The sequence below is a fragment of the Allobosea sp. genome (assembly GCF_035999205.1).
Classification (GTDB): domain Bacteria; phylum Pseudomonadota; class Alphaproteobacteria; order Rhizobiales; family Beijerinckiaceae; genus Allobosea.
In genome coordinates this window covers 1-54735 of record NZ_DASYHA010000007.1, presented here as the reverse complement: position 1 = coordinate 54735, position 54735 = coordinate 1, and the positions used below count along the sequence as shown (strand labels likewise).

Sequence of the window (54735 nt, the reverse complement as noted above, 5' to 3'; positions counted from 1 at the left end):
TGCATGCCGTTCATCACCGGCATGTTGAGATCGGTGATGACGAGGTCGAAGCTCTGCGCCTTGGCCTTGGCGAGCCCTTCCGAACCGTCGCCGGCCTCGACGACATTGTGCCCGGCCGGTCCGAGGACGAGCTTGATCATCTGCCTGACGCTCGGGGAGTCGTCGACGGTGAGGATATTGGCCATGATCAGTTCCCGGACTGTGCGAAATGCGAAGCGCCGGGCAGCGTCACCCCGGCGCGCTCGAAGGCGGAACGGACGCTCTCCGTTGCCGCAAGCATGGTGAAAGGCAGGCCGCGCGCGGCGAAGCTGCGTTCCGCGCTGACGATGGTCTGGACGAAGGTGATGTCGGCCTGTTCTATGCCGGCACAGTCGATCGCGACGCCGGACCCCGAATTAACCACGTCGACCAAAGAAGAGGCTATCGATCTTGCATTTCGAAGCGCACAATCTGACCATAGGTCAACTTTTGCGACAGCTCCCGCACCAGCATTGCTCATATCGATCACACCAAAACTCAAACACCACAGTAACTAACGACCCTTTCGCTAAGATATATAAGGCGATTCACTTATAATTCACTTAACAGTCGGGTTTTTTACGTTCATACTCTATTGAGTATCATGCGTGGCTTGAGTCGGGCTTGCGCTTCGCGAGTCAACTCCAGGGCGCGTGTCAGCACTCTGGTAACCATGACCGGCCACCTTGGTGATTGTGGTGCTGCAATGCGAAAGCCGGCCGGCCCGAGGCCGTCAGCGCCTCTTACGCGTCTGGGAAGGCTGCTCGCCGAAGGCCTGGCGATAGTCGAGGGCGAAATGACCGCGGTTGACGAAGCCCCAATGCCGCGCGATCGCCTCGATCGAACGTGACGAGAGCGGGTTGAGCAGCTCCTCGCGGACACCGTTCAGCCGCGCCCGCTTGATGTAGTCATGCGGCGAGATCTGCTTGTGGCGGCGAAAGCCCTCCTGCAGCGAGCGCAGCCCGATGCCGATGGCGCCGGCGACGTCCTGTACGGTGAGGGGGCCTGCCATGTGCCCGTCGATGAAGTCGATCGCCCGCCTGATCTGCCAGGGCGCCGGCGCCACTGCCCGCCGTTCGAACCAGGACGAGTAGCGATGCGGGACGCTTTCGAGGATCAGCATGATCAGGGCGTTGCGCAGCATCCTCGCGGCATACGGTGCCTCCGCCAGAGCAGCCTCGCCGCGAAACCCGCCAGCGATGGCCGCCACGATCCCCGCGACCGCGGCGCCGGTGGCTGAACCGGCGTCGAATGACATCGCAATGTCGAGCCGCTCCGTCACCGGGCGCTCGAAGGCGTCCTGCAGAGTGCGGGCGACCTCCCCGGCATGCAGCGTCACGGTCTCATGGACGCTCCCTTCCGCATATTCTCCGCGATCGGCCAGGGCCGTGTTGAGGATCAGGCACTGACCCGGCACGGCGGCCAACGTCTCGCGGCCGACCGAGTAGAGCGTGCCGCCGGCACTGACGAGGCGGAGAGTCAGGTTGTCGTGCGGCAGGCCTCGCCCGAGCCTCATGCCAAGGGGATAGGCGGCATGGACAAGCTGGGCGGAGGCGAAGCCATGCGCGGTCAGGCGGGCCTCGAAGCCCGGCCGGCCCAGCGGCTCGAGCACGAGATCGCGGCGCAGCCGTCCGACCAGCCAGGACTGCGTCTCGCCGACATCGCGGCTGACGAAATCGAAATCGGCCGGCGCATGAGCGGATCCGACGGCGTGCGACTCGGAGAGCCTCTTCATGAGGCCATCTGAGGTCGGCCGGTGCGCCCGATCAAGTGGCGACGCGAGGCCGCCGCCACTCAGGCGCCGACATATTTGAAGTGGGCGCCAACGCTGCGATAGGACGCCTCGAGGACATCGACGCCCCCGGCGAGCCGGAGCGCCTCGGCCGTCGCCAGCCCGAGTTCCACGGCCTCCCGCCCCGGACGATCGAGGCTCGCGGTCAGGCGCTTCAAGCCGTCGAAGGAGGTGATCTGGCCATGCAGATGCAACCGATCTCCGTCCCAGGCCGTGCTGGCCCCGACCGGCAGGCTGCAGCCTGCGCCGAGCGCGTGCAGCATCGCCCGCTCGCAATCGACCTCGGCACGCGCCTTGGGATCTTCGATGTCCTTGAGCATGGCCAGGATATGGCTGTCGGCGGCGCGGGCCTGCACGCCGAGCGCACCCTGCCCGATCGCATAGGGGAACAGCATGGGATCGAGCACCTCCGTCGCGCCCTCGATACCCAGGCGTTGCAGCCCGGCTTGCGCCAGGATGACCGCGTCGAGCCCATCGTCTCCGTTGATCTTGGCGAGGCGCGGGCCGACATTGCCGCGGATCGGCACGACCTCGATATCGGGCCGCAGGCTCAGGATCTGCGAGCGCCGGCGTAGCGAGCCGGTGCCGACCCGTGCGCCTTGTGGAAGATCGGCGAGCGTCGAACCGCAGAGCACGTCGCGAGGGTCGGCGCGCTCGGGGACGGCGGCGAGGACAAGTCCTTCGCGCAGCGTCGTCGGCAGGTCCTTGAGCGAGTGGACGACGATGTCGACCTCGCCCGAGGTCAACTGCTCCTCATGCTCGGTCGAGAACACGCCGATGATGCCGAACTGGTGGAATTCGGAGACCCGGTCCTTGTCGGCGATCGTGGCGATCGTATGCAGCTCGAACGTGGTGTCGGGATGCTTCGCCTTGATCAACTCGGCGATGTAGTTGGTCTGGGCCATCGCGAGCGGGCTGCGGCGCGTACCGATTTTCAGGAGCATCGAAGAACTACCTACCCCGGAGGCCGTGCCGGCCCCCATCATTGCAACGGGTCTATACCAGCGGATGGCCAAGGCCGCGAGTGCGGCTTACCACCACCCCGGCCCGACGCCTTGGCATGGATCAAGGACACGTTGCCCCGCGGGTCGTTGCGGGGCACATGGCATCCCTTCCGCCCGAATCAACCGGAGCGCATGCCGATCCGGCCCAGCGGCGGGACAGTACAGGAGAGACGCAATGAAGTTCGACGTCGCGGACAAGCCGCAACCTATCGCCGGCGCGATGGCAGAAACGGTCATCGATTTCTGGCGCGATGCCGGCCCCGAACGCTGGTTCAAGAAGGATGCGGCCTTCGACGTCCTGTTTCGCGAGCGCTTCATGCCGCTCCACTTCGCGGCCGCGCGTCGCGAGCTCGACGGCTGGGCCGAGACGGCGACGGGCTCGCTCGCCCTCATGATCCTGCTCGACCAGTTCCCGCGCAACAGCTTCCGCGGCACGGCGCATATGTATGCGACCGACCCGCTGGCCTTGCATTTTGCTCGGCAGGCGCAGGCGAAGGGTCATGGCGAGGCGATCGAGCCGGAGCTGCGGCTCTTCCTGCACCTGCCCTTCTGCCATTCGGAAGACCTGGCGGACCAGGATCTCTCGGTCGCGCTCAGCACGCCGCTGGGCGGCGCTGCGCGCGAACATGCCGAAGGCCACCGCGACATCATCCGGCGCTTCGGGCGCTTCCCGCATCGCAACGCCCTGCTCGGGCGCACGACGACGCCGGAGGAGAAGGCCTTCCTGGCCGAGGGCGGCTTCGCAGGCTGAGGTCAGCCCCCGGATATCAGGGCCGGTTCTTCGCCGGCCTCCAGCGCGGCGTCGCTGTCGTCCTTGAGATCGACGCCGGTCAGCGCGCGACGGAACCCCTGGTCGATCAGCCAGGCGAGCTTGAAGGCCGCGTGCTGGAAGCCGAGGCCGCCGGGGCGGATGTTCGAGATGCAGTTGCGCGCGGCGTCGGTCAGCCCACGCTTCGGACCGAAGGTCAGATAGGCGCCGAGCGAGTCCGGCGAGGACAGGCCGGGACGTTCGCCGATCAGCACCACGACCATCCGCGCGCCCAGCGCCTCTGCCGCCTCGTCGCCGAGCGCGACCCGCGCCTGCGAGGCGACGACGAGCGGAGCCAAGGTAAGCTTCTGGCGCTGCAGGAAGGGCAGCAGAGCGGTGATGAACGGCACGGCATTCTGCTGAACGGCGGTCGACGACAGCCCGTCCGCAACGACGATGGCGAGATCAAAGCCACCGCGGCGCCCCGCCAGCGCGGCCTCGCTCTCCGGCGAAAGGCTGCGGCCGAGGTCCGGCCGGCGCAGATAATCCTCGCGCGAGCGGGCCGCGCTCTCGGCCTTCAGCGTTTCGACCCCGAGGCCGGCAAGTTCGGCCACGACCTCGTCGGGGCGGAAGGGCGCATGCACGGCGTCGCGCGCCTGGGCATGAGCGAGGCCGAAGCGCAGAACCTCGCGGATCGGCAGCGAGGAGCCTGAGCGGCCGAGTGCGATCCGAGCCGGGGTCAGCCGGGCGAGCTCGGCGAAGCGGCCCGCGACCGGTGGCTTGTCCGACGCGCTCATGCCGCGCGGTCCTGGATCGCGGTCAGCAGGGCCTGTCCGCCCTGCCCGGCGCTGAGCCGGCCGGCCGCGTCGATGATGTCCATCCGCCGGAGCCAGTCCTCGAATTCCGGCGCGCGCTTCAGGCCGAGGACCTCGCGGATGTAGAGCTGGTCGTGGAAGGAGGTCGACTGGTAGTTCAGCATGACGTCATCGGCGCCGGGAACGCCCATGATGAAGTTGACGCCGGCCGTGCCCAGCAAGGTGAGCAGCGTGTCCATGTCGTCCTGATCGGCCTCGGCATGGTTAGTGTAGCAGATGTCGCAACCCATCGGGACGCCCATGAGCTTGCCGCAGAAATGGTCCTCCAGACCGGCGCGGATGATCTGCTTGCCGTCATAGAGGTATTCCGGGCCGATGAAGCCAACGACCGTATTGACCAGCAGCGGCTGATAGGCACGGCAGACGGCGTAGGCACGCGCTTCGATCGTCTGCTGGTCGACGCCGTGATGGGCGTTGGCCGAGAGCGCTGCACCTTGCCCGGTCTCGAAATACATCAGGTTGTCGCCGACCGTGCCGCGCTTCTGCGAGCGGCCGGCCTCCAACCCTTCCTGCAAAACGGACAGCGTGACGCCAAAGGAGGCATTGGCGGCTTGCGTGCCCGCGACAGACTGGAAGACGAGATCGACCGGCGCGCCCTGCTCGATCAGTGCGATCGAGGAGGTGACATGGGTCAGGATGCAGGCCTGCGTCGGGATCTCGAAGCGGGCGATGACGCCGTCGAGCAGCCGCAGCAATTCGCCGATGCGCTGGGTGCTGTCCGAGGCCGGATTGATGCCGATCACGGCGTCGCCGCAGCCATAGCTCAAACCGTCGATGGTCGAGGCGAGGATACCGGCGGCATCGTCTGTCGGATGGTTCGGCTGGATGCGCACGGCAAGGCGGCCCTGAAGGCCGAGCGTGTTCCGAAAGCGCGTGACGACCCGGCATTTGCGCGCCACGAGAATGAGGTCCTGATTGCGCATGAGCTTGGAGACCGCCGCCGCCATCTCCGGCGTGATGCCCGGGGCCAGGCGGGCGAGCGCTTCCGTCGTCGCAGCGTCCGAGCAGAGCCAATCGCGGAACTCGCCAACGGTCAGGGATGCGACGGCAGCAAAGGCCGCCGCATCATGGCCGTCGATGATCAGGCGCGTGACCTCGTCGTGCTCGTAGGGGATCAGGGCCTCGTGCAGGAAGGTCCGTAGCGGCAGATCGGCGAGCGCGATCCTGGCCGCCATCATCTCCTCCATGCTGCCGGCAGCCAGCCCTGCGAGCCGGTCACCGGAGCGCAACGGCGTCGCCTTCGCCATCAGTTCCTTGAGATCGGCGAAGGCATAGGCCTGCCTGCCGATCGCGACGCGATACCCCATCAATCGTCTCCCGGAAGCGACCAAGGCCGCCACGCCATATCAACCGTTCGACGCGGCGCAAGCAAGCCGCGGGCCGAGACTGGGCGCCGCGACACATCCGCTTTGCGACGGCGCACGCATTGCGACCCGCCCTCGCTCCCCTTATCCCCTAGCTGACCAGAGCGGGACGACACCCGCCGCCGCGAGCAGGGAACGCCATGGCCGAAGCAGACGATACCGGACGCCGAACGATCGGCACCTTCGATTATGTCGTCATCGGTGCCGGCTCGGCCGGCTGCGTGCTCGCCAACCGCCTCTCGCGCGATCCGCGGAAGAAGGTGCTGGTTCTCGAAGCGGGAGGCCGGGACGACTGGATCTGGTTCCACATCCCGGTCGGCTACCTCTTCGCCATCGGCAATCCGCGGGCCGACTGGATGTTCGCGACGGAACCGCAGCCAGGGCTCGGCGGCCGGGCCCTGCCCTATCCTCGCGGCAAGGTGCTGGGCGGCTCGTCTGCGATCAACGCCATGGTCTACATGCGCGGACAGGCCGCCGACTACGACGGCTGGCGCCAGCTCGGCCTGACCGGCTGGGGCTGGGACGACGTGCTGGCCTATTTCCTCAAGCACGAGGACCATATCGGGCCGGGCGATGGTCGGATGCACAAGAGCGGCGGCGAATGGCGCGTCGAGCATCCGCGCGTCCGATGGGCCATTCTCGACGCGATCCGCGAGGCGGCAGCGGCAGCGGGCATCGCCAAGATCGACGACTTCAACACCGGCGACAACGAAGGTTCGTCCTACTTCCAGGTCAACCAGCGGCGCGGCCGCCGCTTGAGTGCCTTCCGCGCCTTCTTGCGGCCGGTGCTGGACCGCCGCGAGGACAATCTGCGGCTCGAGATGGGCGTACTGGTCGAGCGCGTCGTGGTCGAGGACGGCCGGGCGAAGGCCGTCGAGTTCACTCATGCCGGCGAGAAGCTCCGGGTCGTGGTCACGGGCGAGGTCGTGCTCAGCGCCGGCGCCGTCGGCTCGCCCGCCCTGCTGGAACGCTCCGGCATCGGCGATGGCGCCCACCTCCAAGGCCTCGGCATCGAGACCGTCGCCGACCTGCCCGGCGTCGGCGAAAACCTGCAGGACCATCTCCAGCTCAGACCGGTCTACAAGGTCGAGGGCGTCCGCACGCTCAACAGCGACTATGCCAAGCTCTGGCGCCGGCCGCTGATGGCGCTGCAATATGCCGCCCTGCGCAGCGGTCCGCTGACGATGGCGCCCTCGCAGGTAGGCGCCTTCGCGAAATCCTCGCCCGAGCATGCCACTGCCAACCTGCAGTATCATTTCCAGCCGCTTTCGCTCGATTCCTGGGGCTCGGGCCTGCACCCCTTCGACGCCTTCACCGCCAGTGTCTGCAACCTGCGGCCGACCAGCCGCGGCCGTATCCACATCAGGACGCCGCATGCCGCGGATGCGCCTGCGATTTCGCCGAACTATCTCGACACCGAAGCCGACCGGCAGGTCGCCATCGATGCGATGAAGCTGACCCGCCGGATCGTGGCCCAGGCCCCGCTCGCGCGCTTCCGGCCACAGGAGCACCTGCCCGGGCCAAATGTGACGAGCGACGCCGAACTGCTCGACGCGGCGGCGCGGCTCGGCACGACGATCTTCCATCCGGTCGGCACTGCGAAGATGGGGCACGCGGACGATGCCCGCGCCGTGCTCGACGCGCGGCTGCGGGTGCGCGGCGTCGCTGGCCTGCGCGTGATCGACGCCTCGGTGATGCCCGCGATCACCTCCGGAAACACCGCCAATCCGACGATGATGATCGCGGAGAAGGGTGCCGCGATGATGCTGGAGGACGCACGGAGCCGCTGACGGCTTGCCGCCATCGGCGGTCCCGGCTCGCCTATCCGCGCCTATAGTGCCGGGTGGCTGAAGCGGGCGACCTTTGCGCCCTTCATCAGGCTGCGGAAATCCGGCCCGCTGACACGCACCAGCGTCTTGTGGTCGCCGCCTTCGAAATAGATGTCGCTGGCGTTGCCAAGGCTCTCGTCCAGGATCACCGGCACATTATACGCCGACCCGATCGGCGGGATCGCGCCGAGATCGCAATCGCTGAACAAGGTACCGACTTCGTCCTCGGAGGCGAGGCCGAGCCGCTTGTTCATGACGTCCTGCAATGTCGAGAGCTCGATCCGATGCGTGCTCGGCACAACGGCCAGCGCGTATCCGGTCTCGTGGTGCACGACCACGGATTTGGCCAGGCTGTTGCCTGAAACATGCGCCGCCACCGCTGTCTGGTTGCTGGTCCTCGTGCGATGATGGGCCAGCGTATCGTAGGCGATGCCCTCGCCGTCGATATAGTCCTGAAGCTTCTTTGCGATCGTCATGGTAGGCGTCCCCTGTGTTCGGTGGTGACGCGTAGACGGGTCATCCTCCTCTCATCACCGGCGAAGTCAACGGGGAAAGGACAGGGTGGAGGTGGAGGAAACCGGACGAGAACCGAACACCATGCGGCAACCCCTGCAGCACAATGGCGGGCGCGGCCCCCTCGCCCGCCTCCTCTTCGCGCTCCTGCGTGGCGTGCTCACCATCCTGATCGTCATCGACGAGATCGCGCGCCCATTCTACCGGCCGCTGATCCGCTGGCTTTCGTCGCTGCGCATCATCCAGCGCATCGAGATGGCAATCGCGCGGCTGCAGCGCCTCGTCATCCTGGTCCTGCTCGCGATCCCCTTCGCCATCGCCGAGCCCTTGAAGCTGCTCGGCCTGTGGATGATGGCGGATGGGCGGGGCAGGAGTGGTCTCGTCGTCTTCGCATTCGCCCATCTGATCAGCTTCCTGCTGGTCGAGCGCATCTATCACGCCGGCCGCGACAAGCTCCTGACCTATGGCTGGCTCGCCTGGGCCATGGGCTGGCTCGACCGGCTGCGGCGCCGGGCGCTGGACTGGGTCAGGAGCAGTGCGGCCTATGCCTTCGCGCTGCGCAGCCGGGATGCTGCGCGGCAATGGTGGCGGTCGCTGCGGGCCTGAACCCGGCTCAGACGACCTGGTTGCGCAGCCCCGTCTCGCCGCGCGCCAGCCGGCCGAGATTCTCGACCAGCAGATCGACGACATTGGTCTCATAGGCGCGCGTCTCGCCGGCGCTGTGCGGCGTCACGATGACCTGCGGCAGCGCCCAGAGCGGCGAGGTCGCGGGCATCGGCTCCTCGACGAAGGTGTCGAGCCCGGCACCGGCGATCCTGCCCTCGCTCAGGGCCGCGATCAGCGCCTGCTCGTCGACGACCTTGCCGCGGGCGACGTTGATCAGCAGCGCCGTCGGCTTCATCGCAGCCAGCGCCCTGGCATCGATCAGATTCTCGGTCTCGGGCGTCAGCGGGCATGTCAGCGCGACGATGTCGGCCTGCGCCATGACCTCGTGGAGCTGGTCGGGGCGCACGATCGCCTCGATGCCGGGCTGTGGCTCGGGGCTGCGGCGCACGCCGATCACACGCAATCCGAAGGCCGCCGCCAGCGTCGCCAGCCGCAGGCCGATGCGGCCGAGGCCGACGATGACCAGCGTCTTGCCGCCGAGTTCGTCCTCGCGCCGGGCGCGGTCGCCGATCATCGGGCGCCAATGCTTGCCCGACTGATTGTCGCGGGCGAGATGGATCTGGCGGGTCAGCCCAAGGATGAGCGCCATCGCGTGTTCCGAGACCGCGCGCTCATTGGCACCTTGCGCGCTGGCCAAGCGGATGCCGGCCGCTGCGAAGGCAGCCTTGTCGTACTGATCCGTGCCGGCGCTGACCGACTGGACGAAGCGCAGCTTCGGGCAGGCCGCGATCAGCTCGTTGCGCCAGAGCCCGGAGACGACCACCACATCGGCCTCGGGGGCGCGTGCCTTGAACTCCTCGAGCGAGCGCACCTCGAAGCTCTTCGCCGCACGACCGCGCGACTTGAACTCGTCCTGCAACTGATAGGCGGCATGGGCGAAGCAGATTGTCAGATCGCCTTCCGGCGGCAATGCGGGCATGTCTATCGTTCCCCTTCAGGCAAGGCTTGTCCTGTCTCGATCGGTCCCAGGTTAGCGGGCGGCGCCAGTGCTGTCCCGGCTTCGCGCGCATGCCGGATCGGTGCGTATGCAAGACTTACGCGCACCGCGGATGCAAGGCTGCCGATGACAGCGCCGCCTCGAGACGCTCCCATCCGGCCGCATCGCCGGGCAGTCCGAAGCGCAGCCATCTCGCCTCGTTCTGGAACCGCCGGACATAGATGCCGTGACGCCCGAGATGGGCGAAAAGCGCCTGTGCATCGGGCGTGGCCAGCAGGCGAAACAGCGTGGTGCCGCCGACGATCCGACCGAGCGGCGCGAGCAAGGCATCGAGCCGCGCGGCATCGGCGGCGCGAGCTCCGCCCGCCTGCGCCAGCCATTGCCCGTCGCCCAGCGCCAGCGCCCCGATCCGCAGCGCCGGGCCGGCCACGGCCCAGGGCCCCATCGCAGCCCGCAGGGCGGCCATCGGCGCCGCTTCGCCGATGGCAAAGCCGAGCCTGACACCGGCCAGCCCATAGGTCTTGCCGAAGGAGCGCAGGACAATCGTCGCCGGCGGCAGGGCGGGCAGCAGGCTGGCTTCGGGCGTGAAGTCCGCGAAGGCTTCGTCGAGGATCAGCATGCCGCCACGAGCAGCGCAGTGCCGCGCTAGCGCGACGAGGTCAGCTGCCGGAAGACTGCGGCCGTCGGGATTGTTCGGATTGACGACCACGACAGTCGCGGCTTTCGCCGCTTCTGCGGGTGTGGCTGCCTCAACGACATCCCCTCCCGCCTTGCGCCAGGCCTGCGCATGCTCGGCATAGGTCGGCCCGAGCACAGCTACGGGGCCGGCTGCGACGGCTGCCGGGAAGAAGCGCGGCAGGAGGTCGATCAGGATCTGGGTTCCGGGCGCTGCGACGATCCCCGCCTCGGGCGGCACGCGATAAGCGTTCCGGGCCGCCTCGAGCAAGGCTGCCTCGTCATCGGCGCCGGGAAGGCGCTGCCACAGGCTTAACGGCAGCGACGGAAGCGGATAGGGGATGGGGTTGATCCCGGTGGAGAGATCGATCCAGGGTTGCGGCGCATCGGGAAAAAGCGTTCGCGCCCTGGCCAGATCGCCGCCATGCCAGATGCCTTCGGTTCCACCCTCGCCCGCCATGGCCCTACCCGACACCCTGCTTCTGCTACTGGCCGCGCTCATCGTCGAGGCGGTCATCGGCTATCCGCTGCGCTTGTATGCGCTGATCGGGCATCCCGTCACCTGGCTCGGAGCCCTGATTTCGCAGATCGACCGGGGGCTCAACCGGGAGGACGCTGGCTTCGCGGCCCGCAAGGCGGCCGGGATCGTGGCCCTCGTAATCCTCCTCGCAGTGACACTCGCTGCGGCACTTGCCCTGACGACGTTATGCCGCGCGCTCGGTCCGCTCGGCCTGCTGCCGCTCGCCCTTCTCGGATCAACTCTGCTGGCGCAACGGAGCCTGTTCGAGCATGTCGCCGCCGTCGCCGAGGGACTTGAGCGCGGCGGGCTGGTCGAGGGTCGCAAGGTCGTCGCGATGATTGTCGGGCGCAATCCCGAAAGCCTCGACGAGGCCGGCGTCTCACGGGCCGCGATCGAGAGCCTGTCCGAGAATTTCTCCGACGGGGTGGTGGCCCCGGCCTTCTGGCTCGGCGTCGCCGGCCTGCCCGGCATTGCGCTGTACAAGGCGATCAACACCGCCGACTCGATGATCGGCCACAGGACGCCGCGCCATCTCGCCTTCGGCTGGGCCTCGGCACGGCTCGACGACCTCGTCAACCTGCCGGCCTCGCGGCTGACGGCTCTGCTGCTGATCGCGGCCGCCGCGTTCGACCGCGAGGCCGATGCCGACGCGGCCTGGCGGGCGGTGCGGCGCGATGCGGGCCATCACAAATCGCCGAATGCCGGCTGGCCGGAGGCCGCGATGGCTGGCGCGCTCGGCCTGCGCCTGGCGGGGCCGCGCATCTATGGCGAGGTCGTCGTCGAGGATGGCTGGATGGGCGACGGCCGCGCAGTGGCGACGGCAGCCGACATCCGGCACGCGCTGCGGCTCTACCGCCGGGCCTGTGGCTTGCTCTGGGGCCTGGCGGGCCTTGGGGCAGCGCTGGTCTGGGCGGCCTGAGCTCTCAGAACTCGATCCCTTCCTGCGCCTTCACGCCTGCCGCGAAATGGTGCTTCACCAGCGTCATCTCGGTCACCAGGTCGGCGGCCTCTATCAATTCCGGCTTGGCGTTTCGACCGGTGACGACGATGTGGAGGTCCGAGCGGCGCGCTGCCAATGTCGCCACGACCTCGGCCAGCGGCAGATAGTCGTAGCGCAGCGCGATGTTGAGCTCATCTAGCACGATCAGCCGGATGCTCTCGTCGGCCATCAGCTCTTTCGCCTTGTCGAAGGCGCGGGTCGCGGCGGCAATGTCGCGGGCCTTGTCCTGCGTCTCCCAGGTGAAGCCCTCGCCCATCGTATGCCAGGAGACCTGATCGCCGAAGGCTTCCAGCGCCTTACGCTCGCCGGTTTCCCAGGCGCCCTTGATGAACTGCACCACGCCGATACGCCAGCCATGGCCGAGCGCGCGCAGGGCCAGCCCGAAGGCGGCCGTCGACTTGCCCTTGCCCGGGCCGCTGTTGACGATCAGCAAGCCCTTCTCGACCGTCTTGGCAGCGACCTCGGCGTCCTGCACCGCCTTGCGCTTTGCCATCTTGGCCTTGTGGCGGGCCGCGTCGTCGCTCTCGGTCGTCATCTCGGGTCCTTGGCCTTTCGTCATCGGTTCACTTCACCTGCATCGGCAGGCCGGCGACCATGAAGACCACACGGCGGGCCCGCGCGGCAATCGCCTGATGCAGTCGGCCGGCCTCGTCGCGAAAACGCCGCGCCAGCGCATTGTCAGGGACGATGCCGAGGCCGACCTCGTTGGAGACGAGCACGATCGGCGCCGTGGCCTGCGCGCAGGCCTCGATCAGATCGGAACCTGCCGCGGATGTGTCGCGCTCAGCCAGAATCAGATTGGTCAGCCAGAGCGTCAGGCAGTCGACCAGCACCGGCTGCCCCGACGGCAGGCCGCGAATCGCCCCGGGCAGATCGAGCGGCGCATCCTGCGTGACCCACTCGGCCGGGCGTCGCTCTCGGTGCTCGGCGATGCGCACGCGCATCTCGTCATCCCAGGCTTGTGCCGTCGCGAGATAGGCCCAGGGCGGCGGCAGCGTCTCGATCAGCGCCTCGGCATGGCGGCTCTTGCCCGAGCGCGCACCGCCGAGGACGAGGGTGAGGTGGGGGATATCCAAGGTAGCGTCCTCCGCCGTCCTGCCCGGGCTCGTCCAGAGCATCTCCCGCCAGAGATTCTCGGCTCTGCGATCCGCATCGCCCAAGAATGACGGCGCACTGCATTGCACAGCGCCGTCCGGATGGCTAATGATCTCGGCTGACGGTGCCTCCGCGAGGAGGTGAAAAGGGAACGCGGTGAAACTCCGCGGCTGCCCCCGCAACTGTAAGCGGCGAGTTCTGCGCCATCGGCCACTGGGGGACATCCCGGGAAGGCGGTGCAGGATGCCTAGAGCCGCGAGCCAGGAGACCTGCCGTCGTATCGATCCGCCTTCCAACAGGCCGCCGGCGGGGCGGCCAGGAGACCCATGATGACGACGACCTCCGTTTCCACCCAGCAGGCCAGCGTTTCCGAACGCGCCAAGGCCGTTGCTGCCGCCCTCCTGCTCGGCTTCGTGCTGGTCTACACGGTCGGCTTCGCCGCCTCGGCCAGCGTGCACAACGCGGCCCATGATACGCGCCACGGCCTCGCTTTTCCCTGCCACTGAGGAAGAGCCATCATGGTCAATCGTGTTCTCGCGGTCAGTCTTCTGGCCGGGCTTCTGGCTGGGCTGATCGTCGCCGCACTCCAGCATGTCACCACAACCCCGCTGATCCTCAAGGCCGAGACCTATGAGGCGGCACTACGCGCTGTCGCACCGACGCAAGCCGCCTTCTCGGGTGAAGCGAAGATCATCCTTGCCCATGGCGGCGAGGCGCATGCGGATCATGCCGAGTGGAAGCCGCAGGACGGCCTCCAACGCACGCTATTCACCTCGCTGGTGACGATCGCGACCGCGATCGGCTTCGCCGCACTGCTGCTCGCCGGCATGATCGCGGCCAATGACGCCATCGACGAAAAGCGGGCGATGATCTGGGCCGCCTGCGGCTTCATCGCCTTCGGGCTCGTGCCGGCGACGGGGCTGGCACCAGAGCTGCCGGGCGCGGCCTCGGCCGCGCTCGAACAGCGCCAGCTCTGGTGGATCGTTACGGCGCTCGTCACCGCCGGCGGACTCTTCGTCTTCCTGCGCATGGAGGCAGCGTGGCTGCGCGCGCTCGCGGTGCTCGCGATGCTGGTGCCGCACGTGATCGGCGCGCCGCACCCGGCCGCGCCCGAAAGCAAGGTTCCGGCCGAGGTCGCGGCCCATTTCGCCGCACTCTCGCTGGCGATCCAGGCCGCGCTGTGGCTCGCGACTGGCTTTGCCGTGGGCCGGCTCTGGCCCTGGTTCACCCGCCGCGCCGAGGCGCAATGAGCTCCGGCGGGGCGACCGGCGCGATGCCCAAAGGTGACCTGACCATCCATGTCTGCACGGCCTGCAGGCGCGTCCGCGAAGATCTGCCGGATGGCTACGACCAGCCGGGCAGCGCGCTCGCGGAAGCCCTGTCGCAACGCCTCGCCGGACAGGCGAACGGCATCACGGTCGTCACGGCCGACTGCCTCGCCGTCTGCAAGCGGCCCTGCACCATCGCGCTCGCCGCCGACGGCAAATGGACCTACCTGATCGGCGACCTCGAAACCGAAAGCCATCTCGACGACATCGTCAGCGCGGCGGAGGCCTATGCCGCCAGCGCCAACGGCATCGTTCCCTGGAAAGAGCGCCCGCCCTGCTTCCGCAAGGGCGTGGTCGCACGCGTGCCGCCCCTGCCGGTGCGCCAGCAAAGGATGACATCATGAACGCTCCGCAGAATCCGTCTCTCGGAAAAATCCCCTGCACCATCGTCACCGGCTTCCTCGGCGCCGGGAAGACGACGCTGGTGCGCCACCTGCTCGAAAACGCCGAGGGCAAGAAGCTCGCGGTGCTCGTCAACGAATTCGGCGATCTCGGCTTCGACGGCGAATTCCTTAAAGGCTGTGGCATCTCCGGCTGCACCGAGGAGGATGTCGTCGAACTGCCGAATGGCTGCATCTGCTGCACGGTGGCCGATGATTTCGTGCCGGCGCTGGAGAAGCTCCTGGACCGGGCCGACCCGCCGCAGCACATCCTGATCGAGACGTCCGGCCTCGCTTTGCCCAAGCCGCTGGTCCAGGCCTTCAACTGGCCGGCAATCCGATCCCGCGTCACCGTCGACGGCGTCATCGCCGTGGTCGACGGGCCTGCCGTCGCCGAGGGCCAGTTTGCGGATGATCCCGAGGCACTGGCCGCACAGAAGGCGGCGGACGCCTCCGTCGAGCACGACAATCCGCTGGAGGAAGTGTTCGAGGATCAGATCCTCTGCGCCGACCTGATCCTGCTCAACAAGAGCGACCTGATCGACCAGGCCGGGCGCGACCGCGTCAAGGCCGAGATCGCCGAGCATCTGCCGAAGGCGATCAAGATCGTCGAGACCAGCCATGGCAAGGTCGAGCCGGCGCTGATCGTCGGGCTGGGCGCTGCGGCCGAGGCCGATCTCGCGGCGCGGCCCTCGCATCACGGCGAGGGCGAACATGACCACGATCATGACGATTTCGACTCGGTCGCGCTGCCGCTGCCGGCCGGCCTGTCCCCGGAAGAGCTGTCCGCTCGCGTGGCCAAAGCCGCCGAGGCCGAGGGCGTGCTGCGTCTCAAGGGCTTCACAGGCGTGCCGGGCAAGCCCATGCGACTGGTCGTGCAGGGCGTCGGCCGGCGCGTCGGCCATCACTTCGACCGCGCCTGGGGCGAAGGTGAAGCGCGTGACGGACGCCTCACGGTGATCGGCCTCAAGGGCTTCGACCTGAAGGCGGTGGAGGCTGCGCTGGCGGGCGCCTGAGGCGACTCGCTTCCGGGGAACGCCATGCATCTGCTCCCAACCAGCGAGATCAGGCTCGATGATGGCGAGGACGCCGTCGATCTCGCCTTGCCGCCGGGAGATGTGCTCATCCTCTCCTATGCCGACAGCGACCTCTCGGCGCTTGCTGCGGCGGCCGCCGCCGGCACCGGGTTCGCCGTCCGCCTCGCCTCGCTGCGGCGGCTGCGGCATCCGCTCTCGGTCGACCTCCTGATCGAGAAGACGGCTGCGAGGAGCCGCTTCGTGCTGGTGCGCTGCCTCGGCGGGCTGGACTACTGGCGCTATGGTATCGAGCAGCTCAGCGCGGCCTGCCGGGCGCACGGCATCGCGCTCGCGGTGCTGCCCGGCGACGACCGGATCGATGATCGGCTCGCCGAGTACGGCACGGTCGATGCCGGCTTGGTGGCGGAACTGCTCGGCTATTTCCATGCCGGCGGCGGGGCCGAGAACATGCGACGGCTGCTGCGGCGGATTTCAACGGCGCTCGGGTCATCCGACCCGGCGGCACCGAGCCCACTCGCTCCGCTGGTGCTTCCGACCTTCTTCGCGCTTGGCATGGACGGCTCACCTCTCGCCTGGCGCGAGGCACTGCGCGCCCTTCCCAGCGACAGGCCGCTCGTCCCAATCCTAGTCTATCGCTCGGCCGTCAGCGCGGGTGACACCGCGATGGGCGAGGCGCTGGCGGCGGCGCTCGCGGCGCGCGACCACGCTCCAATCATCCTTGCCCTGACCAGCCTGAAGGACCCCGCTGTCACGGCCGATCTCGCGGCGCTGATCGCGACGCGTCGGCCGGCTATGATCGTCACCACCACCGCCTTCTCGGCCCGCGAGGGTGCGGACTTCGTCCTCGACACAGCCGATTGTCCGGTGCTGCAGGCGATGCCGGTCGGCAGCGCGCGCGAGGCCTGGGCCACCTCGCCGCGCGGGGTCTCGGCCGCCGATCTCGCCATGCAGGTCGCGCTGCCCGAATTCGACGGTCGACTGGGAGCGATCCCCGTCGCCTTCAAGGCCGATGTCGCAGACGAGGTCACGGGGTTGAATGTCCGCCGGCTGGTGCCGGACGCGGAGGGCGTCGCCGCCTTGGCCGATCTCGCGGCGGGGTGGGTTTCGCTCGCCGTGAAGCCCGCAGCCCAGCGCCGGTTGGCGCTGGTGATGTCCGATTATCCCGCGCGCGGTGGCCGTGCCGGCTTCGCGGTCGGCCTCGACACCCCGGCCAGTGTCGCAGCGATCCGCGGAGTGCTGGCAGAAGCGGGTTACGAGGTCGCTTCCCGAAATAGCGATCAAGCGCTGATGCAAGCCCTCACGGCCGGCTCCGCCGATTTCAGACTGCCGTTCGCCGCCTACAAGGCCTGGCTGACGACCCTGCCCACCGACGCCCGCGACACGCTTTTCGCAACACATGGCGCGCCCGCGAACGATCCCGCCTTCAGCGACGGTGCCTTCCGCTTCTGCGTGGTGCAGAACGGCAACCTCACCATCGCGCTGCAGCCGCCGCGCGATGCGACGCCCGATCGCAAGGCGCGCTATCACGATCCGGACGCACCGCCCGGCCACGGCTATCTCGCCTTCTATCTCGCCTTGCGCGAGACGGCCGGCATCGACGCGCTGATCCATCTCGGCACCCATGGCACGACGGAATGGCTGCCGGGCAAGGCGGTGGCGCTGTCAGCCGCCTGCTGGCCGCGCCTCGTGACGCGGGGCCTGCCGGTGATCTACCCCTATGTCGTCGATGATCCTGGCGAGGCGGCGCCGGCCAAGCGGCGGCTTTCTGCGATCACGCTCGGCCATCTGCCGCCGCCTCTCGCCGAGGCGCAGGCCGCAGACGAAGCCGCGCTGCTGCGCGATCTCGTCGAGGAATTCAGCCAGGCGCAGTTGCTCGACCCGCGCCGGGCCGACATCGTCGCGAGCGAGATCCGCTCACGTGCCGAAACGAGCGGGCTCGCCGCCTCCTGCGGAATTACGCCCGACCTCTCAATGAGCGACGCGCTGACTCGGCTCGACGCGCATCTCTGCGACATCACGGAACTGCCCTTCCGCGACGGACTGCACATCTTCGGGCAGTCGGATGCCGACCCCGACTCGGCCCGAGCCGAGCGCGAAGGGCTGCTGCGGGCACTTGACGGGCGTTTCGTGCCGCCCGGCCCGGCCGGCTCGCCACATCGCGGCCGGCCGGACGTGCTGCCGACCGGGCGCAATCTCTCGACGCTCGATCCGCGCGCCATCCCGACGCGGGCGGCGGCAAGGCTCGGCGCACTCGCGGCGCAGGCCGTGATCGACCGGCATCTGCAGGATCACGGTGAGGCGCCGCGCCGCGTCGTCATGGATCTCTGGGCCTCGCCGACCCTCCGTTCGGGCGGCGAGGACATCGCCCATGCCCTGGCGCTCATGGGCGTCACCGCACTCTGGGATCCGGCCTCGACGCGGGTGACCGGGTTCGCGATCGTTCCGCTGCCGAAGCTGACCTGCGCGCGCATCGACGTCACCATGCGCATCTCCGGCGCCTTCCGCGACACCTTCCCGCAGCAGGTCGCGCTGCTCGATGCAGCCGCGCGCGCTGTGGCCGCCCTCGACGAACCCGACGACTGGAACGAGCCCGCCGCCGCGCGCAGGCGCGGCGAGGCCGGGCCGCGCGTTTTCGGCGCCGCGCCGGGGCGCTACGGCGCGGCGATGGCGGATCGCGCTCTCGACGGCGCCTGGACGACGCAGGATGAACTCGGCGCCGCCTATCTAGCCGCCTCCAGCCATGCCTATGGCGGGCCGGATGGCAGCGCCAGCCTCGACGCCAGCTTTGCCGAACGGATCAGGTCGGCGGACGCCTTCGTGCATGTCAGCGACACCGCCGGGCGCGACATACTGGAAGCGTCGAGCGCCGCCGACGTCATTGGCGGGCTGGCGGCGGCAGCCAGATCCCTCGGTGCCGAACCTGCCCTGTACAGCCTCGACAGTTCAAAGCCCAAGGCGCCGAAGGCGCGGACGCTGGCGGAGGACATCGCCCGCATCGTCCATGGAAGGCTCACGCATCCGCGCTGGATCGCTTCGCATCTCGCCCATGGCTGGCGCGGCGCCGCCGAGTTGGCGGAGGCGCTCGATACGCTCTTCGTCTTTGCGGCGAGCACGGACGCCGTGCCGGACGGCCTGTTCGACGCGGTGTTCCAGGCCTGGTGCGCCGATTCAAACGTCTGGTCGGCGATCGAGGCCGCCAATGCGCCGGCCGCTGCCTCGATCCGCTCCCGTCTGGCCGAGGCGGCGCGGCGCGGCCTCTGGACCAGCCGGCGCAACTCGGTCGGAGCGTTCCTCGCAGCTGTGCCGCCGGAGCGTGAGGCAGCCGAATGAACGCCCCATCGAAGGACGAATTGCGGCGCGGCTGGTGTCCGAGCACACTCAGGCCGATGGAGACCGGCGATGGCTGGCTGGTGCGGCTGCATCCGCCGGGCGCGCGACTGACGCCGGCGCAGCTCCAACGCATCGCCGCGCTGGCGGCGAAACATGGCAACGGGCTGATCGAGATCTCGGCTCGCGGCAACTTGCAGCTGCGCGGGGTGACGGCGAAGAGCCATCCGGCGCTGGTCGCGGCGCTGCTGGCCGAACGACTGGTAGACGAACATGACGGCGACGGCCCGCAGCGGCTGACGCTGACCGCGCCGCTGGCTGGTGATGCCGGCGACATGATCGACGCCCGCGCTCTCGCCGCGGAAATCGAGACACGCGCGCGGGCGGTGACCGGCTTGCCCGCGAAATTCTCGCTGGTGGTTGATGGCGGCGGGGCATCGTCGCTCGACGCCTTCGCCGGCGATATGAGGGTCGTCGGGATCGCTCCCGGCAGTGCCGTAATCGCCCTGGCGGACCGCCTCTGGCTCGGACCTGTGGCGGCCGGCAGGGTCGGGGAGATTGTCGCCGGCTTGCTCGGCCGCTTCGCCGCGCGACGGGCGCAGGCGCCCGGCACGATCCGCCGCCTGCCCGACCTCCGGCCGGACGCCCTTGCGGCCCTGAGCGACCTGCCGCATGCATCGCCTCCCGCTCCCCGCGCCGCGCCGCGACGCGCCGGGCTGTTCGCGCTCGGCCCCGACGGCTTCGCGGCACTGATCGGCTTGCCCTTCGGCAGAGTGGATACCGCGGCGCTCACCCGGCTCGGCGCGGCCGCCGAAGCGCATGGCTGCGCCGAAATTCGCCTCTCGCCCTGGCGCGGCATCGCTTTTCGCGGGATGGGCGAGGCCGGGGCTGCAGCGCTGCTCGGCTTCGCGGGCTCGCTCGGGCTGATCGTCCGGGACGACGACCCGCGCCTGTCGGTGCAGGCCTGCGCGGGGGCTCCAGCCTGCCTGCGGGCAGAGACTCCGGCCATGGCGGATGCGGCGCTGCTGGCCGAGGCGATCGCTCCGCTGTTGGCCGAGGGCCTGAGCCTGCATGTCTCCGGTTGCGTCAAATCCTGCGCGCGGCCGGGGGCTTCGGACCTCACTCTCGTCGGCCGCGAGGGGCGCTATGGCGTGGTGATCGGCGGCACGGCGCGGGACAACGCCATCGCCGAGCTTGACCTTTCCGGGATCATGGCGCGATTGCAGCCCGGACAGGAGATTCACGCTCGCCTGAGCGCGGCGGGCCGGTTTTCGGGATCACGGGTTTGACGACGGGTTACGACTACATCCAGGACGGGGCGGCGATATATGAGCGCTCCTTCGCGATCATACGGTCCGAGGCCGACCTCACGCGCTTCCCCGGCCGGGCCGGGAATGTCGTGGTCAGGATGATCCATGCCTGCGGCATGACCGACCTCCCGTCGGATGTGGAGATGTCGCCGGAATTCGCCGGCTCCGCCGAGACGGCGCTGAAGGCCGGCGCGCCGATCCTGTGCGACGCCAAAATGGTGTCGAACGGGGTGACCCGCGCCAGGCTTCCGGCGAACAACGAGGTCCTCTGCACCCTCGACGATCCCCGCACGCCGGCGCTCGCGGCCGAAATGGGCACGACGCGTTCGGCCGCCGCGATGGAGCTGTGGCGGCCGCATCTGGCCGGCGCGCTCGTCGTGATCGGCAATGCGCCGACCTCGCTGTTCCGGCTGCTGGAGATGCTCGACGCCGGCGCTCCGAAGCCCGCGGCCGTGATCGGCATCCCTGTCGGCTTCGTCGGCGCGGCGGAATCGAAGCAGGCGCTGGCGCAGGACGGGCGAGTACCCTTCCTCGTCGTGCATGGCCGGCGCGGCGGCTCGGCGATGGCGGCAGCCGCCGTCAACGCGCTGGCGCAAGAGAAGGAATAAGCCGGTGAGCATCGAACCGGCCAAGGGCAAGCCCCTGCTGTTCGGCGTCGGCCTCGGCCCCGGCGATCCCGACTACATGACGCTCCGCGCCCGCGACATCATCGTCACGGCCGACCGGCTGGTGCATTTCTGCAAGCGCGGCCGACGCGGCAATGCCCGCGTCACCGCCGATGCCATCGTCGCGCCGGATGCCGCGCGCGAGATCGAACTCGCCTTCCCGGTCACGATCGAAGTGCCGGTGGAGGAGGAAGGCTACAGCGGCCCGATCGCCGCCTTCTACGACGAATCCGCGGCGCTGCTCGCAGCCGAGATGGAGGCAGGGCGGACGATCGCCGTGCTCTGCGACGGCGACCCGTTCTTCTACGGCTCCTTCATGCATCTGTGGCGGCGCCTTGCCCACCGCTTCCCCACGGAGGTGGTGCCTGGCGTGATGGGCATGGCCGGAGCCTGGACGCGCGCGGCGGCGCCCATCACCTGGGGCGATGACATCATGACCGTGCTGCCCGGCACGCTGCCCGAGACCGAGCTGACGCGGCGGCTCGTCGATACCGACGCCGCCGTGATCATGAAGCTCGGCCGCAACCTGCCCAAGGTGCGCCGGGCGTTGAAGACCGCCGGGCTGATCCACCGCGCCATCTATGTCGAGCGCGCCACCATGGCGGAGCAGGTCGTGGCGAAACTCAGCGACAAGACCGACGACGATGCGCCGTATTTCTCGATGGTGCTGGTTCCTGGCGAGGGGCGCAGGCTGTGAGCGGCTCCCTCACCATCGTCGGCCTCGGGCCCGGCGAGGCGCATTGGCTGACGCCGGCGGCGGAAGCGGCGCTCGAGGCTGCGAGTGATCTCGTCGGCTACGGCCCCTATCTCGACCGCATCCCGGAAAAGGACGGGAGGACCAAGCACGCCTCCGACAATCGCGTCGAGATCGACCGGGCCGGCCATGCCTTGCGGCTTGCGGCCGAGGGCCGGACCGTCGCCGTCGTCTCCGGCGGCGACCCTGGCGTCTTCGCGATGGCGGCAGCCGTGTTCGAGGCGCTGGAGGCGGGCGACCCGGCCTGGCTTTCGCTGCCGATCACGGTCGAGCCCGGCATCACCGCGATGCTCGCCTCGGCCGCCAAGGCCGGCGCGCCGCTCGGCGGCGATTTCTGCGCGATCTCGCTTTCGGACAACCTCAAGCCCTGGGAGGTCGTGACGGCACGGCTCGAGGCCGTTCTCGCCGCCGATTTCGTGATCTGCCTCTACAACCCGATCTCGAAGGCGCGACCCTGGCAGCTCGGAGCGGCGTTGGAGCTGGCGGCACGGCACCGGGCAGCCGATACGCCCGTGATCTTCGCACGCGCCGTCGGACGAGCCGATGAGAGCCTGCGCATCCTGACATTGGCGGAGGCCGTCGCTGCGGCGGCGACCGCCGACATGGCGACACTGGTGACGATCGGCGCCTCGAGCACCCGGTTGATCGCGCGCGGAAGCGACCGGCCTTACGTCTATACGCCCCGCTCGGTGACGAAGAGCCCCTGCGTGACCAGCCAGGGCAGGACCTGATCGACATGGGCGACGGTCTCGACATCGGGCTTGGGCGGGCGTTCGACCATGATCACCGGCAAGCCGAGACGGCGCGCCGCGATCAGCTTGCCCACCGTGGCGTCGCCGCCGGAATTCTTGCTGACGAGGACGTCGATGCCCTCGCGGCGCATCAGCTTCTCCTCGTCCTCGGCATGGAACGGTCCGCGCTGCTGAATCACCGTGACATGCGGCACGGGCAGGCGGTCGCCGATCGGCTCGATGGCGCGAACGAGGTAATGATGCTGCGGCGCATCGGCGAAGTCCGGCAGGTCGAGCCGGCCGATGGTGAGGAAGACGCGGCGAGGCACGCGCCCCAATGCCACGACGGCGGCCTCGATGTCGGGAACGCTCTTCCACTTGTCGCCGGCCTGAGGACGCCAGGATTCGCGGCGGATGGCGAGCAGCGGCACGCCTTCCGCCTTGCAGGCATGCTCGGCATTGAAGGGCATGATCGCGGCGAAGGGATGCGTCGCGTCGATGACAGCGATGATGTTCTCGTCGCGCAGATACTGCCTGAGCCCGTCGATGCCGCCGAAACCGCCGACCCGAACCGGCAGGTTCGATGGACGGGGGTCGACGGTATGCCCGGCAAGCGAGATGATGGCGCGAATATCGGGAGCTTGTTCAGCCAGGTGCTGATCAAGCGCAGCCGCTTCACTGGTTCCACCAAGGATGAGCACGGTCATGCCAATAGTTACGCTTGAAAACGCTGAGCTGTCGAGCGGAAGCATGGCTGCGCCCTCCAACTCGCCCGCGCCCTGGCTCGCGCTGATCGGTCTCGGCGAGGATGGGCCCGCCGGCCTCTGCCCCGAGGCGAAAGTCGCGCTGGAGCAGGCCGAGATCGTCTTCGGGGGCGACCGGCATATCGCTCTGGTCGGCTCGGTGCCTGGTGAACTCAGGCCCTGGCCGCAGCCCTTCCGCAACGCGCTGCCGCAGATCCTGGCCGAGCGCGGCCGCAAGGTCTGCGTGCTCGCGACCAGCGACCCGTTCCATTACGGCATCGGCAACAGCCTCGCCCGCGCGATCCCGGCGCAGGAGATGAAGATCATCCCGCAGCTGTCCTCCTTCTCGATGGCCTGCACGCGCATGCGCTGGCCACAGGAGGAATGCGCGCTGGTCTCTCTGCATGGCCGCACGCTCTACCGAATCGTGCCGCATCTGCAGCCGGGGGCGCGCATCCTGGCGCTGTCCTGGGACGAGACGACGCCGCGAGCCGTCGCCGAGCTGATGACGGCGCGCGGCCTCGGTGCCAGCCGGATCACCGTGATGGAACAGCTTGCGGGTCCGGATGAGCGCATCCGCGAGACACGCGCTGACGCCTTTTCCCATGACGATGTCGTGCCGCTCAACCTCATCGCCGTCGAGGTCGCAGCCAATCGCGAGTCCCGCATCATGCCGCTGACGCCGGGGCTCGACGAGGAATGGTTCGCCCATGACGGGCAGATCACCAAATCGGAAATCCGCGCGATCACGATCTCCGCGCTCGCCCCGCGCGGCGGCGAGCTGCTCTGGGATGTCGGCGCCGGCTCGGGCTCGATCGCTGTCGAATGGTGCCAGCGCCATGTCCGCAACCGGGCGGTGGCCTTCGAGTCCAAGCCGGAGCGGGCGCATCGGATCACCAGAAACAAGGTCGAACTCGGCGGTCTCTCGGTCGAGGTCGTCGGCGAGGCTCCGCAGAGCTTCGTCGGGCGGCCGGCGCCGGATGCGGTCTTCATCGGCGGCGGGCTGACCGTCGAGGGGCTGTTCGAGGCCGCCTGGGCGGCACTGAAGCCCGGCGGGCGGCTCGTCGCCAATGTCGTCACGATCGAGGGCGAGGCCAAGCTCGCTGCACTCCATGCCGAGCATGGCGGCTCGCTGCGGCGGATCTCGATCGACCGGCTCGCCCCCGTCGGCGGCAAGCATGGCTGGCGCCCCGCGATGCCGGTGACGCAATGGCGGGTCGAGAAGCCTTGACCGGCCGTCTCGTCGCCGGGCTGGGCCTGAGGCCCGGCACGAGCGAAGCGGACATCCTGGCCTGCCTCGACGAGGCCTTGGCGATCGCCGGGCTGGCGGGGGAGAGGCCATCCCGTCTGGCGACGCTGGCGAGCCGGATCGGCGAGCCCGGGCTGATGGCCGCCGTCGCCAACCGCCGAGCCGAGCTCGTCGCGGTGCCCGACGAGGCGCTGAAGGGATATGAGGCCGCCTGCGCCACGCGCTCGACCCGGATCGCCTCGCTCTACGGCGTCGGCTCGGTCGCGGAGGCCGCCGCATTGGCGGCGGCCGGGCCGGGCGGGACGCTGGTGCAGCCGCGCATCGCCACCGCCCGCGTCACCTGCGCGCTGGCCCGAGCAACATCATGAAGTGCGTATCGTGACGATTCATTTCATCGGCGCCGGCCCCGGCGCGCCAGACCTCATCACGCTGCGCGGGCGCGACCTCATCGGCGCCTGCCCGGTCTGCCTCTATGCCGGCTCACTGATCCCGAAGGCGATGCTCGACTGGTGCCCGCCGGGTGCCCGCATCATCGACACCGCCCCGCTCGACCTCGATGCCATCGTCGCGGAGATGCAGACGGCGCATGCGGCGGGGCAGGACGTCGCCCGGCTGCATTCCGGCGACCTTTCGATCTGGAGCGCGACGGGCGAGCAGATGCGCCGGCTCGAAGCGCTCGGCATCCCCTACAGCGTGACGCCGGGCGTGCCGGCCTTCGCCGCCGCCGCCGCCACGCTGAAGCGCGAACTGACCCTGCCCGGTCTCGCACAATCGCTGGTGCTGACCCGGACCTCGGGCCGCGCTTCGGCCACGCCGGAGAAGGAGAAGCTCGCGACCTTCGCCGCGTCCGGCGCGACGCTCGCGGTGCATCTCTCAATCCATGTGATCGAGCAGGTAGCGGCGGAGCTGACGCCGTTCTACGGGGCGGACTGCCCCGTCGCGATCGTCTTCCGTGCCTCCTGGCCGGACGAGCGCGTGCTGCGCGGCACGCTCGCCACCATTGTCGAGCAGGTTCGCGAATCCGGGCTGGAGCGGACGGCGCTGATCCTGGTTGGGCCTTCGCTCGCCGCCCAGGATTTCGGCGAGAGCGCGCTCTACTCCGCCAGCTACGATCGACGCTTCCGGCCAGGGGGCGGGGTATGATCGCGCGGGGCATCCTGATCGCGGCGCCGCGCTCCGGCTCAGGCAAGACCACGATCACGCTCGGCCTGCAGCGCGCCCTGAGACGGCGTGGCCTGACCGTGCGCGGGCTGAAATGCGGACCGGACTATATCGACCCGGCCTTCCACGCCGCCGCGACGGGCGCCCCCAGCGCCAATCTCGATTCCTTCGCCATGCCCGACACCCTGCTCGGACAGATCGCGAGCGGCGCAGCACTTGGCAGCGATATCATCATCGCCGAAGGCTCGATGGGCCTGTTCGATGCCGTCCCCGGCCCCGAAGGCCATACCGGAGCGAGCGCCGACATCGCCGCCCTGCTGGGCTGGCCGGTCGTGCTCGTGATCGACGTCTCCGGGCAGGCGCAATCGGCCGCCGCCATCGCGCTCGGCTGCATGCATTACGACCCGCGCATCAGGATCGCCGGCGTGATCCTCAACAAGGTCGCAAGCGAACGCCATCGCCGGTTGGTGGCGCAGGGTATGGAACGGATCGGGCTGCCGGTGCTAGGCGCCCTGCCGCGCGAGGCCAGCCTGATCCTGCCCGAGCGCCATCTCGGGCTGGTACAGGCCGGCGAGACGGCCGACCTGCACGCGCGCCTCGATGCACTCGCCGATGCGGTCTCAGCCGCCGTCGATCTCGATGCCGTCATCGCTGCCGCGGGACCGACCCTGCTGCCGGCGGGTGCATCATCCATCACGCCTCTGCCCGCGCCGGGGCGGCGCATCGCGATCGCGCGCGATGCCGCCTTCAGTTTCGTCTATCCACATGTCGAGGCGGGCTGGCTTCGTGCGGGTGCAACGCTGGTGCCGTTCTCGCCGCTGGCCGACGAGCCGCCGCCGGAGGACTGCGACGCCTGCTGGCTGCCAGGTGGCTATCCCGAACTGCATGCCGGGCGGATCGCGGCCGCGACGCGTTTCCTGATGGGGCTGCGAGCCTTTGCCGAGAGCCGACCGGTGCATGGCGAGTGCGGCGGCTACATGGTGCTCGGCCGGACGCTGATCGATGCCGATGGCGTCTCGCACGCGCTGGCCGGGCTGCTCTCGGTCGAGACCTCCTTCGCCAAGCGGAAGATGAATCTCGGCTACCGCCGCGCCGTGCTCGAAGCCGATGGCCCGCTCGGCCGCGCGGGCGACGCGCTGACGGGACACGAATTCCACTATGCGACGGTCGTCGGCCAGGGCGAAGATCCGCCGCTGGCGCAGGTCACCGATCCGCATGGCTCGGCGCCTGCCCCGGCCGGCTGCCGGCGCGGGAACGTCACCGGCTCGTTCTTCCACGCGATCGCGGTCGCAGGGTGAGCCGGAACTCTCCTCCCCGCTTCGACGACGCCTTCGCGGCGCAGTTCGCGGAACTGCTTTCCTGGCGGCGCGACGTGCGGCGGTTTCGGCGCGACGCCTTGCCGGAGGGGCTGGTCGAACGGCTTCTCGCACAGGCCGAGCTGTCGCCCTCGGTCGGGCACTCGCAACCCTGGCGCTGGGTCCGCGTGAGCGATGAAGCGCAGCGCGAGGCGGCGCGAGCGAGCTTCCGGCGCTGCAATGCCGACGCCCTTGACGACTATGAAGGCGAGCGAGCGCGGCTCTATGCCAGCCTGAAGCTCGAAGGCATGCGCGAGGCGCCGGAACAGATCGCCGTGTTCTGCGACCATGCCACCGCCCGGGGCCATGGTCTCGGTCGCCGGACGATGCCGGAGACACTGGATTACTCGGTGGTCGCCGCGATCACGCAGTTCTGGCTCGCGGCGCGGGTCGCAGGCGTCGGTGTCGGCTGGGTCTCCATCCTCGAGCCCGAGGCAGTCTGCGAAGCGCTCGGCACGCCGCCCGAATGGAAGCTGATCGCCTGGCTCTGCGTCGGCTGGCCAGAAGAAGAGAGCGACGTGCCGGAGTTGGTGCGGGCCGGTTGGGAGAAGGGGCGGTAGCTTGGTCCCCCTCCCCATATGGGGAGGGGCTCCCCGCCCCCCGGGTTACACCGCGACCTTGAACTCGGCGCCGGTTTTCGCCTTGATCTCGTCGAGGGTGACGCCCTCGGCCAGTTCGATCAGGCTCATGCCGCCGCCGTTCTCGTCAATCGTGAAGACGCCGAGATCGGTGATCACCATGTCGACGACGCCGGCGCCGGTCAGCGGCAGGTCGCAGGCCTTGAGCAGCTTCGGCGATTCCGAGCCATCCTTGTTCTTGGCGACATGCTCCATCACCACAACGACCTTCTTGACGCCGGCGACGAGGTCCATGGCGCCGCCCATGCCCTTCACCATCTTGCCGGGGATCATCCAGTTGGCGAGGTCGCCGTTCTGGGCGACCTGCATGGCGCCGAGGATCGACAGATCGATATGGCCGCCGCGGATCATCCCGAAGGAGTCTGCCGAGGAGAAGAAGCTCGTCGTCTTCAGTTCGGTGATCGTCTGCTTGCCGGCATTGATCAGGTCGGGATCCTCGTCGCCCTCATAGGGGAAGGGGCCCATGCCGAGCATGCCGTTCTCGGACTGGAGCTGTACGCTCATGCCGTCCGGGATGTAGTTCGAGACCAGCGTCGGGATGCCGATGCCGAGATTGACGTAGAAGCCGTCCTTCAGTTCCTTGGCAGCGCGCTGGGCGATCTGTTCACGGGTCCAGGCCATGGTGTCCTCCTCAGGCCGCGCGCTTGCGGACGGTGCGCTGCTCGATGCGCTTGACGCTCTGGGGCGTGTGCACGATGCGCTTCACGAAGATGCCCGGCGTGTGCATGTGATCGGGATCGATCTCGCCGGCATCGACCAGGTTCTCAACCTGGGCGACGGTGAAGCGCGAGGCCGTGGCCATCATCGGATTGAAGTTGCGCGCCGTCTTCCGGTAGACGAGGTTGCCCTCGGTATCACCCTTCCAGGCGTGGACCAGGGAGACGTCGGCGAAGATTCCGCGCTCCATGATGTAGCGCTCGCCGTCGAACTCGCGCTCCTCCTTGCCCTCCGCGACGAGCGTGCCGACGCCGGTCTTGGTGAAGAAGGCCGGGATGCCGGCGCCACCGGCGCGGATGCGCTCGGCCAGCGTGCCCTGCGGGGTGAATTCGAGCTCGAGCTGGCCGCTGAGATAAAGCTCGGCGAAGAGCTTGTTCTCGCCGACGTAAGAACTGATCATCTTCCTGATCTGCCGCGTCTCGAGCAGGATGCCGAGGCCGGCTCCGTCGACGCCGGCATTGTTGGAGACGAAGGTCAGGTCCTTCGCGCCGCTCTCGCGCACCGCCTCGATCAGGAGATCGGGGATGCCGCAGAGCCCGAAGCCGCCGGCCATGATCGTCATGCCGTCCTTGATGGCGCCGGCGAGAGCCGCCTTGGCGTCAGGAAAAACCTTCTTCATCGCATTGCCTTTTGCCGAAAATGGATGTCGCCGGACGGCTTGCGACAGAACTAGCCGAGCCTGCGGCGCAGTGGCAACAACCCATTATGCCAATAAGAAAGCCGGCCCCGCATGGGGCCGGCTCTCGGAAGCAGTTGTCGTCGCGACGTGAACGTCAGCGGCGGAAGCCACCGCCGAGCACGCCGCCGATGGCGCCGCCGACGATCGTGCCGAAGATGGCGGCACCGGCCGCATCACCGGAGCTGTTGCCCCGGCCCGCACGCTCGCGCTCGAGATCGCGACGGATCACCGGATCCTTTTCGTAGGCGACGCCGCCACGCGTGCGCGGCTGGCCTTCCGGTTGCTCCTTGGCGATCGCACGGGTGCGGGTCGCGGCCTTTTCATCCGCGAGCGCGCGCTGATAGGCCGGCTCGGTCTGGGCGCGCAGCGCCTGGAGCTGCAGCGGCGCCATGAAGCCCGTCGCGGTGATCGACCGTGTCGTCTGCCACTCCTTGATGGCGGTACGCTGGCTCGGGCCGAAGGTGGCGCTGGCCTTGCCCGGCTTGAAGCCGGCGAGGGTCAGGCGGCGCTGCAGTTCGCGGCGGTCGCCGGCAGAGAGCTTCAGCGCGGCCTCGGTCTCGGCGTTGCTGCTCTCGCCCTTCAGGGCCTCGTCGCTGACGCCGGCCGACTGCGCCGCCGTATCGCGCGAGGCGGCCGGAGCGACCGGGGCCGCAGGGTCGAGCTTGGCGAGACGGTTCTTGGCGAAGGCGGCAAACTGGCCGGTCGGGAAGGCGTCGAGATAGGCCTTGTAGTCGCCGGGCGAATTGCCGCGCTCGGCGATCTCCCACATCTTGACGTCCATCTGGGCGCGGTCGAGACCAACCGGCGCCGGCGTGGCGGGGACCGGAACGGCACCGTCGATCGCCTTGATCGTCACCGATGGATCGACAGCGGCGAGCTTCAGCGTCGGGTTCATCTTGAACTCGCCGATGATCGAGGAGTTCGTCCAGGGCTTCTGCTTCTTGCCGGTCGACTCCCAGACATCAGCGCGGACGCGGTCCATCACGGTCGTGATCGACACTTCGGGCGTCTCGATATGCTTCAGCAGGGCGGCCGTGAACGGGCTGTTGCCGTCCTTCTCACCGTCGAGCGCGGTCGCGCGCGGGTCGGTGGCGAAGGCGATCAGGATGCCCGAGGCCGACTGCGTCTCGATCGCGGTCAGGCCGCGCGCGACGGACCGCGACTTGGCAGCGAGCTGCGTCGCGAAGGGATTGTCGCGGCAGGCGTCGAGAATGAGGATGTTGACGCGCTCGTCGCGCTGCATCTGGCGCAGCACGAGCTGGACGTTGACGGCGCGGAAGTCGAGATCGGCTTCGGACTTCAGCGAAGCGTCGACCGGGATGAGATAGTTCTCGTCCCCGACCGCGATGCCGTGCCCGGCATAATAGACGACGCCGGCCTTGGCGCCGTCGAGCTTCTGGGCGAATTCCCGGACGATGCCGGTCATCTCTTCCATCTTGAGGTCGTAGCCCTCGACGACCTCAAAGCCCAGACGCTTCAGCGAGGCGGAGATCGCCGTCGCGTCGCGCTGCGGATTCGCCAGGCGGGGAACCGACGTATAGGCGCTGTTGCCGATCACCAGTGCGACGCGGCGATCGGGAGCGGCCTCGGCCGGAAGCGCCGAAGCCAGCACAGCCACACCGAGCACACCGCCCCCAATCGCGCCCAGCACGACGGCGCGTGCGGCAGCGAAGCGGGCGCGGAACGCCAGACCGAAAGACGCGAAGCTCAAGGTACCCTCCCCTGATCGGTCCGCCGCTGCCCGAATACCTGGTCTCGCGCGGGCGGATGCGCGCGACCAGCGATAGCTGCCACAAGAATGCCTAATGATAGCCGAGAAAAGAACAGATACACTAGCCTGACCGTCCCGGCCCGTAAACCGGCTTTGACCCACGGTCAACAAGCTTCCCTTTCGTCGACTCTGACATTTCGAACATTCCGGCATCTTGCAGCAGATAGCCCCTCTGCATGCGTCCGCGCGTCATGCATTTGCATGAGGTGAGGGAATGGCGCGTCCGCATCTACGACAAAGGGATAAGCAGGCGTTCACAAGGCCGTTTCGCGCGGCTGCGACGTTGACTCATGCCATGAGCGCGGTGCAGCATGCCATACAAGGGAAACGAGCAATAATAAGAAAGAACAAGATGGCGATCGGAAACGGCCTGCATGCCTGAGGATATTATTCTATCGACTTCGGGTTTGACTAAGGATTTCGGCGGCTTCTCGGCCGTCAATGGCGTTGACCTGAAGGTCAAGCGCGGGACGATCCATGCGTTGATCGGCCCCAACGGCGCCGGCAAGACGACCTGCTTCAACCTGCTGACCAAATTTCTTGCGCCCACCAAGGGCTCGATCGTCTATAACGGCCGTGACATCACCCGCGAGAAGCCGGCCGAGATCGCGCGGCAGGGCCTGGTGCGCTCGTTCCAGATCTCGGCGGTGTTCCCGCAGCTCAGCGTCAAGACCAATGTCCGGATCGCGCTGCAGCGCAAACGCGGCGACTCGTTCGATTTCTGGCGCTCGGAAGACGTGCTGAAGCCACTCGACGAGGAGGCGATGCGGCTGGTCGAGGCGGTCGGCCTTTCCGCCTTCGCCGAGTTGCCTGCGGTCGAACTCTCCTATGGCCGCAAGCGCGCGCTCGAAATCGCGACGACACTGGCGCTGGACCCCGAGATGATGCTGCTCGACGAGCCGATGGCCGGCATGGGCCGCGAGGATGTCGAGCGCATCGAAGCGCTGATTCGCAAGGTCTCGCAGAACCGCACCATCCTGATGGTCGAACACAATCTCTCGGTCGTCGCCTCGCTGTCCGACCGGATCACCGTGCTGGCGCGCGGGCAGGTGCTGGCGGAGGGCGACTACGCCACGGTCTCGAAGGATCCGCGCGTCGTCGAGGCCTATATCGGATCGGGAGTCGGCCATGGCCACTGAGACGCTGGCGCGGTCGCCCGCCGCCACGGCCGCTGCGCCGATGCTCAAGGTCCGCGGGCTCCAGGCCTGGTACGGCGAATCGCATGTGCTGCACGGCATCGATTTCGAGGTGAATGCCGGCGAGGTGGTGACGCTGCTCGGCCGCAACGGCGCCGGCAAGACCACGACGCTGAAATCGATCATGGGCGTGATCGGCCGACGCCAGGGCTCGGTCGTGCTGGAGGGCACCGAGACGATCGGGCTGCCCTCGCGCGCGATCGCCCGGCTCGGCATCGGCTATGTGCCGGAGGAGCGCGGCATCTATTCCTCGCTCAGCGTCGAGGAGAACCTGATGCTGCCGCCGCGCGTCAGGCCCGGCGGGCTCTCGCTGGAACAGATCTTCACGCTCTTCCCCAACATCAAGGAGCGTCTGCGCAGCCAGGGCACCAAGCTCTCGGGCGGCGAGCAGCAGATGCTGGCGATCGGGCGCATCCTGCGCACGGGAGCGCATTTCCTGCTGCTCGACGAGCCCACAGAAGGCCTGGCGCCGGTGATCATCGACCAGATCGGCGCGACGATCCGCAAGCTCAAGCAGGAAGGCTACACGATCATCCTGGTCGAGCAGAACTTCCGCTTCGCGCAGACGGTGGCCGACCGGCACTATGTCGTCGAGCAAGGCAAGGTGATCGACATGATCCCGAACGCCGAACTCGACGCCAACATCGACAAGCTGCACGGCTATCTCGGGGTCTGATCCCGTCTCCGGACGGGCATCGACGGCCCCCAATCCGATTCAAATCGGACCACAGTCGAAAATCGACGCCATTTCAGGGAGAGAGAAAGACCATGAAACTCAAGACGTTTCTGACGACGACCGCGTTCGCCGCACTGATGGCGGCGCCTGCGCTCGCCCAGCAGATCAACGTGAAGGCCGGCGTTCTCAACGACCGCTCCGGCCTCTATGCAGACCTGTCAGGCGAAGGCTCGGTCATCGCCGCGCGCATGGCGGTTGAAGACTTCAAGGCCGCGGACAAGGGCATCAAGGTCGAGATCGTCTCGGCCGACCACCAGAACAAGCCGGACGTCGGCTCGACCATCGCCCGAACCTGGTACGATCAGGACGGCGTCGACATCATCCTCGACGTGCCGACCTCGTCGGTGGCGCTCGCGGTCAACCAGATCACCCGTGAGAAGAACAAGATCCACATCAATTCGGGCGCCGCTTCCTCCGACCTGACGGGCAAGGCCTGCTCGCCCAACACCGTGCACTGGACCTACGACACCTATGCGCTGGCGCAGGGCACGGGCGGTGCGATGGTGAAGGCCGGCGGCGACAGCTGGTTCTTCATGACCGCGGACTACGCCTTCGGCCATGCGCTGGAGCGCGACACCGGGGCGATCGTCACCAAGAACGGCGGCAAGGTCGTCGGCGCCGTGCGCACACCCTTCCCCGGCACCGACTTCTCGTCCTTCCTGCTGCAGGCGCAGTCCTCCAAGGCCAAGGTCATCGGGTTGGCGAACGCCGGTGGCGACACGATCAACTCGATCAAGCAGGCCGGCGAGTTCGGCATCACCGCCGGCGGCCAGAAGCTCGCGGGGCTGCTCGTCTTCCTGACCGACGTGCATTCGCTCGGTCTCGCGACGGCGCAGGGGCTGGTCCTGACCGAATCCTTCTATTGGGACACCAACGACCAGACCCGTGGCTGGTCCGAGCGCTTCGCCAAGCTCAATGGCGGCAAGAAGCCGACCATGGTGCAGGCCGGCGTCTATTCCGGCATGCTGCACTATCTCAAGGCCATCGAGGCGGCGAAGAGCAAGGACTCGGCCGCCGTGATGGCCAAGATGAAGGAGCTGCCGACGGACGACCCGCTGTTCGGCAAGGGCTCGGTGCGTGCCGACGGCCGCAAGATGCACGACATGTACCTGTTCGAGGTCAAGAAGCCGGCCGAGTCGAAGGGTCCGTGGGACTACTACAAGCAGCTCGCCGTGCTGCCGGCCGAGCAGGCCTTCCGCCCGCTTGCCGAGAGCGAGTGCCCGCTCGTCAAGAAGTGAGCGGCAAACACGCCGCGCATTCGATATCACACGGCGTCATCCTGGGGCGACCGAAGGTCGTCCCGGGATCCATCGTAGAACTCCGTTCTGGATAAGGATCGGCTCTACGACGGATCCCGGCGCTCCGCTTCGCTTCGGCCAGGATGACGGCAAAGCACACTGCTGATGCCACCAAGAACGATCCGAGACCCGCATGTTTGAACTCCTCGGTATCCCGCCTCAGGCGCTGTTCGGCCAGGTCCTGCTCGGCCTGATCAATGGCTCCTTCTATGCGATCCTCAGCCTCGGGCTGGCGGTGATCTTCGGGCTGCTCAACATCATCAATTTCAGCCATGGCGCGCAGTACATGATGGGCGCCTTCGTCGCCTGGATGTGCCTGAACTATCTCGGCATCAATTACTGGGTCGCCTTGCTGCTGGCGCCGCTGGTGGTGGGCGCGACCGGTGTCCTGATCGAGCGCTTGCTGCTCAAGCGCATCGCCCATGTCGACCATCTCTACGGGCTGCTTTTGACCTTCGGCCTGGCGCTGATCATCCAGGGCCTGTTCCGCAACCAGTACGGCTCGTCGGGCCTGCCCTACCAGATTCCGGCGGAGCTCCGCGGCGGACAGAATCTCGGCTTCATGTTCCTGCCCTATTACCGCGGCTGGGTCGTCATCGCCTCGCTCGTGGTCTGCCTCGCGACCTGGTTCCTGATCGAGAAGACAAAGCTCGGCGCCTATCTGCGGGCCGCGACCGAGAACCCGACCCTGACCCAAGCCTTCGGCATCAACGTGCCGCTTCTGGTGACGCTGACCTATGGCTTCGGCGTCGCACTGGCCGGCTTTGCCGGCGTGCTCGCCGCGCCGATCTACTCGGTCAACCCCAACATGGGCGCCGACCTGATCATCGTCGTCTTCGCCGTCGTCGTGATCGGCGGCATGGGCTCGATCCTGGGAGCCATCGTCACCGGCTTCTCGCTCGGCTTGATCGAAGGGCTGACCAAGGTCTTCTATCCGGAGGCGTCTGCCACCGTGATCTTCATCATCATGGTGCTGGTGCTGCTCGTGCGGCCTGCCGGCCTGTTCGGACGGGCCGCGTGATGGCCGCCCGCTTGACCGAGACGAGGAACTGACCATGGCCGACATCGCCGCCACCGACGCACCCGCCGCGATCCTGCCGGGGCAGGCCGACAGGGGCACGCTGCGCCTGCACCGCGCCATCATGATCGGGCTCGCCTTCGCGCTCGTGATCGCCCCCTTCGTGGCCTATCCGGTCTTCGTCATGAAGGTGCTGTGCTTTGCGCTGTTCGCGCTCGCCTTCAACCTTCTGCTTGGCTACGGCGGGCTCCTGTCCTTCGGCCATGCCGCCTATTTCGGGATGGCGAGCTATGTCTGCGCCTATGTCGCCAAGAACTGGGGGCTGACGCCGGAACTGGCAATCCTGCTCGGCACGGGTGTGTCGGCAGCGCTCGGCGCCGTGTTCGGCGCGCTCGCGATCAGGCGCCAGGGCATCTACTTCGCCATGATCACGCTGGCGCTGGCACAGATGGTGTTCTTCTTCTCGCTGCAGACGCCGCGCTTCACCGGCGGCGAGGACGGCATCCAGGCAGTGCCGCGCGGACGGCTCTTCGGCCTGATCGACCTCGCCGACGACCGGACCCTGTACTGGCTGGTGGCGGCGATCTTCATGGCCGGGCTCTTGGCGATGTACCGGATCATCCACTCGCCCTTCGGCCAGGTCTGCAAGGCGATCCGCGACAACGAGCCCCGCGCGATCTCGCTCGGCTACCGTGCCAACCAGTACAAGCTGACGGTCTTCGTGCTCTCGGCGACGCTGGCGGGGCTCGCCGGCTCGACCAAGGCGATCGTGTTCCAGCTGGCGTCGCTGACCGACGTGCACTGGTCGATGTCCGGCGAGGTCGTGCTGATGACGCTGGTCGGCGGCCTCGGCACCGTGTTCGGGCCGATCGCCGGAGCGCTGGTCATCGTCTCAATGCAGAACTACCTCGCCAGTCTCGGCGCATGGGTTACCGTGGTGCAGGGCGTGATCTTCGTGATCTGCGTCATGACCTTCCGCGAGGGCATCGTCGGCGTGATCTCCAAGTGGATCAGGAAGCCGCTATAACCTTCGAGGCCTCGGCTCCGAATCACCGCCGTCATCCCGGGCTCGCCCCGGGATCCATCCGAGGGCTCCGGAGTTCTGTCATGGATCCCGGGGCAGAGCCGCTTCGCGGCTTGTCCGGGATGACGGCGCGCAGACACGCGGGCAAACGGGCTACTTCACCAGCTTCAGCACCTCACGGAAGCGGGGATGCCGAGCGCTCTTCAGCCATTCGAAGATCACCATCTCGGTCGTGACGATCTCGGCGCCATGGCGCTCCAGCCGGCGCAGCGCGACCTCCTTCGACTCCGGCAGGCGCGATCCCGTCGCATCCTGAACCACGGCGACGCGGCGCCGATCGCCGAGCAGCGACAGCACCGTCTGGCCGAGGCAGACATGGGCCTCGCAGCCGCAGAAGACGAGCTGGCCATCGCCCGCAAGCGCATCAAGGAAGCCGGGTTCGGCGCAGGCGTTGAAGCTCATCTTGGTCACGACCGGCCCGGCGCCAGCCAGTTCCGCGACCGTCCCGCCGAGGCCGGCCGGATTCTGCTCGGTCATCACGATCGGCACCGACAGAATGCCGGCGGCATCGACGAGCCTCTTCGCATTGGCGACAAGACGAGCGCCGTCATGGATGGCGGGCATCAGCCGCGCCTGGAAATCGACGATTACCAGCGTGGAGTCGGCAGCGTTGAGCAAGGGCATCGAGGCTGAGCCTTCCCGAATGAGCGGCGCCAAGCGCCCCGGCCCCGTTATAGAGCCCGCCCGGTCTACGGTTCCATCCGGGGAGAGCATGGCCGCCAGACCGCCACTGCTCGCCCCGCCTCTGGCGCATGAATTGGTCGTCTTCTAGTCTGTCCCCGTACAAAGACGCACAGGCAGGCGCAGAACTTCATGGACAAGCGGGTCGACCCTCACGCGCATCACGCGACGACGACCCATGCTTCGGCACAGCATGCGCCACTGAGCCATGAGGATATCCGCAGCATCCTCTTCGGCATCATGCTGGCGATGTTCCTGGCGGCGCTCGACCAGACGATCGTCGCGACCGCGATGCCGACGATCGGGCGGGAGCTCGGCGACGTCACGCATCTGTCCTGGGTGGTGACGTCCTATCTCCTGGCTTCGACCGCGGTGACGCCGCTCTACGGCAAGCTTGCCGACATCCATGGCCGCCGCGTCGTGCTGCTCTCCGGCATCGTCGTCTTCGTCCTGGGCTCGATCGCCTGCGCGATCGCCCCCTCGCTCTGGCTCCTGGTGGTGGCGCGCTTCATCCAGGGGCTGGGTGGCGGCGGGCTGATCGCGCTGGCGCAGACCATCGTCGCCGACATGGTCTCCCCCAAGGAGCGCGGGCGCTACCAAGTCTATATCGCCACCGTCTTCATGGCGTCCTCGCTGCTCGGGCCGGTGCTCGGCGGCGTCATCGCGGAACGGCTGCATTGGTCAGTAATCTTCTGGATCAACCTGCCGATGGGGGCCGCCGCCTACTGGATGACGAGTTCGGCGCTGAAGCGCCTGCCGCGTCATGAACGACCGCACAAGCTCGACGTGCTCGGCGCGCTGCTGATCACCGCCGCGACGATGACGCTGCTGCTGGCACTGTCCTGGGGCGGAACGGCCTACCCCTGGCGTTCCGCCCCAATCGCCGGGCTGGTCGCTTTCTCGCTGCTGCTCTGGCTCTGCTTCGGCTGGCGCCTGCGGACGGCGCAGGAGCCGCTGATCCCGCTCGACATCCTCGCCAACCCGGTGGTGCGGATGGGTACGATCGCGGCCGGTTTCGGCATGGGCACCTTCATCGGGCTAACGATCTATCTCCCAGTCTATTTCGAGACCATCGCCGGACTCAGCGCCGCCTACTCCGGCCTGGGCCTGCTGCCGCTCACCTGCGGGACGGTGCTGGGCGCGACGATGTCGGGCCGCGCGATGACGCGGCTGACACACTACAAGCGCGTGCCGGTGATCGGGCTTTCGCTGGCGCTGTGCGGCGTCGCCCTGCTGACGATCTATGCCGGACGGATGCCGCTGGTGCCGTTCTGCGTGCTGCTCGGACTGGTCAGCGTCGGGCTCGGCACGATGCTACCGGTCGCCACCGTCTCGATCCAGAACGCGGTGCTGCCGCATCAGCTCGGCACGGCGACGGGCACGGCCAATTTCTTCCGCCAGATCGGCGGGGCGCTGATCGTCGCGGTGTTCGGCGCAATCGTGCTCGGCGGCGCCGGCGTCTCCGGGGCGGGGCTGTCGCACGAGACCCTGAAGCTCGATGCCGTCGATCGCGATACGATGGTGAGGCTGTTCCGCTACGTGTTCGCGGCAACCTGCATCGGCTTCGCCTGCGCGCTGTTCTTCCTGGTACGGATGAAGGAACTGCCGCTGCGCGGCGGCGCCGTCGAGGCGGCAAAGGCGCTCGCAGGCGATTGATCCAGCTCAGGACACCGATCGCGCTTTCGGCTAGCCTGACACAGGGGCGTCGCATGACGGGCCCCATTCTCGACCCCTACCTCATCGGAGCGAGTGGCGTTTGCGGTTCGATGTTGTAGCGTTTTGATCTCGCATCGGCTTCTACCGAAACCGCATTGTTCGGGTCGATGCGCAGCCGTGGCAGGAGTGTTCCCATGTCCGATCTCGTCGTCATCGTCTATCCGACCGAAGCGCGCGCCGAGGAAATGCGCCAGAAGCTCTTCACTCTGCAGAAGGAATACCTGATCGAGATCGGCGATGCCGCCATCGCGGTCATGCATGAGGACGGCAAGGTCAAGCTGAACCAACTCCTCAACACCACTGCGATGGGCGCGGTCTCCGGTTCGTTCTGGGGACTGCTGATCGGCGCGATCTTCCTGATGCCGCTGGCCGGCGCGGCGCTCGGCGCGGCCTCCGGCGCGCTCGGCGGCGCACTGACCGACTATGGCGTCGACGACAAGTTCATGAAGGAATTGTCGGCCAGCCTGCGGCCGGGCAACGCCGCGCTGTTCGTGCTGGTCAAGAAGGTGACCGGTGACAAGGTTCTGGAGGCGCTGCGCGGCACTGGCGGCACTGTGCTGAAGACCTCGCTCGATCGCGACAAGGAGCAGAAGCTGCGCGACGCGCTGGCCGATGCCCACGCCGCGATGCCGGCGGCCGCCAGCGATGCTCCAGCGGCGCCGGCAGGTGCGGGCGCGCCGTCGCCGATCGGCTGAACCCGGGCGTCATGTTCGGACAGAGCTAGACGCAGTCCCCAGAAGCTCTTGCAGGTGATGCTCGGGACAAGCCCGAGCATCACGCTCAGCGACCGAGGCGTCAGTCCCTCAGCAGCTCGTTGATGCCGGTCTTGGAACGGGTCTGCGCATCGACCGTCTTGACGATGACGGCGCAGGAGAGCGACGGGCCCGGCGTGCCGTCCGGGAAGGGCTTGCCCGGCAGCGAGCCCGGCACCACCACCGAATAGGGCGGCACCTTGCCGATGTGGACCTGGCCAGTGGCGCGGTCGACGATCTTGGTCGAGGCCGAGATGAAGACGCCCATCGAGAGCACCGAGCCCTCGCCGACGATCACGCCCTCGACGACCTCGGAGCGGGCGCCGATGAAGCAGTTGTCCTCGATGATGGTCGGGTTCGCCTGCAGCGGCTCGAGCACGCCGCCTATGCCAACGCCGCCGGAGAGATGCACGTTCTTGCCGATCTGGGCGCAGGACCCGACCGTCGCCCAGGTATCGACCATGGTGCCTGAGTCGACATAGGCGCCGATGTTGACGAAGGACGGCATCAGCACGACGTTCGGCGCCAGGAAGGAGCCCTTGCGCGCCGCGGCCGGCGGCACGACACGGAAACCGGCCGCGCGGAAGCGGTTCTCGCCCCAGCCCTCGAACTTCGATGGCACCTTGTCCCAGAACACGCCCTCGCCCGGGCCGTTGGCGATGATCATGTTGTCGGTCAGGCGGAAGGAAAGCAGCACCGCCTTCTTGAGCCACTGATGCACGACCCATTCGGCACCGACCTTCTCGGCGACGCGGGCCTGCCCGGCATCGAGCATCTCGATCGCCTGCTCGACCGCATCGCGCACGGCGCCCTTGGTGTTGATGCCGATCTCGGAGCGGGCCTCCCAGGCGGCGTCGATGGTGGCGGCGAGATCGGTCAGCGACATGGCACGGCTCCGGCGGTTACAAAGGCCCGGGAGCGATGGCGGAAGGCGGCGGCGGCGTCAAGCATCCTGCGGCCGGTGGGGGAACGACAGCCCGCGCGCCGTGTTAGGATAGCGTCGCGATCGGAAGCTCTGGCAGATCAAGCCCGGCGGGAGGCCACCATGACGCGTTTCACCCTGTCCCTGATGCTGATCCTGGCGGCTGGAACCGCGTTTGCCCAGGCTCGCCCGTCTTCGCCCGACAGGACTTGCGCCGCCAACCGGCAGAGCGTCCTCGCCAATGGGGCGATCGTGCTCGGCACGGGTGGCTACACCTTCGACCGCTTCGTGCGCGACAGCAGCTTCTGCCCGCATGGCGACATACTGGATCCCGCCTGGATTCCGAGCCGCGACACGCCACAATGCTTCGTCGGCTATCGCTGCAAGACCGACATGCGCTGGGATTGACGGAATCCCGGTTCGCGGGGACTGCGCTTTACCTTCCCGGTGGCGCGCGGCACTCTCGGCCGCCTTCCGCCTCCGCTCTGGAACCACTATGCGCCTTTGGATCAAGAACCCGCTCGGCATCGTCGCGCAGGCCGCCGACGGCGGCATTGTGGTAGACGGACCCCGCATCGTCGAGCTGCTCCCGGCTGGCGCCTCCCCTGCCCTGCCCGTCGGCGAGGTCTTCGACGCCTCTAACCACGTCGTCCTGCCCGGCCTGATCAACACCCATCACCACTTCTACCAGACGCTGACACGCGCCCATCCGGCCGCGATCGACCGCGAACTGTTCCCCTGGCTGACAGCGCTCTATCCGCTCTGGGCCAGGCTGACGCCCGAAGACCTGCGGCTGGCGATCCGCGTCGCCCTGACGGAGCTCCTGCTCTCCGGCTGCACCACGGCGGCGGATCACCATTACCTCTATCCGAAGGGGCTGGAGAACGCCGTCGACATCGCGGTCGAGGAGGCGCGCGCGCTCGGGGTCCGCGCGACGATCTCGCGCGGCTCGATGAACCTGTCGCAGAAGGATGGCGGCTTGCCGCCCGACAGCGTCGTGCAGGACGAGGACACCATCCTCGCAGACAGCGAGCGCGTGCTGAAGCTGTTCCACGATCCGGCGGACGGCGCGATGGTCCAGATCGCACTCGCGCCCTGCTCACCCTTCTCCGTGACACCGGAGCTGATGCGCAAGAGCGCGGACCTCGCGGCGCGCTTCGACGCGCCGCTGCACACCCATCTCGCCGAGACGAAGGACGAGGACGCCTATTGCCTCGAAGTCTATGGCAGGCGCCCGCTCGACCTGCTCGAGGAGACCGGCTGGATGCGCCCGAAGACCTGGCTGGCGCATGGCATCCATTTCTCCTGCGAGGAATGCGAGCGGCTGGGCAAGGCCGGCGTCGGGGTCTGCCATTGCCCGACCTCGAACGGCGTGCTCGCCTCCGGCTTCTGCCGCACGCGCGAACTGGAAGCGGCCGGCGCTCCACTCGGCCTCGGCGTCGACGGCTCGGCTTCCAATGACGGCTCGAACCTGATGGAGGAGCTGCGCCACGCCCTGCTGATCAACCGGCTGCGCTATGAGAGCGCAACCGCCGTGACGGCGCAGGACGTGATCCGCTGGGCGAGCGAAGGCTCGGCGCGCTGCCTCGGCCGCTCCGACATCGGACGCATCGCGCCGGGCATGCAGGCGGACCTTGCACTCTACAGGCTGGACGAGCTGCGCTTCTCGGGCGCGCATGATCCGGTGGCCGCATTGGTGCTCTGCGGCGCCAACCGCGCCGACCGGGTCATGGTCGCCGGTCGCTGGCGCGTCATCGACGGTGCGGTGCCGGGACTCGACGTCGCGGCACTGCGACGGGCGCATGGCAGGGCGGCACTTCGCTATGCATGAAACGCCTTCGCAATCTCGACGCATTTGCGGCATTGTCTCGGGGATGCGCCGCCGAACTGAAGGATGCCGGAGATGAAGATCGCACTGATCGCAGCCCTGGCCCTGTCGCTCACAGCCGCCGGCTGCGTCACGGCCCAGGAGCAACGGGCACTCGATGCCGAAAAATGCCAGGGCTACGGCTTCCGCGCCCGGACCGATGCCTTCGCGCAATGCCTGCAGGCCATCGACCTCAACCGGGCAGCCAACCTGCGAGCCTGGGCCTATCGGGACTTCGGCCCCTATGGCGGCTACGGCTATTACGGCTACCGGGGCTGGTGATCAGCCCTCTTCGTCCTCGGCCGGACGGAAATCCCGCAATTCCGGCAGGCGGGCGTGGATCCGGCGCAGGAAGCCGGTGAACAGTGCGCGCTCCTCGGCAGTAAAGCCCTCCAGCATCATCTGCTCACGGGCGGTGGCCAGCGCGATCAACTGGTCATGCAGCACATAGCCCCTCGGTGTCAGTTCCAGAAGCTGGCGGCGGCCGTCCCGCCCATCCGCGACCTCCGCGACATAGCCCCCGGCAACCAGTGCCGCGACGCTGCGGCTGACAGCCCCCTTGTCGAGCCCGATGACCTCGCAGATGCGCTGCGCCGGGATGCCCGGCTCGATGGCGAGCTGGGAGATCACGCGCCACTCGGTCACGCCGACGCCGAAGCGCTCCAGATAGAGCCGCGAGGAACTGCGCGACCAGGTGTTGGAGATCGCCGTCAGGAAATACGGGACATAGCCGCCGAGATCGAGAACCTCTCGCTCGCCGCCATCCTCGGCAGCCCTGTCGCGCTTCGTCGAAGGCATGGCTCATCCTGACTTCCGTGACTTGCATCTCACATGACCGGGCCGAGCGGGGCAAGCCATCCGGCTTCCCGGTCAGGCGGCCTAGTATCGGCGCGGCCTCATGGCCGATGCGAGATAGCCCAGGGAGAGAACCATGGCGGCGACCGCCAGCCCCGAGCAGATCACGCCGGCCGGCGTGATTCTGGCGCTGCCCTGCAAGGTGATGTGCTTCCCCAGGCGCAACTCGAAGGCCGACCTGATCTCCTCGGGATGGGACGGGAGGGAAGTTGGAGGCTCTTCGGCGACGACGGACATGCGACACTCCGGACGGACCACGGCGACCATCGCATGAGGACCGGCTAGGCCGCCAGCCCGCGTCCCCTTTTCAGCCGCTACGCGCGGCCTGCCTCCGCAGCAGGTAGATGTCCATGATCCAGCCATGCTTGCGCCGGGCCTCGGCGCGAACCGCCGCGATCTCGCCGGCCAGATCGGCCAGTGGCCCCGCCATCAGGATTTCGTCCGGTGTCCCGAGATAGGCGCCCCAGTAGATGTCGAGATCATCCGGCGCGATGCGCGCAAATGTTTGCTCGCCGTCGAGCATCACCACGACACTGTCCTGCCCCGCCGGGAAACCGGCAGCGAGCTTGCGGCCGGTCGTAATCATGACCGGCTCGCCGATGCGGTTCAGCGCGATCCGGTGGCGAGCGGCGAGCGCCTGAACGCTGCTGATGCCGGGGATGACCTCCCATTCGAGCGCGAGACCGCCCGCGCGGACGCGCTCGACGATGCGCAGCGTGCTGTCATAGAGCGCGGGATCGCCCCAGACGAGCAGTGCGCCGTACTGGCCCTCGGCCAGTTCGTCCCTGAACAGGCGGTCATAGTTCGCGGCGATGCGCCCATGCCAGTCATCGACGACGCCGCGATAATCGGTTCCGGCGGGGGCGCGCTCCGGCGTCCCGACCGTCACCATCCGGCAGGGCTTCTCGATGAAGCGGGCACAGATCGCTTCCCGCAGATGGCGCAGAGCCGCCTTCTCCTCACCCTTGTCGGGCAGGAAGACGACATCGGCCCGGTTCAGCGCCTTGATCGCCTGGACCGTCATCTGGTCTGGGTCGCCGGCGCCGATGCCGATGATCAGTAGTTTGCGCATCCCTGCCTCGCCGACCGCCTTGGAGCGGGCGCCATAGCACGCGAACCGGCGCAGAGGGATAGAGCTCAGGCGCGCCCGGCGACTTCGGCTCGGGCGAGGTCGATGCCGGGCGGTGGCGCCACGCTCAGCGCCAGGGAGGCCTGCAAGGCCGCCAGATCCTCCGCAAGCGACGGATGCCAGCCGCATGGGCAAGGATGGTCACCGAGATGGGCGTCGGCGACTTCCCTGTAGACGGAGCCTATCGCCTCGGCGGCGAGTTCCAGAACCGCCATCGGCGACAGCCGCGTGCCATGCAAGACCCCGCAGAAGGCGTTCATCACAGCCTGCCGGATTTCAGCCCGGGCATCGTCGACGGACCTGTGCGTATCGGGCTCAGGCAGCATGGCGCGCCCTCCCCGTCCGGCGGCCGCCATCGCGCCGGTGCCGCTCGGGCTCCGGCAGCGCGACCATCAGCAGATCGACGAGACGCTGCATCCGGGGCGACAGGTCGCCTTCCGCCTCGACGGCGAGCGGCGCCTTCGCCAGGACGAGCGCGCGCCGCAGTTCATGGCGGCTGGCTTCGGTGCGAACGACCTCGCGGATGATGATCTCGTCGATGCGGCCGATCGCGGCGGCAACATCCGCTTCACTCACTCCGCTCATCGGTCATCTCCCTCCGCACGGGTTGAATCGGGTCGGAGGGACAGATAGGCGCTAACAACAAAACCATCAAGTCGTTGTTTTTATTGCATAAATAGAACTATTCGAATGTAGCGCCACCATGCGGCGACGCCGGACCCTAGAGCTCGCGCACGATCTCCAGCCTGGCACCATGGGCGAGCGCGCGGTCGAGGCAGCGATCGGCCGGGCCGAAGAAGGAGATCGCAAAGGCGCCCTGCCCGCGCCGGCCGAGATGACGGGTCAGGCTCTCGCAGGCATCGCTGCGCGCCTCGGTCAGCGAGAGCACCTGCCGCCCGAGCCTGAACTGCGCGAGGCCGAAACCGAGGCCCGGCACCGCGCCTCGGGCGACGGGTTCGAGTCCGGTCAACGCGCGATAGCGCGCCACAGACGCCGCGAGATCACGCACCGCGACCGTGACCCCGGCGACGCCGGTGACGCCATTGGCGTGCTTTCTCACCTTGCCCTCCGGCACGCGCAAGGCACGCGGCGTGACGTCCTCGCAGATGAAGGGGATGTCGGGCTCGGGCGGTCGCGCCGAACGCCAGGCGATGCGCGTACCGTCCGGTTGCAGGCGCTCGCCATCGATCGGCCCGTCGATCTCGATGCCCGCCGCGCGGGTGCGGGCCAGGTCGGCATCGAGCGTTTCGTCAGGCAGCAGGGCGTAGTCGACGAGACCGCTTCCGGCCTCGTCCAGCACCTTCCACCAGCGAAAGCCCGGCACCGGGCGCGAGAAGGCGATGATCTCGAGATAGGCGCCATCGGCCAGCACCACGAGCGCATTGCGCGAGCCGCGCGGATGCTCGCCGCCCGGCAGGACCGTGAAGCCCAGCGTCTCGTAGTCGCGCACCGCCTGGTCGAGATCGGTGACGGCGATGACGATGTGGTCGATGGACTGCGGCATGAAGGCGGTTCTCCGGAGGCAGGCGGGACGGGTGGATCAGGCGCTGGCGGCGATCGCCTCGATGCGGGGCAGCCCGCCGAGCCTCGGCGCAAAGGAGACCCAGACCTTGCGGGCGCCGGCCTCCCAGGCGGGGCGGTCCTCGGTCTGTGCGACCTTGCCGCCCTCGGCCGCGGCCCTGGCCATCGAGGCCTCCTCGTCGGCGACGATCAGCGCGTCGAAATAGCCGGCCGCCTCGGCTGCAGCGGCGGCGAACGCCGCCTTGTCCTCGGCCGACAGCCCCTTCCAGAAGGCGGCCGAAACCATGATGACGCCGCTCGCCCAGATGTGCCCGGTCTCGATCAGCCAGGGCACGACCTCATGCAGCTTGAAGCCGACATAGGCCGATTTAGTCAGGTCCATGCAGTCGACCACGCCGGTCCGCAGAGCGTTGTAGGTCTCGGGGATCGGAATCGGCGTCGGATGGGCCCCCAGCCCGGACCACAGTTCGGTGTGGAGCGGGCTCTGGATGACGCGGATGCGCTTGCCGCGGATGGCGGCCGGCGTCGTCAGCGGCTCCTTGGCGAGGAGATGGCGCGCGCCGTAATTGATGAAGCCGAGCACGACGAAGCCCTGCGCTTCGTACTTGCCCTTGAGTTCGTCGCCGAGCGGCCCGGCCAGCACGCGGCCGAGATGCCCGCGGTCGCGAAACAGGAAAGGCAGGTCGAGAAGCTGCCCTTCCGGCACCCAGCCGGAGAGTGCCGAGATAGTCGAGAGCGAGGCCTGCACGGAGCCGAGCCGCATGCCCTCGGCAACCTCCTTCTCGCCGCCCAGCGCCGCGTTGCCGACGATGCGCAGATCGAAGCGGCCGGGCGCCGTCCGGTTCAAGGTCTCGGCGATCCGCCGCCAGATCTTCGTCTCTGGTTTGTCCTCGCCGAAGAGCGAGGCCACCGTGACGGGCCGGCCGGCCGCATGCGCCATGCGCGCGGAAAGGAGCGCCGGGGCGGCCAGCAGGCCGGCGCCGACCATGCGGCGGCTCGGGAACATCGACTGAACTCCTTCGCTGGGCCAATTCCTGCGCGGGTGCCGCCTCCTGCCTCGGCTGGAATGCGTCCCGCCGCAAGATGGGGCGACGCATCGCCGGAATGAAAGGGTGCAGCTTGACGCAGCCAATCCCCAGCCAATGCGAACGGCAGGGCACCCCAAGGGCAAGGCGGCGAAATCTCGTATTGATGTGATTCCCGAAGAGTAGATACGGTGAATCGTTGATTCGCGTTGGCGTTCCCGAAGCTCCTCAGGCGCGATTGTCGAGGCCATCACTTGAACGCCCTCCCGGTTGCCTGCTCGAACGATTGGCTGGGCCCGTCAGCGTGCCTGGAGGCGCCGCCGATTGGAGCTGCGGCACTGCCGGCGACGCCCGCCCTGCCCCATGTCGAACAGAACGCTCCGGATCTCGACCCGGCGCAGCGGGGATTTCTCGAATTGCGGCTCGAGGCCGCGCTCGGCCGCCTGACCGCCATGGAGACATTGCTTGAGGCGGAGCGTCTACATGCGCGCCAGGCGCAGACCGCGCTGGGCGTGGCGGAACGCGCCCTGCAGCGCCACCGCGAGACCATCGTCGCCGCCGATCTGCAGCGCCAGGAGGCGTCCGGCGAGATCGAGCGCCTGAAGCAGGGCCTGCATGAGGCCGCGCTCGGCAAGGCCCGGCAAGACCATCACATCGCCGCTCTCGCGACGGCACTGGCCGGCAAGAACGCCGAGATCGAACGGCTGAAGGATATCGGCGCCGACCTCGAAGCCGATCTCCGGGCGACCCGGAACAAGCAGAACGCGGCCTCGGACACGCTGCAGCGGGAGTGCCTGCGCCTCGAGGAGGCCTTGCAGGGCGAACGGCGCGACAAGGTCCTGCTGCAGCGCGCTCTCGATCTCGCACGTGCCAACCGGCGCGCGCTGCAGGACCAGTTGCAGCAACCGACCGGCCCCCGTCCGCCGGACCACAGGATCGCGCTCCGCAGCCCGTCCGGCACCGGCACCCGGTTCCTGCACCCCAGCGACACCCCGCCTGCCAACGACGCCTTACTTCCGGTCGTGTTCTTGCCTGCGGCCGCCCTGCCTGCTTCCCACACCCTCGAACAGGATGAGCCGGTCCAGCCATCCTGTCCGGCTCTCACGGAGCACCTCCATGCAGCCTGCAATTAGCGACCTCGCAACCGTCACCAACCTGCGCCAGAACACACCGGCCTCCGAGGCATTCCCGAACGGCGCGGACAAGATCACAGCGTTCCCCGCGACTTCCGCGCCATTGGAAGCCGCAAGGCCCGTCGCCCCGCCCGCCTCCGCGCCGGCGCCCGCCGGCCCGCAGCGCGACTGGCCTTCCGCTCTGGCGCTGATCGAGGAAACCAGCGAAGCGATCCGGATCAGCGACCTGCGCTATGCGCAGCTCGAGGAGCGGCTGCAGCAGACGATCTCGCAGGCGGCGGTCAACATGCGCGAACTGGAAGCGCAGATCGCGACCGCCAACGAGATGCTGTGGCGCTCCGAGGAGCGGGCCCGCCAGGCCGAGGCCCGCGCGCTGGAGGCGGAAGCCTGGCTCGCCCGCTTGCACGACGCCGTGACCACCTCCTTCTCGCAGGCCAACCGCCCGCAATCGCGCGGCTGACCGTGACACAGGAGGCTCCCAGTCTCAGCCGCGCCATGCTTCGGTCGCCGGGCCGGGGAGAGGCTATGGAGCGAACCGGGGCCAGTCCCGCTCCGGTGCCGCAGCGCCCCTATGTGCGCCGCGCCGCCGGCAGGCCGGACCCGCAGGAGACGCTGACCTTGGTGGAGGGGGCCGGCGCAGCCTTCGAGATGCTCCAGCTGCAGTTGCTGAGCGTCCTGCAGAAGGCGAGGACGTCGCTCGAGGACGCGCAGCAGGAGAAGGCCCAGCTGCAGGTCGACTTCGAGGCCCTCGCGAGGGAAAAGGACGACTGGAGCCAGCGCGCCCAGAAGGCCGAGGCCACGCTCGACCGGGCCAACCAGGTACTGCAGACCCAGCAGAGCGTTCTGGAGAAGGCCCTGCTGCGCGAACGCGAGGCCGTTCAGCGCGCCTATATGCTCGAACTGAAGCTGCGCCAAACGGGCAGCATCGGGCGGCCGGGCTGAGGCCCGGATCACGAGGGGAGCGCGCTGTCGCGCTTCTGCAGCAATTGCCGCACAGTTGAGCAAAAGAAGTTGTTCGCAACTCCCCGAAGCGCGCGTTCGGAGGTTGCCAGGAATCACCGCGCGCCCTCTGCTGGCGCATCGTTTCCAGCGCAGTCCTGAACGCAAAAGTGGCCGGGCTGCCGGGAGCGGTTACGTCCCGCGTTCATGGGGGCAAGGTGGGGTGGCTTCGATGATCGGTGCAAGTCTGAGGCGCCTGATGGGCGGGAGGAGCGAGGAGCCGGAGCCGCGGCTGCCCAAGACCCTCGACGCGCCTTCCCTCGACGCGTCTGCCTTCGACGCGCCCGCGATCACCGCCAACGAGCCCGGTGAGCCACCGGCGCCCATGCCCATTCTGGAGGCTCCGCCGAAGCCGGGCAGCTCGCATGAAGTCGGCCAGCTGATGGCCGCGATCAGCGACCAGTCCAACGAGCTCCAGACCGAATTCGCCAAGATCTCGAACTGGTCCGTCCAGCTCGACCTGCTGATGACGCGCACCGCGACCATGCAGCAGATCCTGCCGAAATTCATCCAGACCTCGCAGGACCAGGCCGCGCAGATCGAGGAGCTGACCAGTGTCTGCGGCCGGCAGGACCGCGAGATCAACGGCCTGCAGATGGAGCTGGGCCATTATCGCCCACTGGCGATGCGCTACGAGGAAGAGCTGCACCGCAGCCGCGCGGCGCTAGACCAGACGCAGAACTCGCTGTCGATGCTCGAAATCGAGCACGCCAAGTTGCAGGGCGAGATCAACGGCCTGATGCAGCGGCTGTCCAGCACCGATTCGCGGGCGCAGCGCCTGTCCGAGGAGCGGCAGGTCGTCGAGCAGAAGCTGCTCGAGAAATCATCCGCGGCGCAGAACCTGTCGCGCGAAGTCGCGATGCTGCGCTCCGATCTCGTGGCGTCCAGCGGCGAGAACCAGCGCCTGCAGCGCGACATCGCAGCGCTCACCGAAAAGATGAGCGGCGAGCGGGAAGCCGCCAACGAAGCGGCAAGCCAGGCTCAGGCGCGCATCACCGCCGCCCTGCAGACGATCAAGGAACTCGAAGCCCAGGCCGCCGCTGCTGCCGAGCGAGAGCGCAAGCTCGTCGACGACATCGCCCAGCGCGACAAGAGCGTCTACGACCTCGACATCAAGCTCTCGGCGCTGCAATCGAAGGCCGACTTCCTGACCGGGGTGAACCACCAGCTCCGCAACGACCTGCGCCACCATATCGACCATGTCGGGACGCTGGAGCACTCGAACCGCCAGCTGATCGAAGCGATGTCGCGCAACCGCCAGGCGACCGAGGCCATCGCGCCGGACGCCTACGATGTGCCGCCGCTCAAGGCTGCCGCCGGCGAGTGAGGTGGCGGGCGCGCCCTGCCTGACCCAACACGTAATCCCGGGTTTCGCGAAGCGAAGCTCCGGGATCCATCATAGGGCTCGCTGGCGCTCCATAATGGGTCCCGGCGCTGCGCGGTTGCGCCGCTTGTCCAGAACGACGGCAAGGTCGGAGCCGCCGCTCACGCGGCCGCAAATGCCTTGTTGATGATCGCCTGTGCCTCCTCCTGAATCCGACGCAGATGGGCAGCGTCGCGGAAGCTCTCGGCGTAGATCTTGTAGACCTCCTCGGTGCCCGAAGGCCTCGCGCAGAACCAGCCTTCGCCGGTCACGACCTTGACGCCGCCGATCGCTGCGCCGTTGCCGGGCGCCTCGTTGAGGACAGCGGTGATCGGTTCGCCGGCCAGCGTGTCGGTCGCGATCTGCGCGCGCGACAGCGTCTTCAGCACAGCCTTCTGCTCGCGGCTGGCCGGAGCATCGACGCGGGCATAGAGCGGCTCGCCGAGCTCCTTCGTCAGCGCGACATAGCGCTGGCCCGGGTCGGAGCCGGTCACAGCCGTGATCTCGGCGGCGAGCAGCCCGAGGATCAGGCCGTCCTTGTCGGTCGACCAGCTCGTTCCGTCCCGACGCAGGAAGGAGGCTCCGGCGCTCTCCTCGCCACCGAAGCCGAAGCTGCCATCCGAGAGACCGTCAACGAACCATTTGAAGCCGACCGGGACCTCGACCAGCCGGCGCCCGAGCTTGGCGGCGACGCGGTCGATCATGGCGCTGCTGACGATGGTCTTGCCGATGGCGGCGTCGCTGCGCCAGCCGGGGCGGTGGGTGAAGAGATAGGCGATCGACACCGCGAGATAGTGGTTCGGGTTCATCAACCCGCCGCTGCGGGTGACGATGCCGTGCCTGTCGGCGTCGGTGTCGTTGGCGAAGGCGACGTCGAAGCGGTCCTTCATCCCGATCAGGCTGGTCATCGCATAGGGCGAGGAGCAGTCCATCCGGATCTTGCCGTCCCAGTCGGCGCTCATGAATCCGAAGGTCGGATCCAGCGTGGTGTCGACGACCGTCGCGTTCAGGCCGTAGCGCTCGATGATCGGCGCATAGTAGTCGAGCCCGGCGCCGCCGAGCGGATCGATGCCGATGCTGACGCCGGCCGTGCGGATCGCCTCCATGTCGATGACAGCGGCGAGGTCGGCGACGTAGGCCGGGAGATAGGCGTGCCGCCGGACGAATTCCGAGCCCAGCGCCTTGGAATAGGGCATGCGCCGGATCTCGACGAGCCCGCCCGCCACCAGTTCGTTGGCCTTGCGCTCGATCCAGCCGGTCGCGTCGGTATCGGCCGGTCCGCCATGCGGCATGTTGTATTTGAAGCCGCCATCGGCAGGCGGATTATGCGAGGGCGAGATCACCACGCCATCGGCCAGGCCCGTGGCGCGGCCGCGGTTATGCGTGATGATCGCATGCGAGATCACCGGCGTCGGCGTGAAGCGGAGGTTCTCGTCGACCATGGTGACGACGCCGTTGGCGGCGAAGACCTCGAGCGCCGTCTCGAAGGCCGGGCGCGACAGCGCATGGGTATCGATGCCCATGAAGAGCGGGCCGTCGATGCCCTTCTCCCTGCGATACAGGCAAATCGCCTGGGCGATCGCCAGGATATGCGCCTCGTTGAAGGAGAGCAGGAAGGAGGAGCCGCGATGACCCGAGGTGCCGAAGGCGACACGCTGCGCGGCCTGCGCCGGATCGGGGCGGTCGAAATAGGCCTTCGTCAGCTCGGCGACATCCACGAGGAGGCTGGGATCAAGCGGCTTCCCGGCGAGCGGGCTCACGGTGGATGTCATCAAACCTCCTCAGCAGCAAAGCGCAGAGCGATACCTACGACGCCCGGGTGAAGCGTCCGTTTCCATTCGCCAATCTCGCCGCCGACGGCAGAAAGATCGACCGAAATCGCGTCTCTGCGCGAGCAAGCTGTCGAACTTGTGGCGCAAATCTCAGCCGAGCATGTTGCGGACGACCCGCATGAAGATGCGCGCGCCAGGTTCGATCAAGGCGTCGGGGAAATCGAAATCGGGGTTGTGCAGATGGGGCGAGCCTTCGCCCGAGCCGAAGACGAACATTGCCGACTTCGCCTGCCGTCCGAACAGGCCGAAATCCTCCGAGCCACGGCTCGGCTCCGTCGGACCGTGCTGGATGCGTTCCTGCTCGAAGGCCTGCCGCAACAGCGCAACCGCCTCGGCGTCGTTCTCGCAGTGATGGAAGACGTCGTGATACTCCATCTCGGCCGTCAGCCCATGGCTGGCGGCGGCCTCGTTGACCAGCGCTTCGGCGCGGGCGCAGAGTGCTCCCATCTCGCGATCCGCGACCGTGCGCAGCGTCGCCCAGATCTCGGCGCGGCCGGGGGCGATGCCGAAGGCGGCCTCGCCGATGACGGCATGGGTCACGGTGACGAGGGCATAGGCGGCATCGAGCACCCCGCCCGGGCCGAGCGCGGTCAGGGCCGGCATCAGCTGCGCCACTGCCGGCATCGGCGAGACGCCATGTTCCGGTGTCGAGGCGTGCGAGGTCTCGCCGATCAATACGATGCGCAGGCCGCGCGAGGCGCAGTTGGCCGCGCCCTCCGACAGGCGGGCCTGGCCCAGTGGGATGCCCGGCTTGTTGTGAAGCGAGAAGGCGAAGTCGGGCGCGATCTCGGGAAATTTCGGGTCGGCAATCACGGCGGCGGCGCCGGCGCCGGTCTCTTCCGCCGGCTGGAACAGCAGGATCGCCCGGCCTCGCTGCGGGCGCTGGCGGCCGAGGCCGCGGCCGACCGCCGCCAGGATCGCCATATGACCATCATGTCCGCAGAGATGCCCCTTGCCCGGCACCTGCGAGCGATGCGCGGCGCTCGAGAGCTCCTCGATCGGCAGTGCGTCGAGCTCAGCCCGCAGCATCACGGTGGGGCCCGGCTCGCGCCCTTCGAAGATGGCCGCGACGCCATGGCCGCCCAGCCCCGTCACGATCCGGTCGGGCGCGCTGGCCATCAGGAAGCGTGTCACCGCGATCGCGGTCTCGCTCTCCTCGCCGGAGATTTCGGGCCTGCGGTGCAGATCATGCCGGAATGCGACGAGATCGACGGCATCCTGATTGGTCAAGAACATGATTGCCTCCCCAGGCCGCAACCGCATTGCGCGATGCGGCGGGAGACTGCCTCGCGCGCTTCGCCCCGCGCAAGCCACGGCCGCGCCCGGCCGCCATGCTTTTCCCGCGCTGCCCCCACGGGGACGAGGGGAGAGGCAAAACTTCGTTAAGACAGCCCCAGTAAGGCTTCGTAGCATTCGATCGGATCACAAGACCGGAACGTCCCTCCCCCGGACCACGGGCACGGCAGGACGAAACCGGCCGGGGCCGCCAGCCCCCTGGAATCCGAGGATGGGGAAACGGCCGGACCAATCAATCTCGATCCGACGATCGAACCGAGCCACCGTCCCGTTGCTGCACTGCCCTGCACAGCCCGCCGCGAAAGCTGACCCGCCATGCTGAAGCACGCCTCCATCGTGTCCAAATCCATCGGCGTCGTCGCCGTGATGAGCGTCGTCGCCATCGTGATCGCACTGGTCGGCTGGACCGGGCTGACCCAGCTCAAGCGCTCGATGCTCGATGTCGAGCAGACCGGCGGCGTCGCGCGCGAGGCGATGGACCTGCGCATCGACATTATCGCGATCAGCCGGATGACCTACCAGCTCGCGCGCCAGCCCGAGAAGCACGCCGAGTTCGCGACCGAATCCGAGCGGCGCATGAAGGAGATGCTGGCGCGGCTGCCGATCCTGGAAGCGATTGCCGATGCCGAGGAAAAGCGCCTGATCGGTGATGTCCGTGCCAAGCTCGGCAGCTATTTCGACCAGATCCGCGCGATGGTCGCTGCCTCCCGGAGCGCGACGGGCGACCGTTCCGCGGTCGAGGCCGCGCTCGCCGCTTGCCTCGACGGGCAGAAGGCGGTCACCGATGCGGTCAAGGCCTACACCACCTATTCGGGCAAGGCGATCGAGGCGACACGCGACAGCGCCTTCGCCTCCGTCGATCGCTTCCTGACGATCCAGGCCGTCGTCGCCGTGCTCGGCATCCTCGGAGGGCTGCTGCTGAGCCTGTTCGTCGCGCGCCGCGGCATCCTGCTGCCGCTGCGCGGCCTCAACGGCACGATGCACCGGATCGCCGACGGCGATCTCGACAGCGGCGTCGAGGGGACCGATCGGCGTGACGAGATCGGCCAGATGGCCGCGTCGCTGCAGATCCTGCGCGACAATCTCCAGAGGATCCGCGCCCTGGAGGAGCAGGAGCGCGAGGCATCCGCACGCCGCCTGCGTGCGGCGGAGAGCATGGCCCTGGTGGTCTCGGATGTCGGCGAGGTGGTGGCGGCTGCGGCGGCGGGAGATTTCTCGGCGCGATTGAAGATCGACGAGGCCGACGAGCAGATGCAGCGCCTGGTCGCCGGCATCAACGAGATCAATGCGGTGGTCGATTCCGCCACCGCCGAATTCGCCCGGGCGCTCCAGGCGGTCGCCGGCGGCGACCTCACCGTGCGGGTCGATTCGGCCTATCGCGGCAAGTTCGCCGAGCTCAAGGGCGCGATCAACGAGACCGTCGACCGGCTC

Annotated in this window: 59 protein-coding genes and 1 riboswitch (1 of these 60 only partly in view); of the genes, 33 read left to right on the top strand and 26 right to left on the bottom strand. The window is 68.1% G+C overall.

The genetic code is table 11. The features are described from left to right. The 4 genes from VGN82_RS01245 to hemC form a co-directional block, all read right to left on the bottom strand. A protein-coding gene (locus VGN82_RS01245; RefSeq protein WP_327525161.1) for a response regulator crosses the window boundary here: on the bottom strand, positions 1-185 show its 5' portion. 181 nt of this gene lie to the left of the window's left edge; the window shows 185 of its 366 coding nt (coding positions 1-185); it begins with the start codon at positions 183-185; its stop codon lies beyond the left edge, outside the window. Between the two features lie 2 nt (positions 186-187). After that, positions 188-499: an STAS domain-containing protein gene (locus tag VGN82_RS01240; RefSeq protein ID WP_327525164.1), complete on the bottom strand. Its 312-nt coding sequence runs from the start codon at positions 497-499 to the stop codon at positions 188-190. Between the two features lie 252 nt (positions 500-751). After that, positions 752-1753 (bottom strand): helix-turn-helix transcriptional regulator, encoded by a 1002-nt coding sequence (locus tag VGN82_RS01235; protein WP_327525160.1) that lies wholly within the window; start codon positions 1751-1753, stop codon positions 752-754. 59 nt (positions 1754-1812) lie between these two features. After that, entirely contained in the window at positions 1813-2754 is a 942-nt protein-coding gene (hemC, locus tag VGN82_RS01230; RefSeq protein WP_327525159.1) for a hydroxymethylbilane synthase, read from the bottom strand. A 235-nt stretch (positions 2755-2989) separates the two neighbouring features. Here hemC and VGN82_RS01225 point away from each other — a divergent pair, with 235 nt between their 5' ends. Beyond that, the gene (locus VGN82_RS01225; protein WP_327525158.1) at positions 2990-3565 is read left to right on the top strand and encodes a DUF924 family protein; all 576 of its coding nucleotides are present in this window, start codon (positions 2990-2992) and stop codon (positions 3563-3565) included. A gap of 2 nt (positions 3566-3567) precedes the next feature. On the opposite strand, the gene eutC is transcribed toward VGN82_RS01225, so the two are convergent. After that, positions 3568-4359 carry an ethanolamine ammonia-lyase subunit EutC gene (gene eutC, locus VGN82_RS01220; RefSeq protein WP_327525157.1) on the bottom strand — a complete coding sequence of 264 codons (792 nt, stop codon included), beginning with the start codon at positions 4357-4359 and terminating at the stop codon, positions 3568-3570. Then, positions 4356-5744, bottom strand: a complete 1389-nt coding sequence (locus VGN82_RS01215) for an ethanolamine ammonia-lyase subunit EutB (protein WP_327525156.1) — start codon at positions 5742-5744, stop codon at positions 4356-4358. Before VGN82_RS01215 ends, eutC begins: the two co-directional genes overlap by 4 nt. A gap of 197 nt (positions 5745-5941) precedes the next feature. Here VGN82_RS01215 and VGN82_RS01210 point away from each other — a divergent pair, with 197 nt between their 5' ends. Next, positions 5942-7591 (top strand): GMC family oxidoreductase, encoded by a 1650-nt coding sequence (locus VGN82_RS01210; RefSeq protein WP_327525155.1) that lies wholly within the window; start codon positions 5942-5944, stop codon positions 7589-7591. 41 nt (positions 7592-7632) lie between these two features. On the opposite strand, the gene VGN82_RS01205 is transcribed toward VGN82_RS01210, so the two are convergent. Further along, entirely contained in the window at positions 7633-8106 is a 474-nt protein-coding gene (locus tag VGN82_RS01205; RefSeq protein WP_327525154.1) for an aminoacyl-tRNA deacylase, read from the bottom strand. Between the two features lie 121 nt (positions 8107-8227). Between VGN82_RS01205 and VGN82_RS01200 the strand changes: the two genes are divergently transcribed. Beyond that, positions 8228-8749 (top strand): hypothetical protein, encoded by a 522-nt coding sequence (locus VGN82_RS01200; protein WP_327525153.1) that lies wholly within the window; start codon positions 8228-8230, stop codon positions 8747-8749. A gap of 7 nt (positions 8750-8756) precedes the next feature. Here the strand turns inward: VGN82_RS01200 and VGN82_RS01195 are convergent, their stop codons facing one another. Further along, positions 8757-9728 (bottom strand): D-2-hydroxyacid dehydrogenase, encoded by a 972-nt coding sequence (locus VGN82_RS01195; RefSeq protein ID WP_327525152.1) that lies wholly within the window; start codon positions 9726-9728, stop codon positions 8757-8759. A gap of 115 nt (positions 9729-9843) precedes the next feature. Then, entirely contained in the window at positions 9844-10881 is a 1038-nt protein-coding gene (gene cobD / locus VGN82_RS01190; RefSeq protein ID WP_327525151.1) for a threonine-phosphate decarboxylase CobD, read from the bottom strand. Here cobD and cbiB point away from each other — a divergent pair. After that, positions 10880-11860: an adenosylcobinamide-phosphate synthase CbiB gene (gene cbiB, locus VGN82_RS01185; RefSeq protein WP_327525150.1), complete on the top strand. Its 981-nt coding sequence runs from the start codon at positions 10880-10882 to the stop codon at positions 11858-11860. The genes cobD and cbiB overlap by 2 nt on opposite strands. A 4-nt stretch (positions 11861-11864) precedes the next feature. Here cbiB and cobO read toward each other — a convergent pair whose 3' ends face one another. Then, entirely contained in the window at positions 11865-12476 is a 612-nt protein-coding gene (gene cobO / locus VGN82_RS01180; protein ID WP_327525149.1) for a cob(I)yrinic acid a,c-diamide adenosyltransferase, read from the bottom strand. Between the two features lie 28 nt (positions 12477-12504). Beyond that, entirely contained in the window at positions 12505-13017 is a 513-nt protein-coding gene (gene cobU / locus VGN82_RS01175) for a bifunctional adenosylcobinamide kinase/adenosylcobinamide-phosphate guanylyltransferase (protein ID WP_414644170.1), read from the bottom strand. 125 nt (positions 13018-13142) lie between these two features. Next, positions 13143-13327, top strand: a riboswitch (cobalamin riboswitch). 38 nt (positions 13328-13365) lie between these two features. Here cobU and VGN82_RS01170 point away from each other — a divergent pair. From VGN82_RS01170 to cobJ, 9 genes are read left to right on the top strand one after another with little or no spacing between them, the layout of a single operon-like run. Continuing rightward, positions 13366-13542: a CbtB domain-containing protein gene (locus VGN82_RS01170; RefSeq protein WP_327525147.1), complete on the top strand. Its 177-nt coding sequence runs from the start codon at positions 13366-13368 to the stop codon at positions 13540-13542. A 12-nt stretch (positions 13543-13554) separates the two neighbouring features. Further along, entirely contained in the window at positions 13555-14286 is a 732-nt protein-coding gene (locus VGN82_RS01165; RefSeq protein ID WP_327525146.1) for a CbtA family protein, read from the top strand. Positions 14287-14309: 23 nt separating this feature from the next. Beyond that, positions 14310-14708 carry a DUF1636 domain-containing protein gene (locus VGN82_RS01160; protein ID WP_327525145.1) on the top strand — a complete coding sequence of 133 codons (399 nt, stop codon included), beginning with the start codon at positions 14310-14312 and terminating at the stop codon, positions 14706-14708. Then, positions 14705-15760 carry a cobalamin biosynthesis protein CobW gene (cobW, locus tag VGN82_RS01155; RefSeq protein ID WP_327525144.1) on the top strand — a complete coding sequence of 352 codons (1056 nt, stop codon included), beginning with the start codon at positions 14705-14707 and terminating at the stop codon, positions 15758-15760. The genes VGN82_RS01160 and cobW overlap by 4 nt, the downstream gene beginning before the upstream one ends. Before the next feature lie 24 nt (positions 15761-15784). After that, on the top strand, positions 15785-19111 hold the full coding sequence (cobN, locus tag VGN82_RS01150; protein ID WP_327525143.1) for a cobaltochelatase subunit CobN: 3327 nt from the start codon (positions 15785-15787) through the stop codon (positions 19109-19111). After that, a complete protein-coding gene (gene cobG / locus VGN82_RS01145) occupies positions 19108-20397 on the top strand; it encodes a precorrin-3B synthase (RefSeq protein WP_327525142.1) in 1290 nt (429 codons plus the stop codon). Before cobN ends, cobG begins: the two co-directional genes overlap by 4 nt. Beyond that, complete coding sequence (locus VGN82_RS01140) at positions 20394-21026, top strand: precorrin-8X methylmutase (protein WP_327525141.1); 633 nt, start codon at positions 20394-20396, stop codon at positions 21024-21026. The genes cobG and VGN82_RS01140 overlap by 4 nt, the downstream gene beginning before the upstream one ends. Before the next feature lie 4 nt (positions 21027-21030). After that, positions 21031-21780, top strand: coding sequence for a precorrin-2 C(20)-methyltransferase (locus VGN82_RS01135; protein ID WP_327525140.1), 750 nt, complete (start codon positions 21031-21033; stop codon positions 21778-21780). Then, entirely contained in the window at positions 21777-22568 is a 792-nt protein-coding gene (gene cobJ / locus VGN82_RS01130) for a precorrin-3B C(17)-methyltransferase (RefSeq protein WP_327525139.1), read from the top strand. The genes VGN82_RS01135 and cobJ overlap by 4 nt, the downstream gene beginning before the upstream one ends. Here cobJ and VGN82_RS01125 read toward each other — a convergent pair. Then, entirely contained in the window at positions 22511-23275 is a 765-nt protein-coding gene (locus VGN82_RS01125) for a cobalt-precorrin-6A reductase (protein WP_327525138.1), read from the bottom strand. The genes cobJ and VGN82_RS01125 overlap by 58 nt on opposite strands. Before the next feature lie 43 nt (positions 23276-23318). On the opposite strand from VGN82_RS01125, the gene cbiE reads away from it, so the two are divergent. The 5 genes from cbiE to bluB are packed head-to-tail and all read left to right on the top strand — an operon-like array spanning position 23319 to position 27636. After that, complete coding sequence (gene cbiE / locus VGN82_RS01120; RefSeq protein WP_327525137.1) at positions 23319-24542, top strand: precorrin-6y C5,15-methyltransferase (decarboxylating) subunit CbiE; 1224 nt, start codon at positions 23319-23321, stop codon at positions 24540-24542. Continuing rightward, entirely contained in the window at positions 24539-24928 is a 390-nt protein-coding gene (locus tag VGN82_RS01115) for a cobalamin biosynthesis protein (protein ID WP_327525136.1), read from the top strand. The genes cbiE and VGN82_RS01115 overlap by 4 nt, the downstream gene beginning before the upstream one ends. A gap of 10 nt (positions 24929-24938) precedes the next feature. Then, positions 24939-25703 (top strand): precorrin-4 C(11)-methyltransferase, encoded by a 765-nt coding sequence (cobM, locus tag VGN82_RS01110; protein WP_327525135.1) that lies wholly within the window; start codon positions 24939-24941, stop codon positions 25701-25703. Next, positions 25700-27019, top strand: a complete 1320-nt coding sequence (locus tag VGN82_RS01105) for a cobyrinate a,c-diamide synthase (RefSeq protein WP_327525134.1) — start codon at positions 25700-25702, stop codon at positions 27017-27019. The genes cobM and VGN82_RS01105 overlap by 4 nt, the downstream gene beginning before the upstream one ends. Next, positions 27016-27636 (top strand): 5,6-dimethylbenzimidazole synthase, encoded by a 621-nt coding sequence (gene bluB, locus VGN82_RS01100; protein WP_327525133.1) that lies wholly within the window; start codon positions 27016-27018, stop codon positions 27634-27636. The genes VGN82_RS01105 and bluB overlap by 4 nt, the downstream gene beginning before the upstream one ends. 45 nt (positions 27637-27681) lie before the next feature. On the opposite strand, the gene VGN82_RS01095 is transcribed toward bluB, so the two are convergent. The 3 genes from VGN82_RS01095 to VGN82_RS01085 all read right to left on the bottom strand — a co-directional run bounded on the left by VGN82_RS01095 (position 27682) and on the right by VGN82_RS01085 (position 30821). Further along, positions 27682-28335, bottom strand: coding sequence for a 3-oxoacid CoA-transferase subunit B (locus VGN82_RS01095; protein WP_327525132.1), 654 nt, complete (start codon positions 28333-28335; stop codon positions 27682-27684). A gap of 10 nt (positions 28336-28345) precedes the next feature. Then, positions 28346-29050 carry a CoA transferase subunit A gene (locus VGN82_RS01090; RefSeq protein WP_327525131.1) on the bottom strand — a complete coding sequence of 235 codons (705 nt, stop codon included), beginning with the start codon at positions 29048-29050 and terminating at the stop codon, positions 28346-28348. Between the two features lie 154 nt (positions 29051-29204). Continuing rightward, entirely contained in the window at positions 29205-30821 is a 1617-nt protein-coding gene (locus VGN82_RS01085; protein WP_327525130.1) for a caspase family protein, read from the bottom strand. Between the two features lie 434 nt (positions 30822-31255). Here VGN82_RS01085 and VGN82_RS01080 point away from each other — a divergent pair, with 434 nt between their 5' ends. From VGN82_RS01080 to VGN82_RS01060, 5 genes are all read left to right on the top strand, one after another. Next, positions 31256-32020 (top strand): ABC transporter ATP-binding protein, encoded by a 765-nt coding sequence (locus VGN82_RS01080; RefSeq protein WP_327525129.1) that lies wholly within the window; start codon positions 31256-31258, stop codon positions 32018-32020. Further along, entirely contained in the window at positions 32010-32753 is a 744-nt protein-coding gene (locus VGN82_RS01075) for an ABC transporter ATP-binding protein (RefSeq protein ID WP_327525128.1), read from the top strand. Before VGN82_RS01080 ends, VGN82_RS01075 begins: the two co-directional genes overlap by 11 nt. 92 nt (positions 32754-32845) lie before the next feature. Next, positions 32846-34051 carry an ABC transporter substrate-binding protein gene (locus VGN82_RS01070; RefSeq protein ID WP_414644169.1) on the top strand — a complete coding sequence of 402 codons (1206 nt, stop codon included), beginning with the start codon at positions 32846-32848 and terminating at the stop codon, positions 34049-34051. 193 nt (positions 34052-34244) lie between these two features. After that, positions 34245-35132 (top strand): branched-chain amino acid ABC transporter permease, encoded by an 888-nt coding sequence (locus tag VGN82_RS01065; protein ID WP_327525127.1) that lies wholly within the window; start codon positions 34245-34247, stop codon positions 35130-35132. A gap of 34 nt (positions 35133-35166) precedes the next feature. Further along, positions 35167-36156: a branched-chain amino acid ABC transporter permease gene (locus VGN82_RS01060; RefSeq protein WP_327525126.1), complete on the top strand. Its 990-nt coding sequence runs from the start codon at positions 35167-35169 to the stop codon at positions 36154-36156. A 150-nt stretch (positions 36157-36306) separates the two neighbouring features. Here the strand turns inward: VGN82_RS01060 and VGN82_RS01055 are convergent, their stop codons facing one another. Beyond that, a complete protein-coding gene (locus VGN82_RS01055) occupies positions 36307-36837 on the bottom strand; it encodes an isochorismatase family protein (RefSeq protein ID WP_327525125.1) in 531 nt (176 codons plus the stop codon). A 189-nt stretch (positions 36838-37026) separates the two neighbouring features. Between VGN82_RS01055 and VGN82_RS01050 the strand changes: the two genes are divergently transcribed. Together VGN82_RS01050 and VGN82_RS01045 are read left to right on the top strand one after the other, a co-directional pair. Continuing rightward, a complete protein-coding gene (locus tag VGN82_RS01050) occupies positions 37027-38550 on the top strand; it encodes an MDR family MFS transporter (RefSeq protein WP_327525124.1) in 1524 nt (507 codons plus the stop codon). A gap of 194 nt (positions 38551-38744) precedes the next feature. Further along, entirely contained in the window at positions 38745-39305 is a 561-nt protein-coding gene (locus VGN82_RS01045) for a DUF1269 domain-containing protein (RefSeq protein ID WP_327525123.1), read from the top strand. 100 nt (positions 39306-39405) lie between these two features. Here the strand turns inward: VGN82_RS01045 and dapD are convergent, their stop codons facing one another. Then, positions 39406-40248: a 2,3,4,5-tetrahydropyridine-2,6-dicarboxylate N-succinyltransferase gene (gene dapD, locus VGN82_RS01040; RefSeq protein WP_327525122.1), complete on the bottom strand. Its 843-nt coding sequence runs from the start codon at positions 40246-40248 to the stop codon at positions 39406-39408. A gap of 159 nt (positions 40249-40407) precedes the next feature. On the opposite strand from dapD, the gene VGN82_RS01035 reads away from it, so the two are divergent. From VGN82_RS01035 to VGN82_RS01025, 3 genes are all read left to right on the top strand, one after another. Beyond that, positions 40408-40692: a hypothetical protein gene (locus VGN82_RS01035; RefSeq protein WP_327525121.1), complete on the top strand. Its 285-nt coding sequence runs from the start codon at positions 40408-40410 to the stop codon at positions 40690-40692. Positions 40693-40780: 88 nt separating this feature from the next. After that, entirely contained in the window at positions 40781-42115 is a 1335-nt protein-coding gene (locus VGN82_RS01030) for an 8-oxoguanine deaminase (protein ID WP_327525120.1), read from the top strand. A 72-nt stretch (positions 42116-42187) separates the two neighbouring features. Next, positions 42188-42433, top strand: a complete 246-nt coding sequence (locus tag VGN82_RS01025) for a hypothetical protein (RefSeq protein ID WP_327525119.1) — start codon at positions 42188-42190, stop codon at positions 42431-42433. Here the strand turns inward: VGN82_RS01025 and VGN82_RS01020 are convergent, their stop codons facing one another. From VGN82_RS01020 to VGN82_RS00990, 7 genes are all read right to left on the bottom strand, one after another. Continuing rightward, on the bottom strand, positions 42434-42949 hold the full coding sequence (locus tag VGN82_RS01020) for a MarR family winged helix-turn-helix transcriptional regulator (RefSeq protein ID WP_327525118.1): 516 nt from the start codon (positions 42947-42949) through the stop codon (positions 42434-42436). 81 nt (positions 42950-43030) lie between these two features. After that, positions 43031-43243, bottom strand: a complete 213-nt coding sequence (locus tag VGN82_RS01015; RefSeq protein ID WP_327525117.1) for a hypothetical protein — start codon at positions 43241-43243, stop codon at positions 43031-43033. Positions 43244-43313: 70 nt separating this feature from the next. Further along, positions 43314-44078: a precorrin-6A synthase (deacetylating) gene (cobF, locus tag VGN82_RS01010; RefSeq protein WP_327525116.1), complete on the bottom strand. Its 765-nt coding sequence runs from the start codon at positions 44076-44078 to the stop codon at positions 43314-43316. Between the two features lie 65 nt (positions 44079-44143). Continuing rightward, positions 44144-44461 (bottom strand): hypothetical protein, encoded by a 318-nt coding sequence (locus tag VGN82_RS01005; protein ID WP_327525115.1) that lies wholly within the window; start codon positions 44459-44461, stop codon positions 44144-44146. After that, on the bottom strand, positions 44451-44720 hold the full coding sequence (locus tag VGN82_RS01000; protein WP_327525114.1) for a hypothetical protein: 270 nt from the start codon (positions 44718-44720) through the stop codon (positions 44451-44453). Before VGN82_RS01000 ends, VGN82_RS01005 begins: the two co-directional genes overlap by 11 nt. A 136-nt stretch (positions 44721-44856) precedes the next feature. Then, positions 44857-45639, bottom strand: coding sequence for a VOC family protein (locus VGN82_RS00995; RefSeq protein ID WP_327525113.1), 783 nt, complete (start codon positions 45637-45639; stop codon positions 44857-44859). Between the two features lie 36 nt (positions 45640-45675). Further along, the gene (locus tag VGN82_RS00990) at positions 45676-46662 is read right to left on the bottom strand and encodes a TRAP transporter substrate-binding protein (RefSeq protein WP_327525112.1); all 987 of its coding nucleotides are present in this window, start codon (positions 46660-46662) and stop codon (positions 45676-45678) included. A gap of 273 nt (positions 46663-46935) precedes the next feature. Here VGN82_RS00990 and VGN82_RS00985 point away from each other — a divergent pair, with 273 nt between their 5' ends. From VGN82_RS00985 to VGN82_RS00970, 4 genes are all read left to right on the top strand, one after another. Further along, entirely contained in the window at positions 46936-47814 is an 879-nt protein-coding gene (locus VGN82_RS00985) for a hypothetical protein (RefSeq protein ID WP_327525111.1), read from the top strand. Beyond that, a complete protein-coding gene (locus VGN82_RS00980; RefSeq protein WP_327525110.1) occupies positions 47798-48274 on the top strand; it encodes a hypothetical protein in 477 nt (158 codons plus the stop codon). Before VGN82_RS00985 ends, VGN82_RS00980 begins: the two co-directional genes overlap by 17 nt. Positions 48275-48339: 65 nt before the next feature. After that, entirely contained in the window at positions 48340-48756 is a 417-nt protein-coding gene (locus VGN82_RS00975) for a hypothetical protein (RefSeq protein WP_327525109.1), read from the top strand. Between the two features lie 256 nt (positions 48757-49012). Continuing rightward, a complete protein-coding gene (locus tag VGN82_RS00970) occupies positions 49013-50140 on the top strand; it encodes a coiled-coil domain-containing protein (protein WP_327525108.1) in 1128 nt (375 codons plus the stop codon). 158 nt (positions 50141-50298) lie between these two features. Here VGN82_RS00970 and pgm read toward each other — a convergent pair whose 3' ends face one another. Together pgm and VGN82_RS00960 are read right to left on the bottom strand one after the other, a co-directional pair. Then, positions 50299-51948 carry a phosphoglucomutase (alpha-D-glucose-1,6-bisphosphate-dependent) gene (gene pgm / locus VGN82_RS00965; protein WP_327525107.1) on the bottom strand — a complete coding sequence of 550 codons (1650 nt, stop codon included), beginning with the start codon at positions 51946-51948 and terminating at the stop codon, positions 50299-50301. Between the two features lie 150 nt (positions 51949-52098). Then, entirely contained in the window at positions 52099-53244 is a 1146-nt protein-coding gene (locus tag VGN82_RS00960) for an amidohydrolase (RefSeq protein WP_327525106.1), read from the bottom strand. A 375-nt stretch (positions 53245-53619) separates the two neighbouring features. Here VGN82_RS00960 and VGN82_RS00955 point away from each other — a divergent pair. Then, the coding region (locus VGN82_RS00955; RefSeq protein WP_327525105.1) for a HAMP domain-containing protein at positions 53620-54735 on the top strand (1116 nt) is incomplete at its 3' end.

Coding starts and splice junctions, on each gene's coding strand:
- VGN82_RS01075 (WP_327525128.1), top strand. CDS start 32,010: ATGGCCACTGAGACGCTGGCGCGGTCGCCCGCCGCCACGGCCGCTGCG.
- VGN82_RS01045 (WP_327525123.1), top strand. CDS start 38,745: ATGTCCGATCTCGTCGTCATCGTCTATCCGACCGAAGCGCGCGCCGAG.
- VGN82_RS01125 (WP_327525138.1), bottom strand. CDS start 23,275: ATGACCGTGCTCATCCTTGGTGGAACCAGTGAAGCGGCTGCGCTTGAT.
- VGN82_RS01225 (WP_327525158.1), top strand. CDS start 2,990: ATGAAGTTCGACGTCGCGGACAAGCCGCAACCTATCGCCGGCGCGATG.
- VGN82_RS01070 (WP_414644169.1), top strand. CDS start 32,846: ATGAAACTCAAGACGTTTCTGACGACGACCGCGTTCGCCGCACTGATG.
- VGN82_RS00960 (WP_327525106.1), bottom strand. CDS start 53,244: ATGTTCTTGACCAATCAGGATGCCGTCGATCTCGTCGCATTCCGGCAT.
- VGN82_RS01160 (WP_327525145.1), top strand. CDS start 14,310: ATGCCCAAAGGTGACCTGACCATCCATGTCTGCACGGCCTGCAGGCGC.
- VGN82_RS01080 (WP_327525129.1), top strand. CDS start 31,256: ATGCCTGAGGATATTATTCTATCGACTTCGGGTTTGACTAAGGATTTC.
- VGN82_RS01030 (WP_327525120.1), top strand. CDS start 40,781: ATGCGCCTTTGGATCAAGAACCCGCTCGGCATCGTCGCGCAGGCCGCC.
- VGN82_RS01165 (WP_327525146.1), top strand. CDS start 13,555: ATGGTCAATCGTGTTCTCGCGGTCAGTCTTCTGGCCGGGCTTCTGGCT.
- VGN82_RS00975 (WP_327525109.1), top strand. CDS start 48,340: ATGGAGCGAACCGGGGCCAGTCCCGCTCCGGTGCCGCAGCGCCCCTAT.
- VGN82_RS01065 (WP_327525127.1), top strand. CDS start 34,245: ATGTTTGAACTCCTCGGTATCCCGCCTCAGGCGCTGTTCGGCCAGGTC.
- cobW (WP_327525144.1), top strand. CDS start 14,705: ATGAACGCTCCGCAGAATCCGTCTCTCGGAAAAATCCCCTGCACCATC.
- eutC (WP_327525157.1), bottom strand. CDS start 4,359: ATGAGCGCGTCGGACAAGCCACCGGTCGCGGGCCGCTTCGCCGAGCTC.
- VGN82_RS00995 (WP_327525113.1), bottom strand. CDS start 45,639: ATGCCGCAGTCCATCGACCACATCGTCATCGCCGTCACCGATCTCGAC.
- pgm (WP_327525107.1), bottom strand. CDS start 51,948: ATGACATCCACCGTGAGCCCGCTCGCCGGGAAGCCGCTTGATCCCAGC.
- VGN82_RS01205 (WP_327525154.1), bottom strand. CDS start 8,106: ATGACGATCGCAAAGAAGCTTCAGGACTATATCGACGGCGAGGGCATC.
- VGN82_RS01090 (WP_327525131.1), bottom strand. CDS start 29,050: ATGAAGAAGGTTTTTCCTGACGCCAAGGCGGCTCTCGCCGGCGCCATC.
- VGN82_RS01240 (WP_327525164.1), bottom strand. CDS start 499: ATGAGCAATGCTGGTGCGGGAGCTGTCGCAAAAGTTGACCTATGGTCA.
- cbiB (WP_327525150.1), top strand. CDS start 10,880: ATGGCCCTACCCGACACCCTGCTTCTGCTACTGGCCGCGCTCATCGTC.
- VGN82_RS01215 (WP_327525156.1), bottom strand. CDS start 5,744: ATGGGGTATCGCGTCGCGATCGGCAGGCAGGCCTATGCCTTCGCCGAT.
- VGN82_RS01005 (WP_327525115.1), bottom strand. CDS start 44,461: ATGCTGCCTGAGCCCGATACGCACAGGTCCGTCGACGATGCCCGGGCT.
- VGN82_RS00990 (WP_327525112.1), bottom strand. CDS start 46,662: ATGTTCCCGAGCCGCCGCATGGTCGGCGCCGGCCTGCTGGCCGCCCCG.
- dapD (WP_327525122.1), bottom strand. CDS start 40,248: ATGTCGCTGACCGATCTCGCCGCCACCATCGACGCCGCCTGGGAGGCC.
- VGN82_RS01170 (WP_327525147.1), top strand. CDS start 13,366: ATGACGACGACCTCCGTTTCCACCCAGCAGGCCAGCGTTTCCGAACGC.
- VGN82_RS01025 (WP_327525119.1), top strand. CDS start 42,188: ATGAAGATCGCACTGATCGCAGCCCTGGCCCTGTCGCTCACAGCCGCC.
- VGN82_RS00970 (WP_327525108.1), top strand. CDS start 49,013: ATGGGCGGGAGGAGCGAGGAGCCGGAGCCGCGGCTGCCCAAGACCCTC.
- VGN82_RS01210 (WP_327525155.1), top strand. CDS start 5,942: ATGGCCGAAGCAGACGATACCGGACGCCGAACGATCGGCACCTTCGAT.
- cobD (WP_327525151.1), bottom strand. CDS start 10,881: ATGGCGGGCGAGGGTGGAACCGAAGGCATCTGGCATGGCGGCGATCTG.
- cbiE (WP_327525137.1), top strand. CDS start 23,319: ATGGCTGCGCCCTCCAACTCGCCCGCGCCCTGGCTCGCGCTGATCGGT.
- VGN82_RS01020 (WP_327525118.1), bottom strand. CDS start 42,949: ATGCCTTCGACGAAGCGCGACAGGGCTGCCGAGGATGGCGGCGAGCGA.
- VGN82_RS01200 (WP_327525153.1), top strand. CDS start 8,228: ATGCGGCAACCCCTGCAGCACAATGGCGGGCGCGGCCCCCTCGCCCGC.
- VGN82_RS01000 (WP_327525114.1), bottom strand. CDS start 44,720: ATGAGCGGAGTGAGTGAAGCGGATGTTGCCGCCGCGATCGGCCGCATC.
- cobO (WP_327525149.1), bottom strand. CDS start 12,476: ATGACGACCGAGAGCGACGACGCGGCCCGCCACAAGGCCAAGATGGCA.
- VGN82_RS01015 (WP_327525117.1), bottom strand. CDS start 43,243: ATGTCCGTCGTCGCCGAAGAGCCTCCAACTTCCCTCCCGTCCCATCCC.
- cobN (WP_327525143.1), top strand. CDS start 15,785: ATGCATCTGCTCCCAACCAGCGAGATCAGGCTCGATGATGGCGAGGAC.
- cobF (WP_327525116.1), bottom strand. CDS start 44,078: ATGCGCAAACTACTGATCATCGGCATCGGCGCCGGCGACCCAGACCAG.
- hemC (WP_327525159.1), bottom strand. CDS start 2,754: ATGCTCCTGAAAATCGGTACGCGCCGCAGCCCGCTCGCGATGGCCCAG.
- cobG (WP_327525142.1), top strand. CDS start 19,108: ATGAACGCCCCATCGAAGGACGAATTGCGGCGCGGCTGGTGTCCGAGC.
- VGN82_RS01195 (WP_327525152.1), bottom strand. CDS start 9,728: ATGCCCGCATTGCCGCCGGAAGGCGATCTGACAATCTGCTTCGCCCAT.
- VGN82_RS01055 (WP_327525125.1), bottom strand. CDS start 36,837: ATGCCCTTGCTCAACGCTGCCGACTCCACGCTGGTAATCGTCGATTTC.
- VGN82_RS01235 (WP_327525160.1), bottom strand. CDS start 1,753: ATGAAGAGGCTCTCCGAGTCGCACGCCGTCGGATCCGCTCATGCGCCG.
- VGN82_RS01105 (WP_327525134.1), top strand. CDS start 25,700: ATGATCGCGCGGGGCATCCTGATCGCGGCGCCGCGCTCCGGCTCAGGC.
- VGN82_RS00980 (WP_327525110.1), top strand. CDS start 47,798: ATGCAGCCTGCAATTAGCGACCTCGCAACCGTCACCAACCTGCGCCAG.
- VGN82_RS01095 (WP_327525132.1), bottom strand. CDS start 28,335: ATGGCCTGGACCCGTGAACAGATCGCCCAGCGCGCTGCCAAGGAACTG.
- VGN82_RS01050 (WP_327525124.1), top strand. CDS start 37,027: ATGGACAAGCGGGTCGACCCTCACGCGCATCACGCGACGACGACCCAT.
- VGN82_RS01060 (WP_327525126.1), top strand. CDS start 35,167: ATGGCCGACATCGCCGCCACCGACGCACCCGCCGCGATCCTGCCGGGG.
- VGN82_RS01035 (WP_327525121.1), top strand. CDS start 40,408: ATGACGCGTTTCACCCTGTCCCTGATGCTGATCCTGGCGGCTGGAACC.